Here is a 57,671-nt window from a genome sequence, read left to right as displayed (position 1 = left end):
GTCCAGATCGGCCAGGGCGTCCAGAATTGTCGGACCCAAGTTATTGAAGTCACAAAAATAATGAAAAGCACTGGAGGTGACCGCAAAACCTCTTGGCACCGGTATGCCCAGTTCACGATGAATGACAGCGAGATGGGCGGCCTTTCCACCCACTTTCTCCGCATCTTCGGGTCCTATTTCTTGATAGGTCAAAGCAAAAGGTGGTGAGGCGGCCTTTTGGTCCACTGTCAGAAGATCACAGATGTTGGAGGAAATGGAGAGAAAGATTTCCTGCAAAATGTTGTAGGTTCGGGGAGCCATGACGATCAGATTTTCGATCATTTTCGACACGGCATGGGTGAGCCTCCGGCAACTCTTTTTCACTGCACAGAAGTCGACGGCTTCACCATTGTGATAAAAACCTTCCAGAACCGCCATTTCCCTGTGGGCGACCCGGTCGAATTCCAATAGAGACTTGAAGGCTCCGTACTTCCTGCGCAGCAAAGCGCCAGGAGTAAAAATCCTGTAAGCCATCAATTTCAAGAAGCTATAAAAGGACATCGCATCGCTTTCCGTGTAAATACCCATACGCCACGACAGAAGTCATCATCCTGTCCGGAGTCTCTTGAATTCCCCCTTTGAAGAGGACAAGGAATATCGTTACTCTTCCAAATCCTCCTTTTGGGCGTCGTCATCCATTTTTTGACCGGTGGATTCCAAAATCCGTTCAACCTTCTGTTCAAGCTCGTCTGTCTCGAGAGGCTTCACGCAGTACTCATCCACCCCAAGTTTCAAGGCCGCTCTGGCCGTTTCCAAGGTGGGGTAACCGGTAAGCATCATGGCATGGATGTGAGGATCCATCTTCTTGAGCTCTTCCAAGACTTCAATGCCAGTCATTTTTTTCAGTTTGATATCCAGTATGGCCAGATCCACAGGATGCGACCGAACAAAGGAAATGGCCTCTTCCTCTTCCGTAAAGGCAAATACTTCATGCCCTTTACCCTTAAGGATCTTTCGTATCAAAATACCTACATCCGCAATATCGTCCAAAACCAAAATCTTTGCCATGACGGTGGCTCCTCCGCACCAAAATGAGAATCGAATGCTCTTAGAGCCTATCCGAAAACCTACCTCGCAGCGGACACCCCCCTTGGTCCCCCCCTTGAGGGGGGAATTAAAGGGGGGTGTCGCAAAGTCCACAGGTGGTTTCCGGATAGGTTCTTAATGCGACATTGTCACATTAACCACGGAGACACAGAGGGCACGGAGAAAAACCTTCAAATGAAATTTCTATGTGCTCCGTATCTGCGCGGTTTAGATGAAATCCGACCCTGTCGAGTTAAGAAAGTGATAAAAATTCAAAAGGACAGATGTTCGAATATCCTTGGAAATCAGTAGAAGGCAAGCCACGTGCCATCTCCAATGAAAGCGAACTGCGATTCTGAAAAAACGAGGAGCAACCCGGAATTGCGCCCGCAATTCTCATTTCGGCACCTGAATCCATTCTCCTTTTCGTGCGGCATCAGTGCACTCAGTATCCTGAAAATGCAATATTATTTTGCACAAAGATCAAGATGAATTCAAAATCATAATTAAGAACAAAATATTACGAACCTGAACAATTTTTTGCACCGCAATATTTTTCATGCACTTAGAACCTATCCGGAAACCACCTGTGGGACTTTGCGGCCCCCCCCCTTGGTCCCCCCTCGAGGGGGGACCAAGGGGGGGGCCGCTGCCGAGGTAGGTTTTCGGATAGGCTCTAAGAGATAAGATACGGGCTTTCTATAGAGACATTTCAAGCCATGTCTCTATAGACCGTCACCTTGCGAGAAACGTCGGGCGGGGGGCCAAATAGCCCTATGAGCGTTCAATGGTCGTTCGAACAGGAATTTCCGCTTGAAACCGGAACTGTGAAATACTCCGCAATGTATGGAGTACAATGGGGCCGTTTGCAGGAAAGCGGCTATTGATTCGCCTGCAGAAAGCTTGCAAGGCTTGCCGTATCTTCTACATTATACACCTTCACATTGCGGTTGATCCTCCGCATGAGGCCACGAAGCACTTTTTTGGGCCCGACCTCTACAAAATGAGTATGTCCCATTTCAATGAGCTTTTCCATAGACTGGCGCCAGAGAACTGAACCACAGATCTGATCCACCAGTTTGGCTTTCAATTCGCCTGCACTCTTGAGCGGCATAGCGTCAATATTGTTGATCACGGGAATCTGAGGGTCATAAAATTCGCATTCATTCACAATAGGTTCGAATTTTTCCCGAGCGAGATGCATACATCGGCTATGCCAGGGGCCGCTGACATTGAGCTGCATGCATTTTTTCGCCCCCGCCTCATCACTCATGGCGATGGCTTGTTGAATGGGTTCGACGCGCCCAGTGATAATTGTCTGGTCAGGGCAGTTGATATTGGCAACTTCAACTCCACAAACACGGCAAATTTCCAGGATTTTTTCTTCATCCAGATCCATAATGGCGGCCATTGAACCGGGTTCCTGTTCTGCAGCTTCCTGCATGTACACACCACGCCATTTCACCAGGTTTAGAACGTCTTTGAGGCTCATTACACCGGCGGCGTAAAGTGCGCTGTACTCACCCAAACTGTGCCCGGCAGCCGCAACAGGATAGATTTCATGAAGCTGCAAAACCGTAAAACAAGCCAGGTTGACAACGGTTATGGCGGGCTGAACATTCTCTGTCATGACCAAAACATCTTCAGGACCCTCAAAGCAGAGTTTGGCAACATCCATCTTAAGAATATCACCGGCATGTGAAAAAAGCTCGCGAACCTCACTGTAGGCTTCGTAGAACTCGATTCCCATTCCAACATATTGAGATCCCTGGCCAGGAAAGAGAAAGACCCAATCCTTCATTCCTGTGCTCCTTAATGAGAGGTTGACATTGCAGTTGAGCAAACGGCCTTCAGATTTGTGCTCGCTTTTATAAATTGATCGGAACCTTGTCAAGGTCATTATCATGATAACAGGAGGGAAACAGTCAAGTCCAGTTTTCCGACGCTCTTCTCATTGCAGGTTCTTCTCGATGGTGTCCAGGCGATGGTTCGTCTTCAAATAGAGGCTATTCGACAGCGCGCATGGGAAAAACTTTTATTGGGGCCTTTGCCCGAGTCGAAACGGAATCAATAAAAAAAAATCGCCGCAGTCCCAAAATACTGATACAATAGCTTTTTTTTATGATTGACATGCAATATTTATTGTAAATTGCAGGATCATTTAGAATATGAAGGAGAATATAATGACTATTAGAATGACTTTCAGGTATGCAATCAAAGCGATGCCTCTCGCATTCTTCCTTCTTTCGGCCGTCGCGTTGGTCTCGGCAGACTCGGGCCCCTTGCAGGTGATTCAGTCGGGGACTGACCGGGCCCTGGATATACTGCACAGTTCGCAGGCGGGGAAGGCTCCGACAATTCGGCAGCGCAGAGCGGAAATTCTCACCATCGTTGACGAATACTTTGATTTTTATGAAATGGGAAAGCGGGCTCTCGGCCGCCCCTGGAAGGATCAACCGGCTCAAAAGCAAAAGGAGTTCGTAGATCTTTTCAAGCAGCTCCTCTTCAATACATATGTGGACCGTGTAGAAACTTATACCGGCTCGGAAGAAAAAGTGGTTTACGACAACGAAGAGATCAAGGGGACATATGCCTTCGTAAAGACACGAGTATTGAACTATAAGAATACCGATGTGGCCGTGGATTATCGACTGCAGCTCAAGGACGGTAAATGGAAGGTCTATGATGTCATCGTGGAGGGTGTAAGCCTTGTGAGCAATTACCGGAGCCAGTTCAATTCCATTCTGGCCAATGAAGACTTCGACGCTCTTCTGAAAAAATTGCGTGAAAAGGTTGCAGAGTGGAAGTAGGCACCGGCGTCGAAGGACACAGGCAAAGGCTGCGGGAAAGATTTGAGCGCAGCGGTTTCGAAGGGTTTCATGATCATGAAGTACTGGAACTGGTGCTTTCCTACGCCATTCCTCGCCGGGACGTCAAACCCATTGCAAAGGAACTCATGAAGGAATTCGGCAGCCTCGCAGCAGTGTTTGACGCCCCGCGGGTCAGCCTCGAAAAGATCCCCGGCGTGGGGACGAACGCCGCTATTCTGATCAACACGATCCCCCGCCTCATGGACCGCTATCAGAAGGACCGCTGGAAATCGACTCCCACATTCAATTCCACCCAGGAAGCAGCCGCCTACCTGTCGGCTCATCTACAAACGGAACGCAATGAAGTCTTCTGCATACTCGCACTGACCAGCCGCAATGCGTTGATTGCCATGGAACGGATCCAGAGAGGCAGCGTGAACCGAACGGCGGTTTTCCCAAGGCTTGTGGTGGAGGCCGCCCTGAAGCATCGTGCTACGGCGGTCATCTTCGCTCACAATCATCCGGGCGGAGATCCCACACCTTCTGCCGCAGATCGACAGTTGACGCGCAAATTGAAACGTATTCTGACCGATCTGGATATCCTCGTCCATGACCACATCATCATCGCAGGTCCAAACCATTATTCTTTCAGTGAAAATGGAGGGATGGAATGAATGAGGATATGATGCAGGCCGTAGTTATCCGGGAATCCGGCAAGAGAGGGGACTGGAATTCCCTGATTCTGGACGAAATTCCCCGCCCCACGCTCCAGGCCGGTGAAGTTCTGGTACAGGTGGAAGCATGTTCGGTCAATCGGGCGGATCTTTTGCAGCGCCGCGGCTTGTACCCGCCTCCCCCCGGCGCATCTTCCGTGATGGGTCTGGATTTTGCCGGATTTGTCGTCCAAAAATCCTCCGATGTGGAGGCATGGGGTCTGAGCGACAGGGTTTTCGGCATAGTGGCCGGCGGAGGCTACGGCCGCTATGTAGCCGTCCCTCACGATCACCTGGTTTCCATTCCCGAAAACCTCAGTTTTGTCGAAGCTGCGGCCACTGCCGAAGTATTTTTCACGGCATTCCACAACCTCTTCAGAGAGGCGGCCGTCAGGGCGGATGAAACACTGCTGATCCACGGGGGCGGGAGCGGCGTAGGAACAGCGGCCATTCAGCTTGCCAGGGAAGCGGGCGTTCAAACGATCATCACAGCCGGCGATTCCGAAAAAATCGCTAAATGTCTCGACCTCGGCGCATCATACGGCATCAACTACAAGGAAGAGGATTTCGCAGCCCGGACCATGGAACTGACCGGGGGCAAGGGAGTGGATGCCATCCTGGATTGGATCGGAGCCTCTTATCTTGCCAGGCATCTGGATATTCTCAAAAGCCGGGGACGTCTCGTAATCATCGGTCTTATGGGGGGCAATAAATGTGAAATCCCCCTGGCTCCCCTTCTCACCAAAAGACTGCGCATCATAGGGTCTGTTCTGCGCAGCCAATCCAGGGAAGAAAAGGCCGCTCTGGCCCAAGACTTTGCGGAGCATGTGGGCCCCCTCTTGAAATCGGGCAGAGTGTGCCCCATCATAGACAAGATTTATCCCATCCATGAAGTCGAAAGGGCTCATCAGTACTTACGTGAAGGGAAGCACTTTGGAAAAGTCGTCCTGACCTGGCAAACCGGTGGTTGAGCTGGTATGCGGAATAATCGGATTTTAAGGGATTGGCGGATTCCAATTAGAAACCTCCATTTTTTGAAGAGAGCATCTGTTGTGCATTCTGAATGGATTTCGTTAGAGGAAGTGACTTTTATCCGTCGGCGTCGTGTGATCCTGGACCGGATTCACTGGTCCGTATCTCCCGGACACCACTGGGTGGTGCTCGGGGCCAACGGTTCGGGAAAGACCACACTTCTCCAGCTTTTGGCGGGATACCTGTGGCCTTCCAAAGGTCAAATCACCGTTCTGGGAGAAAAATTCGGACAGATCGATTTGCGGGAATTGAGGAAAAAAATCGGGTGGGTGGGCTCCTTCCTTCAGGCTCAGATCCCTTCATCCGAAAAGCCGTTGGACCTCATCGTCAGTGGGAAATACGCATCCATCGGTATTTTTCAAACTCCGGAGGAGAAAGATTACCATCAGGCCCGAAATCTGGCAGAGCGTCTCCATTGCCAGCACGTTCTGGACCTTCCCTACGGAGTTCTCTCCCAGGGAGAAAAGCAGCGGCTGCTCATCGCCCGGTCTCTCATCCATCATCCGCAGCTTCTCATCCTGGATGAGCCCTGCTCGGGCCTCGACATAGTGGCACGCGAACAGCTCCTGCGGACCCTGGAAGACCTGGGCAGGGCGCCGGATGCCCCCACAATGATTTTTGTGACACATTATCTGGAAGAAATCATGCCCGTCTTTTCTCATGTATTTCTCATGGAAGGCGGACGCTGCCTGGCACAGGGCAGGAAAAACGAAATGCTAAGATCGGAGCTGTTGACTCAAGCCTTTGGAATTCCCATCGATGTAATCGAAAAAGGAAACCGCTACTGGGCAAGGGTGTCTCTGACTCCGTAGCTCAGCTCCTTTGATTGCGCAGCTTTTCTGCATATCGCGCCTGAGCTTTTCCAAGAGCTTCAGGCGTATCCACACCCATGACTTCTTCTTCCAGGGCCTCGACGATCCCGATGGAAAGTCCATCGGCGCTCATCCATTCCACCAGGTCCGTAAGGAAATACTCTTCGATGGTGACCCACTCCTCTCCCCGCTGCTTTCGCACGCGATGAGGCCGCCCGGCAAGCTGCTCCAAGTACGGAAGCAGTGCGTTACGCCGCACCGCATAGACCCCGGCGTTACAATATTTCAGCCTGGATTGTTCCTCCGCTGAAAACGTTTTCCAGTACTTCCATTCCACGATGCGCAACACACGGTCGCCCTCCATTTCCAGCATGCCGTATTGCCCCCTGTCCCGCGGAACAAACCCGAGGACCATGAGTTGGTGCGCGCCCAGTCCGCTCACCAGTTTTTCATACGTGGTGGGTTCTATCATGGGAACATCTCCCATGGTGATGATGACGGCCTCTTCGGAAACGGATTCCAGAAAGGGGCGCGCGGCGAGTAAAGCTCCTCCCGTCCCGTTGGTGACCGGCTGAAAAAGGTACACCGCACCGAAGCCTTTGGTGATCCGCTGCACATCCTCCGCGCAATGATGGACAACGATTCCTTTGGGACCCGAAGGCAGGTTCGTCAAAACTTCCACAAGCAGGGGACGTTCCCCTTTATAAAGGGAATCTTTGGGAACCAGGGGAAGCAGCGTCTTGTTTCCTTCGTAGCCGAGCATGCGACTTCCCTTGCCTGCAGCAAAGACGACATTTGCCACCTTTTCTGATTTGGAATGCTTCATGCATACCTCAACCTTGACACTGCGGGTTTAAGGAGAAGAAGTATCGGCAGAACCGGATTCCTCACCGGCGACCGTCGATTTTTTCAGTTGCCTGTAGCGGAAAACAGCCTGGGAATGTTCTTCCAGGCTTGTCGAGAAGTGATGAGTCCCATCGCTGTTGCTCACAAAATAAAGATAGGGAACATTTTCGGCAAACAATACCGCCTTGATGGATTTGGCTCCCGGATTGCATATGGGCCCTATGGGAAGCCCCCTATTTCGATAAGTATTATAAGGACTTTCACGCTTCAAATGGTTCCATAAAATGGGTCCAGAAAAACCCTCCAGGTCATAAACCGCCGTAGGATCACTCTGGAGAGGCATATCCCGGTCCAGACGGTTGAAAAACACTCCCGCTATAACCGGCCGCTCCGAATCCATGACAGCTTCTTTTTCCACGATGGAAGCCAGAGTCAATACTTCATGCAGGGTCAGCCCGAGTTCCCCGGCGCGTTCCTGCCAACCGGCCGGCAGATGCCTCCAGAACTGATGCACCATGGTTTTCAAGATGGCCTTCTCGTCTTGCGATCTATTGAAATAATAAGTATCAGGGAAAAGATATCCCTCCATGCTGTTTGCATCGATTCCCAATGTTCGGAGCAGGTTCGAATCACCGGCTGCACTCAGGATAATCTCATCCGACGCCAGGCCCTTTTCTTTCAAAATCCGTGCAATGTCCCGCACCGTCGAACCTTCGGGCACAGTTACACGCTGCACAGCGACTCTTCCGGAGACGATCTGATCGAGCACCTGGCCGGGTGTGGAAAAAGAGGAAAAGGCATACTCCCCCGCCTGGAGTTTTTGACCCACACGCCGAAACCGGCAAAGAAAGTAAAACTTCCGGGCGTCCGAGATCACACCCTGCCGATAGAGAAGCCGGGAAACAGCCGATGCATTCATCCCGGAACGGATGCTCACTTCTTTCGATTCCCGCGCGAAGTTGCCGGGCAACCGCAAAAAGAGCCAAAAATCAAAAGCCAACAGTCCCCCCAGGATACAGCCCACCCCTATCACAGCAAGGGCGAAATAATAAAACGTTTCCCGGATCCTGCAGAAATGACCCATCTTCACCTCCTCAAGAAAAGACAACTTTCATTAACATGAAAAAAAAGGAAGGACAACTCGGAGCGCGAATCCGCAAGGTCCACAAAACCACCAGGATAAAAAAACGATAAAAAGATTTAGAATCTTTGGTGTTGAAACCGATACATGGTATATCTATGGTTACTATTTTTTTCTGACTTCAGTGACTTCATTATTCGGGGGAGAATTCGATATCCATGAACAAGAACCTATATCGGGAAGCGGGTGTAGATCTGGACAAGGCCAATGAACTGGTGAAACGCATCAAACCTCTCGTGCGTTCCACATTCACAAGCGGTGTCATTACGGACATTGGCGGGTTTGGGGGACTCTACTCCATCAATTGTCATGAAATGAATAAGCCCGTTCTGGTATCGTCCACGGACGGCGTGGGAACGAAATTGAAGGTGGCCATGTGGGCAAACCGGCACAATACCGTCGGCATCGACCTGGTGGCCATGTGTGTAAACGACATTATCGTTCAAGGAGCAAGACCGCTTTTCTTCCTGGACTACCTTGCTTTGGGCCGGCTGGATCTGGACATGGTGGAACAGCTCATCAGCGGAATTGTGGCGGGCTGTAAAGAAGCGAACTGCTCTCTGGTGGGCGGAGAGACAGCGGAAATGCCGGATTTTTATGGCATCGATGAATACGACATGGCGGGCTTTGCCGTAGGCCTGGTGGATAATAGTGAAATCATTGATGGATCGACGATCCATGTGGGAAATGACATCGTCGGCATGGCATCGAGCGGCCTCCATTCCAACGGGTACAGCCTGGTGCGTAAGGTCGTTTTCGAACAGCTCAAGCTGCAGCCGGACAGCTTCATTCAAGAGTGCAATCGCACCGCTGCGGAAGAACTCCTGGAACCGACACGCATCTACGTGGAACCCGTTTTGAAAATTTTGCGTCAATTCACTATTGCAGGAATGGTCCACATTACGGGGGGAGGTTTTTACGACAATATTCCCCGCATCCTTCCCCGCGCTTGTCAGGCATTGATTCATCAAGGATCATGGGAAGTCCCCCCCATTTTCCGCTACCTCCAGGAACGCGCCGACATCCCCGATGAAGAAATGTACCATGTTTTCAACAACGGAATCGGCTATGCACTTGTCACTGAGCCAAAAGACACCCAGGAAATCATTGAATTGCTCAATGCCATGGGGCAGCGAGCCTACCGCATTGGAGAGATTGTTCCCAAGGATGAAAATGCTCCTGCCGTATATATAGAGAAACGATAGAAAAATCCGCCCGAACCCTTTTGAAGCGAATGGTCCTTTGAAGACAATGCCCATAGAAAGTGGAAGAATAGAAGCTGCCATCGACCTTCTCTCCAACTATATCCATGGGAAGGAAGCTGCCCTGAGGCTCGCGCTCACCTGCGTGTTTTCAAGAGGCCATCTGCTCATAGAAGACATGCCCGGCCTCGGCAAGACAACCCTGGCCATAGCCATTGCGAAAATACTTGGCCTCACCTTCGGCCGGATCCAGTTCACAAGCGATCTTCTCCCATCGGATATCACTGGGCTTTCCATCTTCAACAAGAACACGGGCGCATTTGAATTTCATCCCGGCCCCATCTTCAACCACATCGTCCTGGTGGACGAAATCAATAGGGCCACCCCAAAAACCCAGAGTGCACTTCTGGAAGCCATGGGTGAAAAACAGGTCACCATCGAGGGGAGGACCTACGACCTTCCCCGTCCCTTCTTTGTCATTGCGACTCAAAACCCTGGAGAACAGTTCGGAACGTTCCCTCTTCCCGAGTCGCAACTCGACCGGTTCATGATGAAAATCAGCATTGGGTATCCCGGCCGGGCTGCCGAAAGAGAGATATTGAAGGGCGGGAGCAAGCGAAAGGAAATCTATTCCATTGCCCCCGCCATAGGAAAAGAAGAGGTCCTCGAAGTTCAGGATTACATCAGGAACGGAATCTGCGTTTCTGAAAAGATGCTGGATTATTTGCTGAATGTGATCGAGGCGACCCGGAACAGCAAATACCTCCAGGCAGGGCTTTCCACACGGGGGGCCCTGGCGCTCATCCAGACGGCCAAGGCAAACGCCTACCTCAAGGGTAAAGATTTCGTAGTCCCGGAAGACGTGAAAGAAGTCGGGGAATATGTGATCCCTCACCGTGTTCTGTTTCGAGAGGAATACGACAATGCAAACAAAAAGGAGATCATAAAATCACTGCTTGGAGCCGTTCCAGCCCCTCTGTAATCAAAATCAACAAGGCCGGATTCATCTATATTCTCTTGACCATCCTGATAGGCTTTTCAGCCGTGAATACGGGAAACAATCTGGTCTATATCGTCACTTCCGCCCTTTTGAGCTACATGGTGGTTTCGGGGATTTTCGGAAGAAAGAATCTATGCGGAATGGACATCCTTCTGGAATTTCCCGATGAAATTTATGCGAAAACCGATGTCCCCGTAGGAATCAAGCTCATAAATCACAGAAAGTTCATGCCCGCCTTTTTGATCAAGATCGCCCTGCAGGACCAGGAAATTCTCATCCCCTTTGTCGGCGCCAAATCGAGTGAACTCCACCGACTGACCATGTGCTTTAAAAAGAGAGGCACGAATGTTGTGGAGAAGATTCGCATTTCCTCTGTTTTTCCTTTCAGCTTTTTCACACGGTATAAAACCCTGGATCAGGAACACCGGCTCGTCGTTTTCCCAAAACCCCTCAAATGCCGGCTACTCCAGTGCCACGACCATCGGACCCGCGCAAAAGGCGATCTTTCCGCAGACCTGGCCGGATTTGAAGCGGATCTCCTTTCCATCAGAAATTATGTTCCAGGAGATCCTCTCAGGTACATCAGTTGGAAGTCCACCGCCAAAACGGGTCAGTTGAAGACCAAAGAACTTTCCTCTGTGGATATGCAACATTTCATGATCGATTTGGATCGGATGGAAAAAAAGGACCTCGAATCCGTCATTTCGTGCGTTACCTATACTGTGCTCAAGATGGTCCGGTCGCGCATCCCCATAGGCCTCTGTATAGGTGGAGAGACATTCAAGCCGAACATGACGACGGCACACAAGCTGAGACTTCTTGAAAAGCTTGCATTGTATGGTGAAAATTAAAGGTATTCTGAAGCTTATAACCTATGCATCCGTTCTCACGGGTTATGCGGCCGTGATGCGATATGTGGAAATCTATATTTCACTTTCTTTTGCGGCCCTGCTCTTTTTTTCGGTCTACCTGGAAATCCGGAAAACTTTCGAGATCCCACGCTGGATATTGAACGGCATTTCCTTTCTCGTCCTCCTGTTTTTCGCTTTCAGAATATCCGCCATCCATCTCATCGAACCCATCCTGAACGCACTCCTCATCCTCGCCGCCATCAAGCTGCTCGAAGAAAAGAAATTCCGGGACTACATGCAGATCCTTGTGCTCTGCATGTTTCTCCTCGTCGGATCGAGCCTCATATCTCTCAGTTCTGTTTTCCTGATCTATTTCTCCATTTTGATCATCCTATCCACCTTTTCCCTGATACTGCTCGCTTATTTTTCCCAAGCAGAAGACCTCGCCGTCAATAGAGGAGACATCCTCAAAATTTTCCATCAGGCCCTCCTCATCTGCGGCATCACTCTTCCCCTCTGTATCGTTTTTTTCATCATACTCCCTCGAACCAACTATCCTCTTTTCAATTTCCTCAGCAGACCCGAAACTTCCCGGGCCGGCTTCAGTGACGAGGTCGCTCTGGGAGAAGTTTCGAATATTCAGGAAAACAACCAGGTCGTATTACGGGCCGAAATGTCCAAAGTGGAAGAACACGATCTCTACTGGCGCGGCATTGTGCTCGATACATTCGACGGCTCCGCCTGGAGGACGGATTCCTCCAGGCCGGAAATGCCTCTCCCTCCCCTCGACGGACACCAGATCACTCAAACCATTTATCTCGAACCCTACGGCAACCGGTATCTTTTTGCCCTGGATAAACCCGTCCACATTTCCGGAGAGGGCGTCAGGAAATCGGGAGACCTGACCTACACACTGCGGACGCCGCTCGAGAAGCGCACGAGGTACCGGGCGATTTCCGTAATGGCCCCGTGGATTCCGGAAACGGGAATGGACTGGGACCGATATTTGCAACTTCCCCCCGGTTTTTCTCCCCGCATTCTGGAGTTCGTGAAAACTTTGAAAGAGGGCGTCAGGGGGAATGACTGGATTAAAACGCTTCAACATCTCTTCACGGGGGGCGGCTATAAATATTCTCTTCAGGACCTGCCCGTTTCGGAAACACCCCTGGAAGATTTTCTCTTCGTTTACAGGCGGGGAAACTGCGAATACTTTGCATCCGCTCTGGCCGTGATGCTGAGAATGGGAGGGGTTCCATCCCGCGTGGTCGGAGGGTACAGGGGAGGCTATTACAATAGGGCGGGAGGCTATTACCTCGTCCTCCAGAGCAATGCTCATGTCTGGGTCGAAGCCTACCTGAACGATGGCTGGCTTCGAATCGATCCGACGCCACCCCACGCTGAAAATGCAACCATGAGGTCGCTTGAGGGTGGCTCCATGCGACTGAAGCTGATGCTGGATACGTTCAACTACTACTGGAACAAATGGGTCATCAGCTACGACCTCAATAAGCAATTGCAGATTCTCGACGCCGTACGGTCGAGCTTCGAAAAGCCCCATTTGAAGTGGGGCATGAGCAAAAGAGCCCTGCTCCAATACATTTTTCTTCCTCTGCTTCTCCTGACTTTGGGTTTCTGCGGCTACCTCTTCCATGTCCACCGCAAGAAAGGCCCTCACGAAAAAATCGTCGCGCAGTTCTTGAGAAAGATGGCGTCACACGGCTATGAAAAGGGCAAGGGGGAAGGGCTGGAAGAATTTATCCGGCGGGTTGAAGATAAAGCGCTTCAGGATAACGCCCGTCTCTTCGTGGATGAGTTTGAGCAGATCTATTACAAGGACATGAAATTTACAAGGCAAGCCATCTCAAGCCTCAAGAATCACATAAGAAAGCTTTGAGTCCCCTCCCTTACAACGCCGCCGATCAAGGTCGAGATCCGGTTTTTTTGCGTTTCGGCGTGTTAATCAATAGTGGTATAAAGGTGGTATCTAAGCTGTGCAAGAAGGAGGATGTCTTTCTCAACTTTGTACACCATCCGGTATTCATATTCACTCGATCAACACCCGTTCAGTACACAGGCAAACAAGTAGTCCGTTTCCAATCCGTCTATTCCCGCATGCTTTAAGCACACATGACAAATTAGTTTTTTCCAAGCACTTATGTGGACATGTACCTGGTCATGAGTGAGGAATTCTTCTTGACGAAGGTATCATGACGATATATTACATAACGTGACGTCATATTCATAAAATTTTGATAAAAAGCTCAGAAAGAGGTCAAGTAATGAAAAAAGAAAAGCTCACAAGGCGGGAAAGGGAGAAATTGCGACAACGTCAGGAAATCCTCGCGGCCGCCTTGGATCTTTTTTCCGAGAAGGGATATCACAATGTTTCCATGCACGAGATCGCCGGGAAGGCTGAGTTCGCTATCGGAACACTCTACAAATTCTTCCAGAACAAAGAGGATCTCTACAAGGCCCTTGTTCTGGAAAAATGCGACACATTTGAAAAGGTCATGGTGCAGGCGATCGAGGCGTCGGATGACGAGGTTGAAAAACTGCGCAACTACGTCATGACCAAAGGTGAAAGGTTTCGCAGCAATCTTCCCTTTGTTCGCCTCTTTCTCGCCGAAAGCAAGGGGGCGAGCTTCAACATCAAGGCGGGTCTGGATGAAGAGTTGAGAAAACGCATGTACGGTTTCCTGGAAAGGCTCGCCTCGATTTTCGAGAGCGGAATCAAAAACAAGCGGTTCAAGCCAATTTCCAGCCCCTATTCCCTGGCTGTAGCTCTCGACAGCGTCCTCGATGCTTTTCTCCTCCTCTGGCTCGATGCGCCCGAGAGGCATCCTTACCCGGAAGATCCGGATACCATCCTGGATATCTTTTTCAAAGGACTGATTGAATCGTGATTCCGTGCATCGTTTTTTGATTCCTCCCCATGGACGGAGCGATCACAAAAAAATGAAAAAAGCAAAGAGATCCAAGGCAATAGGGAAGCTCTTGAAGAGCGGTTTACCATGAACCATGTTTTCAAGGTAATACGGTCATCACTCAAATATTCTGGAGGTCTTTGATGCAACTGAACAAGAGCGATTATGAACCACTCAGATGGACTTTGGCTTTGGCGGCCCTAATGAGCCTTCTTATGCTGGGGGGGTGCGAAAAAGGAAATGCGCAACAGCAGCAGGCTCCCCCCCCACTCCCGGAAGTGGCCACGGTGACCATCGAGCCGCGGAGGGTCGAGTTGACCACCGAGCTGCCGGGGCGTACGTCTCCCTACCTTGTCTCGGAAATCCGGCCGCAGGTCAACGGCATCATCCAGAAGCGCCAGTTCAGGGAAGGTTCCGATGTCAAGGCGGGGCAGCTGCTTTACCAGATCGATCCCGCTCCCTTTCAGGTAGCTCTCGACTCCGCCAAGGCATCGCTCGGCAAAGCGCAGGCCAACCTGCCGTCCATCCGGTCGAGGGCCGAACGCTACAAGGAATTGCTCGTCGATAAAGCGGTCAGCAGGCAGGACTATGACGATGCCGCAGCTGCCGTGGAACAGGCCAAAGCCGAGATTGAATACTGGAAAACACAGGTTGAGGCGGCCCGCATCAATCTGGGCTACACCCAGGTCAACGCCCCCATTTCCGGGCGCATCGGCAAGTCCAGCGTAACGGACGGGGCGCTGGTGACAGCTTATCAGGCGGCATCCCTTGCAACCATTCAGCAGCTGGACCCCATTTACGTGGACGTGACCCAGTCGTCCGCCGAACTGCTCCGCCTGAAGCGCAACCTGGAAACCGGCCAGCTCAGTGCCGATGGGAAAAACGGGAAATCCGTCCGTATTCTCCTGGAGGACGGAACACCGTATCCCATGGAAGGCAAGCTGCAATTCCGCGACGTCACGGTGGACCCAGCTACAGGGTCTTACACCGTGCGCATCGTGGTCCCCAACCCAGAACATCTGCTCCTGCCGGGCATGTTCGTGCGGGCTGTCGTGCAGGAAGGGATCGCGGAACAGGCCATCCTGGTCCCTCAGCAAGGGGTGAGCCGCAACCCGAAGGGAGAATCCATCGCGCTGGTCGTGGATGAGGCCGGCACGGTCCAGCAGCGCATACTGACCCTCAATCGAGCCATCGGAAACCAATGGCTCGTCTCTTCGGGCCTCTCCGCCGGAGACCGCGTGATCATCGAAGGCATGCTGAACGTGCGGCCGGGCATCGCCGTGAAGGACGTTTCCCTGAACAACAAACAGACCACCGCAGAAGCTATCCCGAATGCGGATACGACCCAATCGCCGCAAACCGGTGCCGCCTCAGCCGGCCCCAGAGCCGACACGGCAGCCCCGAACAAGAAGAGCCGGCCTGAGCAAGCGAAATAACGGAGGAGTGTAATGCTATCGAATTTCTTTCTGGATCGCCCGGTTTTTGCCTGGGTCATCGCCATCATCATGATGTTGGCGGGCGGGCTGGCGATCTACAATCTGCCCATCTCCCAGTATCCTCCCATCGCACCTCCCTCCATCGCCATTGACGCCTTCTATCCCGGCGCCTCCGCCGAAACGGTTGAAAACAGCGTGGTCCAGATCATCGAACAAAAAATGACCGGATTCGACAAGCTGCTCTACATGTCGGCCACAAGCGATTCGTCCGGCGCGGGGAGGATCGAGCTCACCTTTACGCCGGGAACCGATCCGGACCTCGCCTGGTCCCAGGTGCAGAACAAGCTCCAGCTCGCCATGGCAAGTTTGCCCGACGTGGTGCAGCGCCAGGGCGTCAAAGTCAGCAAATCCACGCGAAACTACCTCATCATCGTGGGCCTGGTGTCGGAAGACGGCAGCATGGATGGAAACGACTTGAGGGACTATGCCCAATCCAACATCGAGAAGGTACTGGCCCGGGTGCCGGGGGTGGGGGAAGTGGAAAGCTTCGGTTCCCAGTACGCCATGCGTATCTGGCTCAATCCCGAGAAGTTGAACGATTACAAGCTGACGATCGATGACGTCATCGGACGCCTGCGCAGCTACAATGTCGAGGTCTCCGCCGGACAGTTCGGCGCTGCACCGGCGATGGAAGGCCAGCGTCTGAACGCCTCCATCATCGTCCAGAACCTGCTCAAAACTCCGGATGAGTTCGCAGCCATTCCGCTGCGCATCAATCCGGACGGCTCCATCGTGCGCGTGCGGGATGTGGGACGTGCGGAACTGGGCACCGAGCGCTACGAAATGAATGCCCTCTTCAACGGCAAACCCAGCGCCGCCATGGCCATCCGGCAGGCCGCCGGCGCCAATGCGCTGGATACCGCCGATGCCGTGAGGGCGAAGATGGAGGAACTGTCCGGTTACTTTCCTCCCGGCATGAAGGTCATCTATCCCTATGACACGACGCCCTTTGTCAAAGTGGCCATAGAAGAGGTAGTGAAAACCCTCTTCGAAGCGATCCTGCTGGTCTTCCTGGTCATGTATCTTTTCATGGGAAATATCCGGGCCACCCTGATTCCGACCATGGCGGTACCCGTGGTTATCCTGGGGACCTTCGCCGTTCTGGGGCTGTTCGGGTTTTCCATCAACATGCTGACCATGTTTGCCATGGTGCTCGCCATTGGTCTCCTGGTGGACGATGCCATCGTCGTGGTGGAAAACGTGGAGCGGGTCATGCACGAGGAAGGGCTCCCGGCCAAGGAGGCGACCCGCAAATCCATGGGAGAGATCACCAGCGCGCTCATCGGAATCGGCCTGGTGCTCTCTGCGGTTTTCGGCCCCATGGCGTTCTTTGCGGGCTCGACGGGCGTCATCTACCGTCAGTTTTCGGTGACCGTCATTGCCGCCATGCTGCTTTCGGTTCTTGTGGCCCTCATTCTCACACCGGTCCTGTGCGCATCGCTCCTCAAGCCCATTCCCAAGGGCCATGAACCCGCGGACAACGCCTTCTTCCTTTTCCGCCCCTTTTTTCGGTGGTTCGACCGGATGTTCCGCAGAGCCCGGGACAAGTTCCAGGCCATGGTGGGTCATATCCTCGGCAGGAAGCTCCGCTACCTGCTCATTTACGTTCTCCTGGTGGCAGCCCTGGGGTTTCTCTTCCAGCGAATGCCCACCGCCTATCTCCCGGATGAAGACCAGGGTATCGTGTTCGTGCAGGCAACGCTGCCGGCGGGCTCGACCCTGGAGCAGACCGACCAGGTCATGAACGAGGTCCGAGACTATTTTCTGGAGGATGAAAAGGAAACGGTGGCCACCTGCTTAACCCTTGCAGGCCGGGGTTTTTCAGGCGCAGGGCAGAACGTCGGGTTGTCCTTTGTCAAGCTCAGGGATTGGGACGAGCGCAACCGCCCGGACCTCAAAGCCGATGCCCTGGTAAGGCGCGCCATGGCCAGGTTCGCCAAGATTCGCAATGCACAGGTGTTCGCCTTTCCACCGCCGGCAGTCGTTGAACTGGGCCAGGCGGGCGGGTTCGACTTCCAGTTGCAGGACCGGGGTGGAGTCGGCCACGAGGCATTGACAGCGGCACGCAACCAGTTGCTCGGCATGGCCAAAGAGGACCCGCGACTGACCCGCGTGCGCCCCAACGGCCTGGAGGACGTACCTCAATACCGCATCGACGTGGACTGGGAAAAGGCGGGTGCCCTGGGCGTTCCTATCGACGCCATCCACAACACCATCTCGGCGGCCTTCGGCAGCGCCTATGTCAACGACTTCATCCAGGGCGGACGGGTCAAGCGAGTCTACGTTCAGGCCGATGCCCCCTACCGCATGCTGCCAAGTGACATCGAGCAACTCTACGTGCGCAATGGGGCGGGCACTATGACGCCTTTCACCTCTTTCTCCTCGGGCCGCTGGGCTTATGGGTCTCCCCGGCTGGAACGCTTCAATGCCTTCCCGTCGATGAACATTTGGGGCTCCTCTCCGCCGGGGAAGAGCTCGGGGGAAGCGATGCAGGCCATGGAGGAAATCACTTCGAAGCTTCCCAAGGACATCGGGTTTGACTGGACAGGACTCTCCTACCAGGAGCGGATGTCAAAGTCCCAGGCTCCTCTGCTGTACGCCTTTTCCATGATCGTGATTTTTCTCTGCCTGGCGGCGCTCTACGAGAGCTGGACCCTGCCCATTTCGATCATGCTGACTCTTCCGCTGGGAGTCATCGGCAGCATTGTGGCCGCATCGCTTCGTGGATTCCCCAACGATGTCTATTTCCAGATCGGGCTTCTGACTGTTTTGGGACTCACGACCAAAAACGCCATTTTGATTGTTCAGTTCGCCATGGATAAGGTCAAGGAGGGCATGGGGCTGGTCGAGGCCACGCTGGAAGGGGCGAAATTGAGGCTCCGTCCCATCATCATGACCTCGCTGGCCTTCGGGTTCGGCGTCCTTCCCCTGGCCCTTGCAACCGGCGCAGGTGCGGGGGCACAGACGGCCATCGGCACCGGTGTCCTGGGTGGAATGATGGCCGCCACCTTCCTGGCGACTCCATTCATCCCTCTGTTCTACGTGGTGGTGGTTCAACTGTTCGGCAAGAAGAAAGGCTCCCCGACGGAAGCACCCGTTTCGGAGGCAGTAAGCCCATCGGAGGCACAGTGACATGATAAGGAAGTTGTTCCCCCTTTTGGCGATAACGGCCGTTTTTCTCACCGGCTGCACGATGATCCCGAAATACACACGGCCCGAGGCGCCGGTTTCCAGGGAGTGGCCGAGTGGCTCCGCCTACAAAGAGACCTCAGCCATGCCGAATGCTCCTCTCGCCACCGATCTGCGATGGCGGGAATTCTTCACCGATGAAAAGCTGCAAGAGATCATCGGCATGGCCCTGGAAAACAACCGCGATCTGCGGGTAGCAGCATTGAATGTGGAGAGGGCTCGCGCATTGTACCGCATCCAGCGCGCCGAACTTTTACCAACGGTGGATACGACCGGCAACGCCATCAAGCAGCGCGTTTTGACCGGCAATTCCAATTCCACTCAATCGACCGTGGAACAGTATAGCCTCAATCTGGGCGTCAGTTCCTGGGAGATTGACTTTTTCGGCCGCATCCGGAGCCTGGAAAAGCAGGCCCTGGAGGAATTTTTCGCCACGGAGCACGCCCGCCGCAGCGCACAGATCCTGCTGATATCCGAGGTTGCCAACGCTTACCTGACCCTCGCCGCTGACCGGGAAAACCTGCAACTGGCCCAGTCCACCCTCGAAGCCCAGCAGGCCTCCTACAATTTGATTCAACGGCGCTTTGAAGTGGGACTCGCGCCCAAGCTGGACCTTCGACAGGTTCAACAGAGAGTGGATACGGCGCGGGTGGACGTTGCCCGGTACACCGGACTGGCGGCTCAAGATGAGAATGCCCTGAACCTGCTGGTGGGCGCGCCTGTGCCGCCCGACCTGTTGCCCGAGGGGTTGAGCGCCGTCAAATCCCTGCCGGACATCTCACCCGGCCTGCCATCCGAAGTGCTCCTGCATCGCCCGGATATTCTTCAGGCCGAGAGCTTGCTCAAGGCAGCCAACGCCAATATCGGGGCCGCCCGGGCGGCTTTTTTCCCCCGCATTTCGCTCACGACCGCCATAGGCACCACAAGCAGCGACCTGTCGGGCCTCTTCAAAGCCGGTTCGGATACCTGGAATTACGCAGCCAACATCGCTCTACCGATTTTCGATCCTGCCACATGGTCGGCGCTCAAGGTAAGCAGGACGGACAGGGAGATCGCCCAGAATCAATACGAAAAGGCGATTCAAGGAGCATTCAGGGATGTTGCCGATGCGCTTGCCATCAAGGGGACCGTGGGGGATCAAATGGAAGCGCAGCAGTCCCTGGTGGAGGCCACCGCCGAAACCTACCAGCTCTCCTATGCCCGTTATGAGAAAGGGACCGATACCTACCTGAGCGTACTGGATGCGCAGCGCTCTCTCTACTCCGCACAGCAGGGGCTCATCTCCATACGCCTTGCAAGGCTTGCCAACCAGGTGCAGCTTTACGCAGTATTGGGCGGGGGGACGGAATAACGTATGAAGATTGCATGAAAGGGTATGAATATGCATCGGGATAAGCAGATTCTTCGTTTTGTTGCAGGTGTCTTTTTGCTGATCACTTCTGTGATGTATTCGCCTTCGATCATGGCGGCTTCCTCGTCCCCGCTTCAGTTGATTCAATCGGGGTCGGATCGTGGATTGCAGATCATCAAGAGCTCCCTCTTTGGAGGTGGTCCCAGCCTCCAACAGCGCAGGGAGGAAATCCTCACCATCACCGAGGAATACTTCGACTTCGACGAGATGGCCAAACGAGCCCTGGGAAGGCCTTGGAAGGAAATCTCCGCAGAGGAGCGGCAAGAATTCCTCCAGCTTTTCAAACAGCTTCTTTTCAACACTTATATAAGTCGGGTGGAGGCGACTGCCACGCCGACCACTCGCACCCTCTACCAGGGAGAGCAGATCGAAGGCCGATACGCCCTGGTGAAGACCCGTGTGGCCAACGACAAGGAGCCCGACTTCGAGATCGACTACAGGCTCGTTCTCAGTGGATCCGAGTGGAAGGTCTACGATGTGGTGATCGAGGGTATAAGCCTGGTCAACAACTACCGGCAGCAATTCGCTTCCATCCTGAACAACAAGCCCTTCAAAGACCTCTTGAACCAGCTCAGGGAAAAGGTCGAAACACAATCCAGATCGTGATGAATTCCTATTGACCATTGTGTTAAACGGAGTATATATCAGGGAAAAGGTCGAAACACAATCCAGATCGTGATGAGCGAGCCGTGTTGACGGAAGGAGAATGTAAACATGGCTATATTGTCGAAAAATAAATTTGAACAGGACAAACCGGCAGTATCGGAGGGAAAGGATAGTTTCTGGAAAGATAGACCGGTAGAGATCGCGGGAGAACGCATCCGTTTGCAAGCCACGCAGGCATGTCTTCATTCCGGTGGAATCGAAGGCTCCAGCGTCGCCCGGATTCGCAAGGCGGTCGACAGCACCTGTGATTTCTTCCTGCGAACACAGTATGCGGAAGGGTACTGGTGGTCCGAACTGGAATCGAATGTCACGATCACTGCCGAATACCTTCTGCTGCTCCGTTTGATCGAATGCGCCGATCACGGGATGGAACGGGATATAGTACGGTACCTCTTGAGCCAGCAGAACGAGAACGGCGCGTGGGGACTCTACTACGGCGACGAAGGAGACCTCAGTACTACCATTGAAGCCTATTTCGCACTCAAGCTGGCGGGTGAGGATCCGGAATCGCCACCGCTTCGCAGGGCCCGCGGCTTTATTCTTCGTCGGGGAGGCATCGAGCGGTCGCGAGTATTCACGAAAATCTGGCTGGCGCTCTTCGGCCAGTACGATTGGCAGAAGGTCCCTTCCATGCCTGTCGAGCTGGTTTTGCTGCCTTCACATTTCTATTTCAGCATCTATGAACTCTCGAGCTGGGCGCGGGCTACGGTCGTCCCCCTCTCCATCGTCCTCACTGCCCGGCCGGTATACACGCTGCCCGAGAGCAAGAATGTCCAGGAACTCTATCTTCCATCGAACGGCTCTCCCATGCGGTTCAAATCGTGGGTACACAAGCTTTTTTTCATTTTCGACCGCATAGCCAAGGAATTCGAAAAACGCCCGTTCCGCCGGCTGCGAAGCCGGGCTATCCGGGAAGCGGAAAAGTGGATTCTCGATCACCAGGAAGAGAGCGGAGACTGGGGAGGCATCCAGCCTCCTATGGTCTACTCCATCCTGGCCCTGCACTACCTGGGTTATCCACTGGATCATCCGGCGATGGTAAAAGGCATGCACGCCATAAAGGGTTTCTGCCTGAAAGACGACCAGGGGCTGCGTATGCAATCGTGCATTTCCCCTGTATGGGATACGACCTTGACGACCCTAGCCCTTATAGAGGCCGGCATTTCCCCGGAACACCCGGCCATCAGAAATGCGGTCTCGTGGCTTGCCTCCAAGCAGACGACAACCGGCGGCGACTGGCAGGTCAAGAGCTGCTGTCCGCCAGGCGGATGGGCTTTTGAGTTCGTCAATACACGCTACCCGGATGTGGACGATTCAGCCTTTGTGCTCACGACACTGCACCGGGCGAGTCAGAGCGGATGCGATAAGCTCCACGAAGTGAAGATGCGTGGAATGGAGTGGTGTCTTGGCATGCAAAGCTCTTCGGGCGGTTGGGGGGCCTTCGATCGCGACAATGATATGATCATCCTCAACCGCATCCCATTTGCCGACCAGGAAGCAATGGTGGATTATCCGTCCGTGGATGTGACGGGCAGAGTCCTCGAAGCCATGGGGCATTACGGCTATCCTCCGACCCATCCGCAGGCGCAAAGAGGTATTCAGTTCATCCGCAGGATGCAGGAGCCGGACGGAAGCTGGTGGGGCCGATGGGGAGTGAACTATATCTACGGCACCTGGGCGGCACTGAGAGGCCTCATAGCCATCGGGGAAGATCCTGGGGCCGCCTACATTCAAGCGGCCGTGAGCTGGCTCAAAGCACATCAGAATCCCGACGGGGGCTGGGGGGAAACCTGTGAGTCCTACATGAATCCCGATCTGCGCGGCCGGGGAACAAGCACGCCTTCTCAGACCGCGTGGGCGCTCATGGGACTCATGGCCTGCGGAGAGGAAGACTGCCCCGAGGTCAAGCGGGGTGTGCAGTACCTCGTCGATACACAGCGAAGCGATGGGAGCTGGGAGGAGACCTGCTTTACGGGAACCGGTTTTCCCAAGCATTTCTTCATCCGTTATGACAACTACCGCAACTGCTTCCCCCTCATGGCATTGGGCCAATACCTCCGGAAGCTCGAAGCAAAAGTCAGCCCTCCAGGACGCTGGGTGACCGAAAAAAAATGAAAAAGTCAAGGAGATACAAGGCAATAGGGGAAGCAGGAAACGCTCTTGAGAAGCGATGTTATCATGAGCCATGAGCCATGAGCCCTTTTTCATATATAAGGTCATCACCTCATTGTGCGCATGACCAGCGGACGGGAGTGCATGAATGAGTGTTCAGAACAGAGCATGGTTGAGACGGGCCGCGTGGGGTGGAGTGATCCTTGTGATGGCCGCGCTGGCGACCTGGCAATACCTCAAGGGCGAGGAAAGCGACAAGGGCATCGTCGGCGGCAACGGGCGCATCGAAGCCACAGAGATCAATGTGGCGGCCAAGCTGGCGGGGAGGATCAAGGCCATTCTCGTCGATGAAGGGGACTTCGTGACCGCCGGCCAGGTGGTGGCGCAGATAGATACGGAGGTGCTCCAGGCGCAGCTTCGGCAGGCCGAAGCCCAGGCGCGGCAGGCGCAAAGCGAGGTAGCGACCACACGCAGCCGGCTTGCTCAGCGCGAGAGCGAGAAAGCGGCGGCAGAGGCCGTGGTGGTGCAGCGCCAGGCGGAACTCAACGCCGCCCGGAAGCGCGCAGCCCGCACCTCGGCGCTGGCCCGTGAAGGCGGCGTTTCAAAGCAGGAGGCGGATGACGATCAAGCTCGCATGCAAAGTTACGAAGCCGCCGTCAGCGCCGCGCGGGCCCAGGTGGCGGCGGCCGAAGCGGCCATCGCAACGGCCCGTTCGGAAGTAAGCGGAGCACAGTCGGCCGTTGAGGCCGCAATGGCCACCGCCGAACGCATCCGGGTCGACATCGCCGACAGCGATCTCAAGGCGCCTCGCGACGGACGCGTGCAGTACCGGGTGGCGCAGCTCAGTGAAGTGGTAGGGGCAGGCGGACGGGTGCTGAACCTGGTCGATCTGAAGGATGTCTACATGACCTTCTTCCTGCCCACGGCCGCAGCCGGGCGTTTGGCGCTGGGCTCGGAAGTGCGCCTGGTGCTGGATGCGGCCCCCCAGTATGTCATTCCGGCATATGTCTCTTTCGTGGCCAGCGTGGCGCAGTTCACACCCAAAACGGTGGAAACCGCCAGCGAACGCGAAAAACTCATGTTCCGCATCAAGGCGCAGATCCCTCCTGATCTGCTTCGTGCCCACATCCTGCACGTCAAGACAGGGCTGCCCGGTATGGCCTATGTGCGGCTCGATCCGCAGACCCCGTGGCCGGCCCACCTGCAGGTGAAAGTGCCGCAATGAATGAACACCGGCCTGATACCACCATGCAGAATAAAGAGAGCGGCAGTGCAGGTTCCGCGCCGGTGGTGCGCCTTTCCAATGTAAGCCTGCGCTACGGCAGGACGCAGGCGCTGGATGCGATCCACCTGGATATACCGGCCGGAAAAATGGTCGGCATGATCGGCCCGGACGGAGTCGGCAAGTCCAGCCTGTTCGCGCTCATTGCCGGAGCCCACGCGATTCAGAGCGGACACATCGAGGTGCTGGGCGGCGACATGGCTGAAGCAGAACATCGCCGGCTGGTAGGCCCACGCGTGGCTTACATGCCCCAGGGGCTGGGCAAGAACCTTTACCCGACCCTTTCCGTCTTCGAGAATGCCGATTTCTTCGGCCGCCTGTTCGGCCATGACCGCAGCGAACGGGAACAACGCATCGGAGAACTGCTGCAAGCGACCAGCCTGTCCCCTTTTTCAGGGCGGCCCGCGGGCAAGCTCTCTGGCGGCATGAAGCAAAAACTCGGACTTTGCTGCGCCCTCATCCACGACCCCGACCTCCTGATCCTCGACGAGCCCACCACTGGCGTCGATCCCCTGTCGCGGCGCCAGTTCTGGGAACTCATCGAGCAGATCCGGGCCGCCCGGCCCGGTATGAGTGTTGTGGTCGCCACGGCCTACATGGAGGAGGCCTTCAGCTTCGACTGGCTGGTGGCAATGGACGGCGGCCGGGTGCTGGCGACCGGAGCCCCTCGGGAACTGCTCCAAAACACCGGCACAACCACGCTCGAAGAAGCCTTCATCGCCCTGCTGCCCCGGGAAAAGCGCGAAGGCTACCAGCCGGTGCACATTCCCCCTCGCGAAGAAGGTGAAGAATCCGACATCGCCATCGAGGCGCGCGATCTCACCATGCGCTTCGGGGATTTCATCGCCGTCGACCACGTGAGCTTTCGCATCGGCCGTGGCGAAATCTTCGGTTTCCTCGGCTCCAACGGCTGCGGCAAAACCACGACCATGAAAATGCTGACGGGGCTGCTGCCGGCCAGTGAGGGGCAGGCCTGGTTGTTCGGCCGCCCCGTGGACCCGCGCGACCTCGACACCCGCCGCCGCGTGGGCTACATGTCTCAGGCCTTTTCGCTCTACTCGGAGCTCACTGTCCGGCAAAACCTGGAGCTGCACGCCCGGCTTTTCCGCATGCCTGTCGAGAAAATTCCCGCCCGCATGAGAGAGATGTCGGAACGCTTCGGCCTCTCGGATGTCATGGACGCTTTGCCCGATGCGCTGCCACTCGGCGTCCGCCAGCGGCTGTCGCTGGCCGTGGCCATGATCCACGGACCGGAGATACTGATCCTCGATGAGCCGACTTCCGGGGTCGACCCCGTGGCGCGCGACGCCTTCTGGCAGATCATGATCGACCTGGCGCGCCGGGACAAAGTCACCATTTTCATCTCCACCCATTTCATGAACGAGGCGGAGCGATGCGACCGCATCTCGTTGATGCATGCCGGACGCGTGCTGGTGAGCGATACCCCGGAGGGGTTGAGAGCAAAGCGCGGCTCGCAAACGCTGGAGGAGGCCTTCATCGCCTACCTGGAAGAGGCTGCTGCAAAAGACCGGAAACTGTCTGAAAAACGCCGGGACTTACCGGAAACTGGGCTGTCCTCCTCCAGGTCGTCATTCCCGCAAGCTCCCGGCGGAAATCCAGGTCGTGGACGGATTTCCGCCCCCCTGTCAAAGATGAGCGGGCATAACGGATCGTTGGCTTTCGGACAAACAGCATCGAAATTCAGTTTGCGCCGCCTCTTCAGCTACACCCGGCTCGAAGGGCTGCAACTGCTCCGGGACCCGATACGACTGACCCTGGCCTTGCTGGGCAGCGCGATTTTGATGTTGGTGATGGGTTTTGGCATCAACATGGATGTGGAGGATCTCTCTTTCGCGATGCTGGACCGCGACCAGACCGGCATCAGCCGAGACTACACGCTCAACCTGGCAGGGTCGCGCTATTTCGTCGAAAAAGCACCAATCACCGACTACGAGGAATTGGACCGCCGCATGCGCGCAGGCGAGATCAGCCTGGCCATCGAGATCCCCCCCGGGTTCGGACGGGACATCGCACGGGGAGATCCCGTGGCGGTGGGGGCATGGATCGACGGTGCCATGCCCACTCGCGCCGAGACCGTGCGCGGCTATGTGCAGGGCATGCACACACACTGGCTGACCACACGCACCGCCGAGGCGCTGGGTTCGGATGCAGTGGCGGGGCCAGCCAACATCGAGACACGCTTCCGCTACAACCCCGACGTCAAGAGCCTGCCCGCCATGGTGCCGGCGGTGATCCCGCTGCTGCTCATGCTGATTCCGGCCGTTCTGGCCGCGCTTTCCGTAGTACGCGAGAAGGAGCTCGGCTCCATCGTCAATCTTTACGTCACTCCCGTCACCCGCCTGGAATTCCTGCTCGGCAAGCAGATTCCCTATGTGGCGCTGGCCATGCTCAGTTTTCTGTTCCTGGTGCTGCTCGCCGTCACTGTCTTCCGAGTCCCCGTGAAGGGAAGCTTCCCCACCTTGACGACCGGGGCCCTGCTGTATGTCATGGCGGCCACTGCCTTCGGCCTGTTGATTTCGACCTTCATGCGGAGCCAGATTGCCGCGCTTTTCGGCACTGCCGTACTGACCATCCTGCCGGCAAAACAGTTCTCGGGGATGATCGATCCCGTATCGTCTCTAGAGGGAGTGGGAGGACTGATCGGCAAAATCTATCCCACCACCCATTTCCTGATCATTTCGCGCGGCGCATTCTCCAAATCACTGAGTTTTTCCGACCTCTACGCATCGTTCATTCCCCTGGCCATCGCCGTTCCGGTGTTGATCGCTCTGAGCACCGTGCTGCTGAAAAAACAGGAGCGTTGATCGTGCGGTTCTCCAATATCCTGCACCTGGGCATCAAGGAACTGCGCAGCCTCATCCGCGACCCGATCATGCTCGTGCTGATCGTCTATGTTTTTACCGCTGGAGTCTACTCAGCCGCCACGGCCATGCCGGAAACTCTCAACAAGGCGCCCATCGCCATCGTGGACGAGGACCATTCGCATCTCTCCAACCGGATTGTCTCAGCCTTCTATCTACCCTATTTCATCCCACCCGTGCTGATCTCCCGGTCCGAGATGGATGCCGGCATGGACACCGGGCTCTACACCTTCGCCCTCGACATTCCGCCGGATTTCCAGCGCGATGTGCTGGCCGGCCGCCGGCCCACCATCCAGCTCAATGTCGATGCCACACGCATGAGCCAGGCCTTTACCGGCAGCAGGTACATCCAGACAATAGTCAGCGGCGAGGTCAACGCCTTCCTTCAGGGGCACAGAGCGGCGGCCGCATCGCCGGTGGATCTCGAACTGCGGGTCAGGTTCAACCCATCGCTCAAAAAATCCTGGTTCGGCGCAGTCATGGAGGTGATCAACAATGTCACCATGCTCGCCATCGTGCTCACCGGAGCCGCCCTGATTCGCGAGCGCGAGCATGGAACCATCGAGCATCTGCTGGTGATGCCCGTCACCCCTTTCGAGATCATGATGAGCAAAGTGTGGACCATGGCCCTGGTGGTGCTTTCCGCCACGGCCCTTTCGCTGGTCTTCGTCGTCCAGGGGCTTTTATCGGTGCCCATCGAGGGCTCGCTCATGCTTTTCCTGGCCGGCACAGCCCTCCATCTTTTCGCCACAACCTCCATGGGAATTTTCCTCGGCACCATCGCACGCTCCATGCCCCAGTTCGGACTGCTGCTGATGCTGGTGCTTCTGCCCCTGCAGATGCTCTCGGGCAGTATCACACCCAGGGAAAGCATGCCCGACCTGGTGCAGTTCCTCATGCTGGGAGCGCCCAACACCCATTTCGTCATGCTCGCCCAGGCCATCCTCTACCGCGGTGCGGGGCTGGAGGTCGTATGGCCGCAGTTCGCCGCTCTGGCCGCCATCGGCGCCATCCTCTTCAGCCTGTCTCTCGGCCGTTTTCGCAAGGCATTGGGGAGCATGGCGTGAGTGGGAGGACGAGGATCTTTCTCCATGTCCTCCGTGTCTCTGTGGTTTATATGAAAAAAAGGCTCATGCTTCATGGCTCATGGCTCATGATAACATCGCTTTTCAAGAACGTTTCCCGCTTTCCCTATTGCCTTGTATCTCTTTGTCCATTTTTCATTTTTCGTTGTGACTCATCAGGCCATGGGAGTTGATGTGACAATGTCCCACGATTCAAAAAGAGAAAAGCAACCGGGCAAGAGCCACTGTAACGACCAGGGTCAGCAACTGGAGGGGAAGCCCTACCTTGACGAAGTCCATGAAGGTATAGCCGCCCGGATCCAGGACCAACGTATTGACGGGCGATGAGACAGGTGTCGCATAAGCGGCTGAGCAGGCGATAGCCACGGTCATGGCAAAGGCTTGCGGCGGAACACCGACCGTCAGTGCCGCCTCGATGGCGATGGGTGCGATAAGCACCGCTGTAGCGGTATTGGATATGAAAAAACCGGTGGCCGTAGTGATGAGAAACACTGCCGCCAACATGGTCGGGGGCCCCAGGCTGCCCAGAGAATCGACGAGACTGGTGGAGATGTAACGGGTTGCACCTGTCTTGTTGAATGCGGTTGCGAGTGGCAGAATGGCGCCCATGAGGACCACAGCCTGCCAGCCAATGACGCGATAAACCGCGTCCAGCTTGACACAGCGGGTAGCCACTAAAGCGAAGGCTGCCAGCAGCGCAGCGGCGACATTGGGAAGAAGCCTGAACGCCATGACGGCAACCATGGCCGCCAGAATGGCGAGAGCCAGCGGAGCCCGCTGGCGGGCGGGTGCCAGAGCATGGAATTCTTCCGGAAGCGTGAGCACGACAATGTGCTCTCTTTCTTTGCGCAGTCTCAAGATATCGGACCAGCTTCCAGAGACGAGCAAAGCGTCTCCGAAATCCAGCGGGAGATGGGCGAGATCGGCAATCAGGGGCTTTCCGCGCCGACGTACGGCAAGCACTGTTAAATTGTAGTGGGCGTGAAATTGGATCTCTTCCAGCGTTTGGCCGATCAGTTTGGATTCCGGGGTAAGCATGATCTCGGCCAGGCCTATTTCCTCCACCACCTCCCGCTGTCCCAACTCCCCTAGCAGCGTCAGGTGTGTCAATCCCAACGCCTCCTTGAAATGCCTCAGATCCCCTTCATCGGCCACCACGAAAATCTGGTCGCCCGCTTCGAACACCGTATCCGGCGCGGGGGGCATCAGGATGCGTCTGCGGAGGTGGTGTTTCTCGAATCCGATGAGATTGATCCCATAGTCTATCCTCAACTTCATGCGTGCTACGGCGCGATCTATGAGCGGTGAGTCTGCGGGAACCAGTAGTCGATGGACCCGATCCACAAGGCCGTAGCTCTTGATCAAGTCCGCCATGGTCGTACCCCGGGGACCACCTTCGGCACGGACCTCCCGGGAGAGCATTCGCCTCCCCATGAACAGCATGTAAGTCACGGCGACCGCGAGAACGGCGATGGCAAAAGGGGTGAAACTGAAGAAGCCCAGTGGAGCCAAACCGTGCACCCTGAGGGCATTGTCGACAACCAGGTTGGGGGCGGTGGCGATGAGGGTCATCATGCCGCTGACGAGGCCAGCGACGGAAAGCGGCATCAGCATCCGTTTAGGGTTCAGGCCGGCCTTGGCGGCAACGGTGAGGGCGACAGGAATGAAGAGTGCCACTACGGCGGTGGAGCTCATGAAAGCCCCGATTCCTCCTGTGGCGATCATCAGAAGACCGATCAAACGGGTTTCGCTGCCGCGGCCCGCTTTCAGCACGGCCTCCCCCGTCTTCTGAGCAATACCGGTATTCACCATGGCCTCGCCCAGGATGAACATGGCGATGGTCACCATGACCACTGGATCGCTGAAACCGGCGAGAGATTCGGAGACCGTCAAAACCCCCGTCAACATCAGGGCAAGCAAAACCATAATTGCCACAACGTCATTACGAATGCGATTGCTTGCAAACAACACCGCGGAGCCCACGAAGACACCGAGAACGATCATCAGGTCTTGACCCACATTTCCTCCTATCTGATAGGCTTCATAACTTGACATTGTCAGATTTCATTCGAACCACGGAGAAACAAAGGGCACAGAGAAAGACTGTCAAATGAAATTCTTTATTTGCTCCGTCTTTCTATAGTCTTATATGAGAAAAAGGCTCATGGTTCATAGCTCATGATAACATCGTTTTTCAAGAGCGTTTTCAATCCGCGCATGAAACTGGGATAAATTCATGACGCAGGCTCTGATATTCTCCAAGTATGGTGAGAGGTGTTGTGACAGACATCCGAGGTCAAGGTTGATCCGGTAAATGTCCGGATGAGGGAAACGAAAGATCTTAGAGGATAGGCCAAATCTTGAAAGGATGCAATGAAAAGACTCTACGAAGTCGAAGCAGATCTGAAATCCATGGGGCAGAGATTCACACGATCAGATTAAGGTGCGCTGCCCGCAAGCCGGAAAAACAGGTATCGAACTCACTCACTGTCACGCCCGCCTGCGCGGGCGTGACAGTGAGGTCAACGAGTCGACAGGTTCTTAAAGGGCAGCCATGAAATTCACCAGGTCTTTCTTTTCCTGCTCATTCAGCTTGAGGCCCTGAATCAAATTGAAGAATTCCACGGTATCGGCAAGAGTCAGCAGCCGTCCGTCGTGGAGATATGGAGGGGAATCTTTGATTCCGCGCAACGGAAAAGTCTTGATGGGGCCATCGGCGGAAGCCATACGCCCGTTGATCATAACAGGCTTGAAAAACCGCTCGGCTTTCAGGTTGTGCATCGAACCATCCGTGTAGTAGGGAGCGGGATGGCACACGGCGCACTGAGCCTTGCCAAAGAAGATTTCCTGGCCGCGCATCTCGGATTCACTGGCTTTTGCAGGATCCAGTTTTCCGTAAATGTTCAACTTGGGGGCCGGGGGAAAATCCAGGATCTCCTGGAATTCCGCCATGAAATGCACTTGGCTGCCGCGTTCCAGGATGTTCACACCTTTCTTTGTAGCAATCACGGGGTCCCCGTCAAAGTAGGCAGCCCGTTGTTCAAACTCCGTGAAATCCTCCACGCTCTTGAGCGCCCGCTGCGACCCGAACAGGCGCTGGACGTTCACGCCGCGAAGGGGAGGTGTGTCCAAGCGATGCCGGAATTCTTGGGGGCGGATGTCGCCCACCAGATGGGTGGCGCCATTGCTGTGCCCGTTCACATGGCAATCAAAGCAGGTGACTCCACGGCTGGCAAGTTCGGAACGCCGATCGTCGGTCTGGTTGAATTGCTGCTGGGGAAAGGGTGTGACCAGAAGCCTGAGCCCTTCCAATTGCTTCGGGTTGAGAATGCCATTAAACAGCTCAAAGTAGTTCATAATGGTGACGACTTTTCCCTGCGATACGTCACCGAGGTCGGGACGGGTTGTGAGATAGATGGGCGGTGGAAACGTCGGAAGGAAATGGGCCGGAAGGTCGAAGTCCAGATCAAAACGGGTCAAATCCCGTCCTTCCTGTTTCTTGATTTCGTCGATGTGGAACTGGGGAAAAACCATGCCGCCTTCCGCGTGGTTGGGATGAGGCAGTGGATAAAACCCTTTGGGCCACAGGTTCTTTTCCTTGATCTCCTCCGCACTCATGCCGGCCAACTGCTCCCAGCTCACCCCCTTGGGCAGCTTTACCCGGACCCCTTCTTGGACGGCTTTCCTGCCTTCCGACATCATAACCCCTTTTGCCGGACGGTCGGCTAGATCGTAGCGCTCCTCCAGCAGGGTCATCTGGCGTTTCATCACTTCGGCCTTGGCGGCCTTCATGCGGGCCATCGTGTCCGCAAACGGCTCTTTCATGACCACCGGACTGTAACTGCTTTGCAGCATCTCGGCAGCGTAGGCCCAGCAACCCACGATCAGCAATGCACAGACCACTCCCCAACAAACCCATTGTCTCTTCCTTCGATTCGACATCGCTTTTCTCTCCTTTTTAAGGGTCTTCACAAAATAAAGCGACCATAGGCAGTTTGTGGACAACAATCCAAGACCGGGCTAAGTAGCTCCTGGACATAATTTACTAGGGAGGGAAATTCGGCAATAAGACTCTTTATGAGATTGCAGAGGTAGCATTTGACATATATTCTGTCAAGAAAATTCACCTTCCATTTTTCTGACAGGTGATGAAAAATTTTCAGGATGGATTATTATAGAAAGTCGGCGGATTCCAATATCCCGTTATTCACTACTGAGACACGGATGGCACGAAGAAGATTTTGGAATTCTTATGGAATTCCTCTGTGATTTCTGTGCCTCCGTGGTAAATGAGGATTTCAAGAGCGACATACTCCCATATTGAGAAATAATGGCAGCAATTCTCATTTTGGATGTCTCTCATGATATTGGCATTTCCGACATCCCCCTTGATCCCCCCTTCAAAGGGGACTTTTATCCTAAAAATTCCCCCTGAGGGGGGCAGGGGGTATAGGTTTTTCAAAATGAAAATTGCTGAAATAATGGTCAGGTTGGTGCAAATTGGTTTTCATAAATGTTTATCTTGCAAAATGGCTTGCCCTAAACATGCCCGTATGGTAGAAGGTTTTTTTCGTGAAATAGGAAGGCTCTCTGTTGAACATAAGCGTCTGAAAAGAACAGGTTCGTTTTCAGCAAATCACATATCCGTAAAGAAAGGAAGCAAAGCCATGAGCAGAAAATGTGAATTCTGCGGAAAGACCCCCCAGGTTGGCAACAATGTCAGCCATGCAAATAATAAAACCAAGCGGTTGTGGTTGCCCAATTTGCAGTCGGTGCGTCACGTGGATAAAGACGGTACGGTTCGCCGGGTTCGCGCCTGCACTCGTTGCATCCGATCCGGCCTCGTGGTCAAGCCCGCTTAACGTTCCGTCCCGCAATTGCATTCGGAAATCAATGACCGATCTCAGATCGCGACGGGCCGAAAGGCCCGTCGCGATCTGAGATCGGTCGGGGCTGATTGTCTCAGCCGGTTGATTTGCCTTCAGTGAGAGGGTTTTCGAACGTTTCCCCTTGTGCTGCCGATCCGTTTGTAAAAACAGGGTAGCCGTTCCCCCGCTTGCATATCCGCAGATACGCAGATATTCCAGAAAGGGAAAAACAGCCGGTTTCTGAATTTTCCTTATTCTCTGCGCTCTCTGTGTCCTCTCCGGTTCTGCAGCCGTTTTGCTTCATATGCCTTAAGGTTCATTACAGGAAAGCTTATGAAATCTTCTAACTCCACCATACCGGAAGAAACCACTCTCCCCCCTGCCGGTAGCTCTCCCTCGACACATTTTGGATTCCTGACCGTTCCCGAAGACGAGAAAGTCAATTGGGTACGGCGCCATTTCAACACGGTAGCGTACAAATATGATTTCATGAATACCCTCCTGAGCTTCGGAACACATTATATCTGGAAACGGATCGCTATCAGGATGATGGGCCTCCAGGAAGGGGATCGTGTCATCGACGTTTGCGGAGGGACGGCGGATCTTGCCCTCATGGCCGCGCCGTTTATCGGGTCTTCAGGACGTGTCATGCTGTACGACATCAACTGGGCCATGATGAAAACCGGAATTCCAAAGGCAGCAGCAACTCCCTACGCCGATAACATAATGTATATACAGGGGGATGCCGAAAAGATCGCCTTTGCGGATGAAAGCTTCGATGCCGCCATGGTGGGGTTTGGAATACGGAATCTCACACACATGGAAAAAGGCTTCAGGGAAATGTACCGGGTTTTGAAACCCGGCGGGAAATTCATGTGCCTGGAATTTTCCGAACCCGTCACCCCCTGGTTTCGATCCCTTTACGACTTTTACTCATTTTACATTATGCCGGGTGTGGGAAAAATATTGGGGGGATCCCGGCACGCCTATACCTATCTTCCGGAATCCATCCGCATGTTTCCCGGTCCTGAAAAATTGAAATACATTCTCGAGGAAATCGGGTTCAAGAAGGTGACCTACCGCCGGCTTACGAATGGAATCGCAGTGGTCCACGTGGGCAGAAAACAATGAGGGTCACGCAATGAAGCTGAACTGGGCTGAACGATTGGTTGTCAATAATCCCCTTCGCGTCATGGAACAGGGGTTTGAGATTCGCTGGATGAAGAGAGTGCAGGAACTCACTCCCGACTCTCTCGTTCTGGAAGTGGGATGCGGAAGAGGGGCCGGCGCCGGCCTGATCCTCGGGGAGTTCCACCCCAAAGCGATCCACGCCATGGATCTCGACCTCAAGATGATCCGCATGGGAAATCGATTCCTTTCGCCAGAGGAAAAAAGCAAAATCTCGATGTACGTTGGGGATGTTTTAAACCTGCCTTACGCCGATAACGTCCTGGATGCCGTCTTCGACTTCGGAGTCCTGCACCACGTTCCTGACTGGCAGGGTGCATTGCGTGAAATCACAAGGGTTCTCAAGCCCGGTGGAATCTTTTATGTGGAGGAGCTCTACCCTACCCTTTATCAGAACTTCATCACAAAACACATTCTGCTGCATCCCACTGAAAACCGCTTTGGAAGCCGGGATTTCAAAGAAGCGCTGACAGCCGCTAAGCTTTCCCTCAAGGACTCTCTGGAAGTCTGGGGCGTGGGCATTCTCGCCGTATTGGCCAAGGAAAACTGAAAGACCCTCCGGGTTTCAAATTTCGAGGGACTTTTTGTCTGTCGGTTCTGAAAGGTTGGGTCAGGCGCTTCTTTTGCGCCATAACCCAACGAAGACCCATGTTGAGTTTTGCTGCCGCTCAACCCAACCTACATGCTTTGCATATGGCTGCATAATTGCGATCTTGAGCAACGAGGGACCGTGCAGAGCTTGATCTATCACCAATTCCCTTACATGCGGTCTTTCAATCGCTTAATATTCCCGGCATAATCCCCACCATTGAAAACGGCGGAACCTGCCACGAAAACATCCACGCCCGCATCCACCAAAGCGTCGATCGTATCGCGATTCACGCCTCCATCGACTTCCAGAAGGACCGGCAGATTTCTTTCATCGATCCATTGCCGGCACCTGCGTATTTTGGGCAGCGCACCGGAAATGAATTTCTGTCCGCCAAAACCGGGATTCACGGTCATCAGGAGCACCATGTCCACCTCGCCCAGAACATCTTCGATACTCATGAGAGGGGTTCCCGGATTCACCGTCACGATGGCTTTGGCTCCCAATTCCTTGATGCTTTGAATCGTGCGGTGCAAATGAGGGCAGGCTTCCACGTGGACCCCCAGCCAATCGGCCCCGGCATCCACAAAGGCTTCCACATAGCGTTCGGGCTTTTCGATCATCAGGTGCACATCCAGGGGTAACGAGGTGACCTTGCGAACTGCGCGGACCACGTCCGGTCCGATAGTAATATTAGGAACAAAATGCCCATCCATGACATCCACATGGATCCAATCCGTCCCGGCCGCTTCCACTGCTCTCACTTCGTCGGCAAGTTTACCGAAGTCCGCAGACAATATTGACGCCGAAAGTTTTCTCATTTTTTCTCCTGAATTTCCGCTTCATCTTTTTATCCGCAGATTGCGCAGATTTTCGTAGATTTAAAAAAACATCTTATCTTGGGGCGGTAAGCTCTTTTTAATCAGCGTAATCTGCGGATAAATTTAGCCTGATTTTCATCACATCAGATCATACCTTCTCGATGTGCTCCAAGGGAACCTTCACTGAGACATTCTTGATTTTTTGCCATTCAATCCTGCGGTGGCGCGGCAGAAACAGGACTCCACGCCCCATATTTTCCCGAACACCCAGAAGAACTTCAAGGGAACCATCCTCAAGGCGGATAGCGACTTTGTCGCCGTCCGCCAGCCCCTTCTTTGCCGCATCATCAGCGTGCATGAAAAGAAGCGGTTCCGCCTCCACCTGTTGCATCACCTCGGCATATAAGGAGAGCTCCTCCGTACCGAAGGTCCAATCTACGAGAAAAAGTTCCAGAGGCTCCTCGGAAGGGGGCTCAAACCGCTGTTCCGGCCGGACCGCCCGGGCAATCCCCTCAGCCCTTTCCGGTATAACCCGGACTCCGTCAAAGGGGTAATCCTTTGCATTCAATCGGCCCAAAACAGGATTTTCTTCCGCCAGGCTATTCCAGGGATGTTCTTCCTGAAATCCCGCCCCTTCCGGAGCAAGAGCTCCGGAGAGTTCCCCGAGCAATTCCCAGGCGGCTTTCGGTTCTCCACCCGGGACTTCGCTGCCGTAGATCCTGGGAGGATGGCTTCCACCGCTCACCTGCCGAATGGGCATTCCCACACGATGAACCGCTTGACCAAACTGCAGGCGTCCTTCCTGATTGATATAACTTCCTCCAGTTTCAAAGATCGTGGACGAGGGGAGGAAAACATCAGCATATTGAGCGATTTGAGAGGGGAGATAATCTATTACCAGCAACAGGTCGAGTTGTTGAAAAGCGGCCTTCAACCTCGCTGCATCGGGGAAGAGACGCAGAGGATCACTTTCCACAACAATCAGGGCTTTTATGGATCCCTTTTCCACCTCTTCAATCATATCGGCAAAAGCATGCTGTTCAGGAGAAGAGAGGAATGCAGCGCCAAAGGCATTGGCGCCGGGTAATACATAAAAAAGGCCGCACTGCCCTTTCAGTCCCTCGATATAATTGGCGCATTCGGCAGCCTTCAGGGGGGTCGTGTCCCGAACCACCTGGGAACCACAGACAATAACGGGGCTTCGGCTTCTTTCCAACCTGGGACTGCTTTGCCCTTCCGCCCCATGGACAAGAGCATGAAGACCGGCGTCCAAGTCACGGGGAGCCACGGGCAAATGTTCGAATTCCAGTGGAAGAGATATGGGTCTCGGGTCCATGACAGTGACGGCCGCCCCTTTCCGGTAGGCCTGACGCATGGCCAAAGCCAGCATGGGAGCTTCATTGATGGGATCCACTCCCACCGCAAGGATAAAATCGGATTTCTCAATTTCGCGAAGGGAGACGGCAAGCCGGCCATCCAGGCTGGAAACTGCATCGATGGCCTTGCGTTGCACATGTCTATTTTCGAAAAAACTCGCTGAACGCCAACCCTGAATGCGACTCAGGCGCTTCAGAGCCCCCAGCGTTTCAAGGCTGCTGCGTACACTTCCCAAACATGCAACGGATTTTTCTCCGGCATCCTGCCGAATGCGGGACAATTTTTGGGCGGCCGCGCGGATTGCTTCGTCCATTGAGGTTTCATTTCCACCGGCTCTCGCCCTTCGCGGCCTATCGGGGCGGCTGGCATACGGATAGCTGAACCGACCACGATCACATATGAAATAGCCATTCACTTTATCGTTGAGGCGGGCTTCTATCCTCAGGACTTCGCGGTATCGCGCACCGGCCACCGTGTTGCAGCCCAGAGAACAATGGATGCAGAGAGAAGATGCTCTTTGGAGATCCCAACGCCGCACTTTGTAGCGAGCTGTCCTGTCCGTATACACACCTGTTGGACAAATATCGGCAAGATTCCCGGAAAAAGGGCTTTCCAGGCGCCCATCCTGGAAACGCCCAAAATACACACGGTTGGCAATCTGCAATGTTCCCAGATCACGATATCCGGCAAATTCCTGGTAAAACCGCACACAGCGATAGCAATGGATACACCGGTTCATTTCATGCGCGATAAACGGCCCCAGGTACTGATCATGATAGGTCCGTTTCCTGCCTTCGTACCGGCGAATGCCGTGCCCTCCCGAAACGGTCTCATCCTGGAGAAGACAGTGCCCCCCCTCATCACACGCAGGGCAATCGTGTGGGTGGTTCAACATGAGCCACTCGATCACCTGCTTGCGAAACGCCACCGCTTCTGCGTCCGTGGTGGAAACCACCATGCCGTCCTGGGCATCGATCATGCAACTCATCTGGACACCCTTGAAAGGCCCCTGCAGAAATTTTACGGCACAGACGCGACAAGCACCCACGGACCCCAACCCCTTGTGATAGCAGAACCGGGGGATCATGATTCCCAACCGTTCAGCCGCTTCAATCACCTTTGTCCCCGCAGGGACTTCAATCTCAAAATCGTCGATCGTCAACCTGGGCATGGCATTCCTTTTCATATCCGTAGCGGAATGAAAACGCAAAACGGCCATTCGCGCCATTTTCTGCAACTCAGCCTACATAGAACCTATGCGAAAACCTATCCTCGGCTGCGAACACACCCCTTCAATTCCTCCCTCGAGGAGAGGACGAGGGGGATTCCAAAGTCCACAGGATGTTTCCAGATAAGCCCTTAAGGCCTCGACATTCCCAAATATCTATTTGAAGGGGCATCCCTTTTGGACTATATGCTCACGCACTTCATCTTCGAAAAAAGTCAGAAGGCTTTCAATGGGGGATGCAGCACCGGGAGCCAGAGCGCAGTAGGAATTCCACAAATGTTTGCACATGCTCTGGATCATGGGGATATATTCTTCTTTTCCTTCACCGTTTTCAATACGCCACAATAAATCCTTCAGATACGGCAATCCTTCCCGGCAAGGGGTGCACCAACCGCAGGATTCTCTCATGAAAAACTGCGTCAAATTCAGAGTCGCTCCCACCAGGCACGTTTTCCGGTCGAAAACGATGATGGCCCCGGTTCCCATCCTGTGACCGACTTCAGCCATGCTGTCGAAATCCATTCGGACATCGAGCAGGTCCGGTGTCAAAAATCGAGTAGAAGCTCCGCCGGGCAGGCACGTTTTGAACTCCAACCCGGGAAGCATTCCTCCGGCATGCTCTTCGATGATTTCCCTCAAAGGCACCCCCATCGGCAATTCAAAGCATCCCGGATTTTTCACTCTTCCGCTCACAGAAAATATCTTGGTCCCCCCACTCTTTTCAACCATGGAGAGTTCATTAAACCACTCCGGCCCATTGCGCACAATGTGTGGCACATTAGCCAGGGTCTCAATGTTGTTCACAACCGTGGGGCGTCCCCAAAGCCCTTCCACGGTGGGATACGGAGGAGGCTTCTTGGGATTGGCCCTTTTTCCCATGAGAGCATTGAGCAGAGCCGTGCCCTCCCCACATATATAGCGACCGCCGCTGCGATGGACGATGACTTCCAGTGAGTAACCACTGCCCAGAATATTTTTCCCAAGATATCCTGCCTGCTTTGCCTTTTCGATTTCATTTTCGAGAATCCATGCACTGCTCTCATAATCGGGACGCACAAAGATGAATGCCTTGGAGGCGGAAATCGCATAGGCCGCTATGGCTACCCCCTCGATGATCGTATGAGGATCGGCATGGATCAGAACACGATCCTTGAAAGTACCCGGTTCCATCTCGTCGGAATTGGCGACCAAATATCTCGGAAAGGCTCCATCCTCGGGGACAGCCTCCCATTTTTTGGCTGCAGGAAACCCGGCGCCTCCTCTTCCTCGAAGGTTGGCTTTTTCAACCAGAGCACAAACTTCCTTGGGAGCGTATTTCGCAAGGACATCCCCCAGCGCCTGATACCCCCCACCCCCGCAGTATTCATCGAGCGTAGCGATCCGCTTGGCCTTGCGGTTTCTAAAGAGCACTTGTGGGTACATCTTACTCACCGATTCCCTTCTCGGCAGAATATGCCCGGTCTCTCAGTTTACCGATGATTCGTTCAATTTTTTCAGGAGTCAATTCACCGTAGATTTCCCGATTGATGATCATCGCCGGAGCATGGTCACAGTATCCGAGGCAACAGACGGGCAGGAGAGTGAACAACCCATCCGAACTGGTGCCTCCGAGCTCGACATTCAGCAGCGAGCAGAGGTAATCGAGCAGGGATTCATATCCATTCATCCAGCAGACCGTGCTGTCGCAAATATGAATGACATATTTTCCGACAGGCTGACGGTAAATGAAATTATAAAACGTTGCCAATTCTTCCAATTCCAGAGGTGTCATTCCCAGCAGCTCCCCGGCTTCCACCATCGCTTCGTCGCTCATGTAACCGTAATAATTTTGCATTTCAGTCATGACATCAATGGCTTGCTCCCGGGGGCTTTCCGCATGGGCAATCTTATCGACAATCTTTTTTTTCATCTCAATCGGAAGCATAGTGATCGAATCCCTGAGCGTTTGATACAAATCAGGTTCAAAGAAAAAGAGGGAACCGGGTTCCTTTCGGTTTCCCATTCCCTCTTCACATCACAAGTCGGTGGAAATTCCAACATTTCCTTTTATACATCCAGCCGGCCGACCTTCCATCACGCCGGAACTTGAACCGGCAGGTCTTATACCTCCAGTCATCATCGCATTTGCTGTTCACACATACTGTGCAGGGCTTGAAGTTGGTCTTTCGTCATCCCGAACGTTCGAAAGTCTCGTAGAGATATCGTCCATTTTCATAGGCTGGAAAATCCTCTTTCGATAACTTCGATCCAACAAAGTTCGAAAGAGACTCTTCAAGGGGAAACCGGTTCGGCTGTTACGCAGTGACTCCGGCGACAATGGTTGTACCTACGGGAATGTTGAACATGCGTTTTCCGAGTTCCTGATCGAGCATGAAAAAACTTCCCTGTCCGTCCCTCACCAGCAGGAGTTTCTGAACCACCTCGTTGGCGCTGGCTTCTTCTTCCACCTGTTCACTCACAAACCACTGGAGAAAGTTGTTGGTGGCATGATCTTTTTCTTCGATGGCCAGATTGACCAGATTATTGATGAGGTCAGTAACCTTCAGCTCATGACTGTAAGCATCCTCAAAAGCCGCCAGGGGGGTCTCCCAGCTGATGGGTGGACCTTCAAGGGGCTTCAAAATCGTCTGTTCTCCACGCTCATTGATAAAATTATAGAACTTCATCGCATGAGTCACTTCCTCCAGAGATTGCACTTCCATCCACCGGGCAAAGCCATTGAGGTTGATCTTCCTAAAATATGAGGCCATGGACAGGTAAAGGTAAGCAGAATAGAGTTCAGCATTCACCTGCTCGTTCAACGCCTTTTCCATTCTCTCACTCAGCATTGCCTTATCCTTTCCAAACTCCGTGTACGTTGCAGTGCTCCCGCGCGGTCACCGTCTTGGCATCCACACAGAATACTGCTTCCGGGGCTTGGCCCGGTTTGAGGAACTGGCGGTACGCTTTGCCGTTTTCGTCGATCAGCTCGATCCACTGAATGAAGTGTGCCTCTTCCATGGGGTGAGGAACGCTCCCTACTTTTACCTTGAATCCGGTTGCCGTCTTTTCAACTACCGGCACATGCTTTTCCTTCCCCGTATCGGCAGTCTTTTCATCCAATAGTTTCATGGGTTGACCACAGCATACGAGCTCTCCCGCTCCACCGTTAAGAACTTCAACAACGTTTCCACATACTTCACACTTGTAAATTTGCAGTCTTTCAGCCACGTATATCCTCCTTCAGTTATCCGTTTAAAGTCATTTTCTGATCCGCGCGGACATCAAGTCGCAATATAGTCATCGAAAAACACTTTTCCACCCCGACAACCTATTTTATTTACGGACATTCGTCGACAGCTCGAATAAAAATGTTTTAAATTGAATAACTTACCATCTTTTTAGTCTGCAGGATCTGCAAATCTTTCTAATCTTCCAAAATCTTTATACGAATCTTTCTCGTTCGGGGTCCGTCAAATTCGCAGAGGAAAATACGTTCCCACGTACCCAGTACAAGGTGTCCGTTGTCGATGATGATTTGGCTGCTTCCTCCGACGAGCATCGCCTTGATATGGGCAGCGGCATTCCCTTCTGTATGTTTGTACCCGGCCCGCCAGGGCACCAACCGGTCCAGTGTATTGATTATATCGGCTGCAACGGCTGGGTCCGCCCCCTCATTGACCGTCACAGCGGCCGTTGTATGCGGAATATAGACGATGCAAAGGCCGCTTCGAACACCGCTCGCCTGCACTTTGCGGGAAATCAAATCCGTCACATCCACCATGACGGCATGATCAGAAGTATTGACTTGTATGGTTTCCAACATGGCTTGATCTCCATAGAATATCCGGTACATTTCAAAGTTGATTCTTTCCATGCGGGCCAGGTATGAAAGCAGTTCATCGACGCAAAAAGGAACAGAAATCTTCTCCGTGCCCTCCGTGGTAAGCAACGGAATATCGGAATCCGCCAACTCCCTTACGAACATGTTGCCCTTGAGAACCCCAAAGTATTGCTACTTCGGAAGGATCAACCCAGACTCGCTTTCCCGATACTCCTCGTCTTGAACGGACTGTGTTTTGGCCTCTTCACCCCAGTGATACTGAATGGAATAGACGACCAGACGGATAAAAAAGGGATTTTCACCTGCGGGCGCCCCGCTCCTCAGGTGCTGTGCAATAGCCCAACAGCCCAGGGCCGCTGATTCCTCGGAGGAGAGTTTGAAGAGCAATGCTTGTTCTTCAAAAAAACGCTGATAGAAAAACCTCCGCGCTCCCACACATATTTCATCTACAGCCTTTCTGAGCCAATCCGTGATGCGTTCGTGTTGAACTTCAGACGGCAAAACCAAAACCGGGGTTTCCAGTTCCTGGATTTTTTCCCAGTAGGGCAACAAATCACTTTGGGGAAATACGAGCCAGGATGGGTCGATATCTTCCCAAAGCGCCTCAACATCCACATCATGAAAGAGCCGTTCGCGATCGTCTAAAGCAGGCATCAATTCATACGCATACGGCGGCTCTTGGGGATCATGATATGGCTGGAGCAGCTGCCTGGCTTCCTCTATTTCAGGGAGGCTTTCCTTTTTGGGGAACCACTCAAGGAGTTCAAAAAAGACTCTCGCAGCATGCCGGATAGGGACCTCACAAGGTTTCTTTCTTGAAAGATTCTCGCCAATCTTTTGAATGTATTCTCTAAAAGTCCGATAGGAACTATCTACGACACGAACAAACAGGTGATCGAAGTCATCCTCGAAAAATGCTGAAACCGCCATGGGTGCGGGATACTTGCTCTCTGGAATCAGAGCGGTCATAAAGCCGAAGGTCCCTTCCGCCGGAATCAGGTACGCCAGAGGTTTTCGAACCTCCTTCGGAATCAAAACCACTTTTTCGGCGGAAGCCCCACCGGGTTCCACAACGAAACCTTTTTGAGCAAAACGATATCCAGTCTGCTTGACTACCCGTTGAAGCTGTTTTCCCTGAATGCTGTCCTTGACGGCCACAAAAGTCTTGAACCCCACTGATGTCGGATTCTTGCCGAGCTTATCGATCAAAGCCGCTATGAGGTGCTCTCTGCCGCCCAACACACCACGAAGGGTTTTAAGGTAGTTCCCAAGGCTCTCGCCATTGGGATCTTGAACCATCAACCGGTCAGCGATCATTTCCAGTTCGCTGCACTCTTCGGGAGTCAGTCTGAATTCAACTTTCCTGCTTTTCTTGACATCTTGTTTCTTACTCATTGTTTACTCTATCGTAATGTAGACCAAAGGCTAAGGGAGTGAGTCGCTCTTGAAATCCCTATTCACCACGGAGGCACGGAGGGCACAGAGAAAAGCAACTATTCTCCATGCCGGGAGTCGGCATGGAGAATCTTGTCTGCCGCCTCCGCAGCAGACAGGATCATCTCTTCACTCTGTGTCCTCTGTGCCTCTGTGGTGAATGTTTGGTTGCGGCTTTGGCCGCGCTGCGATCTCTGTACCTCCGTGGTGAATAACGGGATATTGGAATCCGCCAACTCCCCAAGGGTGCAAAGAAACTTCTCTATCAAGTTCCGTGGCGCACATTGAACTCCTGAGCAGACTTTTGATAACCCTTTCTATGCACGGACAAAATCAAGACTTTTGATCATCATGCAGAAGTCAAGATTTCAACTGTTCACAATATAAATCTTTTACATCATATGCTGGAAATACAAAAGCCCCATTCACGCGCGCTATGCGCGATTCTGGGGCTGTCGTTCATTAAAGGGAAAAACCTGACCCTATTCTTCTGCTTCTTCCCTGGGTTCGATGATCAGGGAGTCCGCCACCAATTCCCAAAGATACTTGACCTCCACATCCATGAAGTCATATTCCTTGCGCAGGCTCTTCATGATCTGGTCGCGGCAGTTGTGGCAGGGAGCGATCAGGAGCTTTGCGCCTGTATCCTTGATTTGCTTGGCTTTTGTCCGACCGTAAAAGATCCTCTCTTCAACATACGGGCTCGCCCAGGCTCCCCCACCTGCACCACAGCACAGATTGTTCGCACGGTTGGGATGCATCTCCACATAGTTTTCGCAACACTGCTGGGTCACCCAACGAGGTTCTTCGTAATATCCGTGGCCGAAAGTGCGCTCACTCTTACGGCCATAATTGCAGGGGTCATGGAGGGTCGTCAATTCTTCATGGACGGATTTGTCTATCTTGATGCGGCCTTCTTCTATATATTTCTTCAAAAGATCATGAACGCTTACAAACTTAACGCCTTCGTTTGCATACCATTTTTGCAGACCAAGCCTGGTCGCGTAATAGGCGTGCCCTCATTCCGGCAGGACGAGATATTCACACCCTAGTTCCTTGTAGTTTTTGACGATACGGCCCACAATCTCTTTCATGGCCTCATCATCACCGGTAAACAAACCCCAGTTGACGCCTTCCCAGTTCTCTGAGGTAGTGGTCCAGGATTCATTGGCTGCATAAAGGATACGCCACCAGTACATCATGTCTTCGGGTTCGGCGAAAGGTTCTTTGGAGTTGATGGTGAAAAGGTATTTTGCGCCCTTTTTATCTACGGGGACTTCGAACCCGGGAAGCTCTTCCGCCAACTCCTCTCCAAGGTCCTGCAGCAAAAATATAAAATCTTCCTTGGGAATCCCCACATTGTTGCCGGTCTTCAGGCACATGGCTACGCCTTTGTGAAGGACTCCCGGCACCTTATCCCTGGCCCTCAGGCTTCGAGCGGAACGAATCAATGTCAAAAGATCAATGTTCATGGGGCAGGCATATTCGCAACGTCCGCACATGGTGCATACCCAGGGAAACTTGGAATCAATGACCTCCTGATCCAGTCCCAAAAGCGCCAGGCGGACCACCTTCCGAATATCCAGTCCATCCACTCCCGTGACTGGACAACCTCCCGCACACGTACCGCATGTCAGGCACAAGTCGGCATATTGGCTCGCCAATTTGCGCTTTTCACGCTTGGTCAACAGCAACGGCTCCATAAATTCTCTCCCCTTGTGTGTGTTACACCTTTAAAACCGGTAAAAAGACGATCACCACCTGCGTCTCTCTACCTTTAGAGCCCCTCTGACAAATAAAGCCTATCCAAAAAAACCACCGGCTTCAACCCCGTTCGCCATGAGGTATCTAAGGGCGAACGGAGGAAGTTTTTGGATAGGCTCTTAGCTTGACATTGTCGGATTTCATCTGAACCATGGAGACACAGAAGGCACAAAGGAAGACTTTCAAATGAAATCTTCGTGTTCTCCGTGTCCCTGTGGTTCATGTGACAATGTCGCATTGGATGCATCCCTCCTCCTGGAGGGAGCATGCCATTTACTCATTAGAGGCTATCCGAAAACCTACCTCGGCAGCGGACACCCCCTTTAATTCCCCCCTCGAGGGGGGACCAAGGGGGGTGTCGCAAAGTCCACAGGTGGTTTCTGGATAGGTTCTTAGTACTCATTGGGCAGCGTGGACAATTTTTCCAGCGTGAAGACCGGCCCATCCTTGCAAACGTATTCTGTGCCGATGTTGCATCGTCCGCAGATCCCGATTCCGCACTTCATACGCAGCTCGAGGCTTGAAATGATGCGATCGGGAGGAAAGCCGAGCTCCGTCAGAACCGGAAGAGTGAATTTGATCATGATGGGAGGACCACAGATGATGGCATACGAATTCTCGGCACTTGGGGCCTTAGCCTTCGTCACCGCCGGAACAAACCCTACATTATACTTCCAGTTGGGATCCGTCGTTCCATCTACGGTGATGTGCATATTGATGTCGTCCCTTCGCTCCCATGCCGCCAGTTCGTCCTTGTACAGCAGCAGGCCGGGAAATCTTGCGCCGTAAACGACATCGATGTTCCCATACTTGGGCCGGTTTTCAGGCTCGAGCATGTATATGATCGAAGACCGCAGCGTCGTGAAGGCAAAACCGCCTCCGATGATCACCACATTTTTGCCCTGCAGGGTTTCCCAGGGATAACTGTTCCCGAGCGGACCCCGAACTCCGATGATGTCCCCAGCTTTCATATTGTGAAGGTATCTGCTGACCTTCCCCACCTTGTTCACTGTAAATTTGATGAACCCCTTTTCCGTGGGGGAAGATGCGATACCAATGGGAATTTCTCCCTGACCCGCCACAGAAAGTTCGGCGAACTGGCCGGGCATGTATTTGAATTTGGCTTCATCTTCCGGATTCAGGAAGACCAGCTTAAAAGTCTTCTGATTACGATCTTCCGATTCCGTCACGATGGACTCGATCCGGACAGGATAAGGCAAATAAGGATTGTTCACCTTCATTCCTCCATCTATAAACCGACCGGTTTAAGCCGGGCAGACACAAGCGGACGCCATCATCCGGGCCACTTGACGAATATCGATATTGACGGGACAGGACTTCACACAGCGACCGCATCCCACACAAGCCACCCCATTGCCGTACTTTTCGGGATAGTACTTCAATTTGTGCATGAAACGCTGCCGCACACGCTGAAGCTTCTGGGCACGGGGATTATGCCCCGATCCGTGGAGCGTGAAAAGGGGGAACATGCATGAATCCCAGAGTCTCAAACGTTCCCCCTTGTCCTCGCAGACTTCGTCCTGGATATCGAAACACCAGCAGGTCGGGCACAAGAAGGTGCAGGTGCCGCAGTTGATGCAGGAAAACTGAACTTCGTCCCAAAGAGGATCATTGAAAAGATCCAGCGTATTCTTCTCGGTAAAGGCCTTCACATCGAACTGAGTCCCGAGCATGTCTTCGGCCGTTTTCCGGAGCGTTTCAATCTTCTCGGAAGCACCCTGCGGAACGGGATCGCCGGCAATACCGGAAACCAGCTCTTTTCCCTTGTCCGTAATGGGTCGAACTACGTATCCTTCGCCCATATCGATCATCAGGACATCCAACCCCGAAGGATCAAAGGGGCCGGTTCCCACGGTCGTGCAAAAGCAGGTGCTGCAGGGCGCGTTGCAGGCCAGCCCCACCAGCGTCGTGCTCTTTCTTCTCTCCACCCACCACGTGTCTTTAATGGTTTCCGTTATAAAATTGACATCATCCAGTTGAAACGCCTTGGCGTCGCAAGGGCGGATTCCGAGGATAACCCGCGGCGAATAATCCTTGGGAATCTCCTTGAGTATCCCGGCTTCCGGATCACCTTCGGCCAGGGAATATTCAAACATTTTATCAGCTTCCGGATGGAACAACCCCTTGGGAGACATGCGGGTATTCTGAAAATTCAAGTCCAGATCTTCGGCCTTCTTCAGCTCGGCATATTCATGATATTGGCCTTGAAAGACCGGTCCATACACCCGGTAGCGGCCCATCAGTTGTTGTACAACTCCGGGAAATTTGTCTCTGACGATATAAATTTCCGACATGGATTCGTCCCTTCCTATCTGTATTCAGCGGTCAGCGATCCCGGTTCGGCAGGCTGTGCATAGTGATCCCATGCCTGATAAGCTCGTAGTGATTCCCAATCACCCGTCGCTGACCCACGTTTTATGCCAACCCTGTCATCACTTGATAAACGACTCTGGATCACCGGGCTTGTAAGTATCGAGCGCAGGCCGTCCTTCCAGGGTCAAACCGGTCTCGTAACCATAAAGTTCCTTCACATCCTTCTCGAGCTTTTTGGTGAACTGTCGCACCTTGATTCCCATTGGACAGGCCCGCTCGCAAGCGCCGCAATCCGTACAGCGTCCAGCCAAGTGATAGGCCCTAAGGAAGTGAAAAGTCCGGGTATCCGTTGCATCGATGGTCTTCCCCACCCACTGTGGACGGGATTCATCCACAAAACATGTGGGACAATAACAGGCGGGGCAGGCGTTCCGGCAGGCATAACACCGGATACAGGAAGAGATCAGGTCTTCAAAGTATTGCCAACGCTCTTCAGGAGGAAGCGCTTCCACCTTGCGGATGTCTTCGTAACGGTCCACATCCTGCTCTTCCACCAGATCTCCCAGCAATTCATCGTAAATGACGGGGTTGCGGTGAATACAGATGGCACAGTTTTCCTGCAAATATTCCTTGCGATCCAGGCTCAACTCAAAATCACGCCCCTTGATCTGCACCTTGCCGTCCAATTCCTCCACCTGGAGCGGTTCTTTTCCCTTGAGTTCTGCAAGGATGCGTCTTCTGTCGATCATTCCCTTGCAGGGAGCCCCCAGGATGTGGAGCTGATCCCGTTTGATCTGGTTTTCCATGATATGGACAACAATGTTTCGGGAATCACACCCCTTGGCCACAACGGCGATCCGGTCGGTACGCTTGGTGATATAATTGGCCAAGTTGATTCCGCAATTGCCATCCCAGACGAGCTGGTCCACCTGTTTCACATTTTTTGCGATGAACGGTTCATTCATGAAGGGAATCGTTCCAGCGCGAAAGCCGATCACCACGTCCACTTTATTTTCAGACAACAGGCGTTTTGCCGCCTCTCGAATTTTCTCGGTATATGCTCGCATCGATTTACACCTCGGCTTGCTTTTTGATGAAATGACGGGCTGGCCCCAGCGCTTTCACTCCGTCAACCACCTCTTGTGCCATTTGCGCAAATTTATTAGCCTCAGTCGCCAGGATCCATGAAAAATGGATTCGTCCCGGTTCAATCCCCGTGTGTTCCAGAAAGCTCTTCAGAAGGGCAAACTTGCGCCGCGCATAGTAATTGCCTTCGACAAAGTGGCACTCCCCGGGGTGGCAACCGGAAATCCACACTCCGTCAGCTCCATGACGGAGGGCGGAAAGGATGAATTTGGGATTGATCCGGCCGGCACAAGGCACTTTAACGACACGGATGTTTGCAGGGTATTTCAGACGTTTCAGGCCGGCAAAATCCGCTCCCGCATATGAACTCCAATTGCACAAGAAGGCAACAATCTTCGGTTCCCACTCGGACATATGTCTTTCTCCTATTCTTTCTGACCGGAAGCCGGAGGCAGGCCGCACAAACGCGCTGTTGCAACCGTTTTCATTTCCTCCCCACTTCCGCAGGTATTTCTATAAACTGTCGATCATGGCAAAAATCTGTGCATCCTCATAGCCACGCAGACTGATGGCGCCGGAGCGGCAGGAAGCCACACAAAGGCCGCAACTTCTGCAAAGCACGGGACTGATCTCAGCCTTTCCCTTGTCGTTGAACTTCGGAGCTGAATAGGGACAAATATTCACGCAGGTTCCACAACTGCTGCACATCAATTGATTGGTCACAGCAACAGCTCCGTGGAAATGAATGTTTTCCTTTGCGAGAAAAGTTGCCGCCCGTGATGCAGCCGCTTGAGCCTGCACAATGCTTTCATCCAAAGACTTGGGATAATGAGCCAGACCACACAGAAAAACACCGTCTGTCGAACAATCCACTGGGCGCATCTTGAGATGGGCCTCACAGAGAAAACCGTCCTTGTTGACGGGAACCTTAAAAAACCCGGACAATGCTTGCGCATCGTTGGGCAGAATAGCCGTCGCCAGCGTGATGAGGTCGGGGGACAACACAACGTCTTTTTGAAGAATGGGATCGAATACCGTTACCTTAAGTCCGCCACCGACCAATTCCACCTTCGGCTTGTTATCGAGCGAGAAACGAACGAAAAGAACCCCCGCCTTGCGGGCTTCACTGTAGAGCTTTTCCCGGTCGCCGTAGGTCCTCATATCCCGGTAGAGCACATACACGTCGCAATTCGGATTGATCCGCTTCAATTCGAGAGCGCTCTCAATGGAATGCGTACAGCATACACGACTGCAATAGGGACGATCGGGTTCTCGTGATCCGACGCACTGAATGAATACAGCGGACCGAATCGCCTTGAGGGTGGGTTCACCCGCCTTGAAGTGTTGATCCAGTTGCTGGTGCGTCACGATGCGGGGATGCTTTCCGAACTGGTATTCATTGGGGATAAATTCCTTTCCACCCGTTGCCAGGATCGCAACCCCATGCTCCACGACCTCCTCGCCTCCCCCATTTTGAATGGTAGACTGGAAATGACCGACATTGCCTTCCACATGGGTTATGGAGCTGGAGAGGCGCACATCGATCTGAGGATTTTCCTGAACACTCTTCACCAGTTCATCAACGAAAGGGGATATGGCACTGCCGCGCCAGGTCTTGTACAGCTTGCCTGCGTATCCGCCCAACTGCGAGGATTTTTCCACCAGACAAACGGGATACCCTTGAGCCGCCAGTGTCTTGGCCGCCACCATGCCGGCAACTCCACCCCCGACCACCAGGGCTTTTTGCGTGATCTTTTGTTCCTGCTCGGCAAAGGGCTCCAGCAAAACAGCTTTGGCAACAGCCATACCGATGAGATCCTTGGCCTTTTCCGTCGCTCTGACAGGATCGTCACTGTGCACCCAGGAATCCTGGTTCAAAAGATTGGCCATTTCCAACAGGTGCTTGTTCAGACCCGCCTGCCGAATGGTATCCTGGAAAAACTTTTCATGAGTTCGCGGACTGCATCCCGCCACGACAACCCGGTTGATCTGATTATCCTTTATGGCATCACAAATGGCTTTTTGAGATTCTACGCCACAGGAAAGACCCGTGTCGGCAACATAAACCACATTGGGCAGTCTTTTTGCGTAATTCCGAACAGCCTCCGCATCGAGCACGCCGGTCTGTTCCGAACCGCACTGATAAAGAAACACGCCCACACGAGGCCTCTCATAAATGATCGGATCTTCGGGAGGATAAGATTTTTCAGAAACCATGGTATTGCGGGATGCAGCGAGCAATGCCGCAGACACTGCGGAAGATGCGGAAGCTTCCGTGATGGAGGACGGAACGTCCTTGGGTCCGGCAAAAGCTCCACAGGCCAGGATACCCGGACGTGAAGTCTCCACAGGGGCAAAATCGCCAACGATTGGAAAACCACTCTCGTCGAGATCTATTTTCAACTTACCAGCCAGTTCCTTGACGTCCTTCTGAGCCTCCAACCCTACCGAGAGCACGACCATGTCAAAGTTTTCAACATGGAATTCTCCCTTGTCATCCATATATTCCAGCTTGAGGTCGTCGGAACCCGGTCCGGCCGGTTCTATACTGTGAATACGGGAACGGACGAAACGCACTCCCAGCTCGTTTCTGGCAAGATTGTAATATGCCTCGTATTCCTTGCCGAAGGTGCGCATATCCATATAAAAAATCGTCGTATCGATATCGCTGGAATAATCCTTCGCCGCAAGAGCCTCTTTGATGGCATACATACAGCAGACACTGGAACAATAACCATGGGCTCCTTCATGCAAATCGCGAGACCCGATGCATTGCAACCAGGCAATCTTCTTGGGAAGCTGATTGTCGGAAGGACGACATGGGCGCCCTCGAGAAGGGCCGTAAGGATTCATGATCGATTCGAATTCCAGGCTGGTGATCACGTTTGGATATCTGCCGTAACCGAAGACATCATACGTTGCGGGATCGAAGACCCTGAAACCGGTTGCAAGGATAATTGCACCCACATTCAGATTGACCGTTTCCTCATCACCAAAAGAAGCCATGGGGGGAGCTGTGGTCCAATCGAGATTTCGAAGCCTTCTTCGAACCTTGACCTGAAAATTCCCCACTTCCCCTTCCACGGACTCCAACTCGACCATGGGGATCAATTCGATATTGGCATGGCGACCACTTTCAACGAGCTTGGGGGAAATGATGCACGTCGAACAATCGTTGACCGGCACCGTTTCATCCAGTTGGGCCAATCCGCCATGCTGAGCACGACAACCACGGCACGAACTCAGGCAATTTGTTGGAAACGTCTTATCCAACTGCAACATCACCCCCCCCACAGAGGGGCTCTTTTCCAAAAGATAGACGTAATAGCCCGATTCAGCCAGATCGAGGGCCGATTGCACACCTGCCACTCCGCCCCCCACCACCATTACTGCGCCAACTGTTGGCTTCAAAGATTTTTTTTCCATCATGAACATCCACTCCGTAAGCGTAAGCGAACCTTTCACGGAAGACCGCCGTGAACATTTCATCAAGCAAGGGGCTTCAGCCATCGTTGCCTGTTGCACTCCGAAGCCAAATATGATTGTATCATGCGATTACAATCACAAAAAAATCCCCTGCTCGAAGCCTCCCGTTGAGCAAACCCCACCCGCTGCATTCAACCGCTGATCGCTGCAACAAGAATGAGCCAACAACACGATGAACTTAGCTTCTTTGTCTCAACCCAACCTTTTTGTTTATTGATTTCAACCGACATCGCCCTCCTTCCTCACCCTTTAAAACAGAACCGTTCCCTTTAACTCGACATTGTCAGATTTCATCCAAACCACAGAGACACGGAGAACACAGAGATTTCCCTTGAAAGTCTTTCTCCGTGTCCTTTGTGTCTCCGCGGTTAATGCGACAATGTCGCATTAAGAACCTATCCGGAAACAACCTGTGGACTTTGCGCCCCCCTTGGCCCCCCTCGAGGGGGGCCAAGGGGGGGCGCTGCCGAGGTAGGTTTTCGAATAGGCTCTAAGTACAGGCCGGGCGAAGAAGGAATGCTTCGCTTTCACCACACCACTCAAACAATTCTTCACCGAGTGATTTATTGCCTGTTTTCAGTGATAAAAATCACAACTTGCTTCATAAACCAGTGAGTCGGCCAAGTCAAGGTTCTTCCGGCACAGGGCGATCACATGTAATAGGATAGGACGTTTTGCAAATTTTCATGCGCCACGACTCTCAACTCCATTGAATTTCCTTAAAATATCAACCCCTGGATTTATTCTGAATCTCATTGACGATGACTTCGCTCCAAACTATAATGAGCCCGTTCAAGTGTTCAGAGAATTGAGTGTCATTCTTCCCGCTCATGCTCCTATTCGATATCCACATGCCCGCTCTTATGTTGCTCCATAGTCCTCATGATCGCAATTATGCACCCATTTCCCGTGCTTTTTTGTAGAACGGCTTCCTATCGCGACACAGCGTGCGGTTTTCGGTTCCTGTCACGGCTGGAAGCCGTTCTACAAAGAAATGGCCGCGTACTTACAATTTTCGGTACTTAGGAAAATGCATGCCCCCGTAGGCTGGAATATGATTTCTGCCTGCGGGCATACTCATTGACAATCGTCAGGAACCGACCCTTCTCAGATAGGATATTTTTGAGGGAAAGTGGTAGTAAACTGGAGCGCTGATCCGGATGTGGATGCGATTCGATTTCATATTGCCCTTTTGCCCTTTTCCACTTCCGTCCTTCTTTGCCTGGATCTCTCGGAGGAGTTCGTACGGCTATCCTCGTCTTTCGTCAGCAATCCATAGTCTTGCTTCGTATTTCACAAAGCGGCAATTCAACAACCGCATGAACCCATCTCTGACAACGGAATAAAAATGCAGTCTCGGCTCCGATATTCGGAGACAGGCCAGAGAAGCGGCTCCGCGGGACCTTCGCAAAGGAGCGAAGCAATCAGGCAAGGTGAGAAAAAGTCTCTATCCGGCAACGAGTCATTGGATTGAACGGAAGATGGACCCATTTGGACTCTCCCGGACGGATCGCTCCTGCATCTGATGGTTCAATTCAGGGGCATCCATTGCTCATGAGGGATTTTTTCACAAGGATTCTTTTTTTACCTTCAATCGTGACTGAGGGAGTACATGCAGGAGAACGATGTTATGATTCAAAATGAAGCGCAAAGCTCTGTGATGGTTATCGGAGGAGGAATTGCCGGCATTCAGGCTGCTCTTTCCCTTTCCTCTGCAGGATACGATGTTCAACTCGTTGAACGTGCAGCGCACCTTGGCGGCATGATGCCTGCCCTGCATCGAATCTACCCCCTATGCGCGTGTTGCAAACTGGACCCCAGGATTGCGGCCTGTGAACAGGACCCCAATATCAGCGTTTTACTGGATACCCAGGTATTGGATATTGCCGGAACAAGAGGAGATTTCAAGATTTCCGTTCGCAGCGGACCCGATGAAAAAGATCTGAGAGCCGGAGCGGTTATACTCGCTGCAGGCCTTGAGACCTTTGAGCCGTCGGCATATGACACCTATTCTTACGGACGTCTCCCCAATGTGGTTACCAGCGTGGAATATGAGCAAATCCAAAAGCCTCTGGGTCCCGAAAGGGGTGTTCTCAAAAGGCCCTCCGATGGCAAAGTCCCCGAGAAAGTTGCATGGCTCCAATGTGTCGGATCGAGGGAGATCAACCGGTGCGATGCTCCTTACTGCTCTTCTGTCTGTTGCATGCATGCTCTCAAAGAAGCGGTCAATACAAAAGAATTCGATGAAAAGATCGAAACCTGCATTTTTTTCATGGACATGAGAACCCATGGGAAGGGCTTCGAAGACTACCTGAACAACGCCGTTTCAAGAGGCGTTCGCCTCGTTCGAAGCAGGGTTCACTCAGTAGCCCCGGTGCCGGGTTCGGACGATCTATCCATCAGCTATGCAGATGAGGTGGGAGAGCTCCACACGGAAGTCTTCGACATGGTGGTTCTCTCCGTCGGGCTCAGACCCTCTGCGCAAGCTCTGCAGCTGGCAGAGAAAATAGGCATTGAACTCAAACCGGACCACTATATTCGCTCTGAACCGTTCAAGCCTGTTTCGACCAGCCTGCCCGGAATCTTTGTCTGTGGTGGTGTGAGCGGACCTCACGATATCGGGCAATCGATCATTCAGGCTACAGCCTGCGTCTCTGAAATCGCTTCCTTTTTGAAACCCAAGGCCTCTTCAGCCGGCAAAAATTCTCCCACATTACGCGAGGAAGCCCCTCCCCGCATCCTCGTGGCCTATCATCTCTGTTCGGGCATGGATGCATCCTTGGCTCAACGCATTGAAGAGTATGCCGCGAAACTGCCCGGTGTGTCGGAAGTCTTCCACGCCGAAGGGGATGTCTTGAAGAGACTCACGGAAAAGCTGACGGATGCCGATGCAAATCGTTTGGTCTTTGCCAGTTGCACGCCTATCATCCATGAGAAGCTTCTTCAAAAAGCCCTCGGGCGGGCCGGCCTCAATCCCTATCTCTACGAAACCGTAGACCTGAGAGCCATAGACATTGAAAAAGCGCCTGGACAGCTCAAGGATCGGTTGCGCATGGGTGTTGCCCGTGCTCTGCTTCTCTCTCCAGCGCCTGTGATTGAAATTCCGGTGGTGAAGCGCGCGCTGGTCGTCGGAGGAGGTGTCTCGGGAATGGAGAGCGCTCTGGCCATTGCCTGCCAGGGATATCCGGTGACCCTTGTTGAAAAGCAGGGGGAACTTGGAGGGCATGGCCGCCATGTCAGGTGCACCTGGGAAGGGGCTGACGCTCAGGCCTATTTGAAGGGATTGATGAAGGCGATCACTGAAAATGAGCGCATTACGGTGTTGACGAATTCCAGGATAAAGGCCAACAAGGGGTTTGCGGGAAGTTTCGTCACCACCGTTCTTCAGAACGGAAAAGAGCTGGATGTCGCCCATGGCGTGACCATTCTCGCTCCCGGCGGAGCCCCCGTCACTCCCCGTGAATACCTCTACGGACAACACAAGAACGTATATAGCTGGCAGGAACTCAGCTCAAAAATGATCGAAAATCCCTCACGTTTTGAGAAGGCTGATTCCGCCGTGTTCATTCAGTGCGTCGGTTCCAGAGAACCCCAGATGCCGCATTGCAGCAACCTTTGCTGCTCTTTTGCCGTTCGAACCGCTTTGGATCTCAAGACGAAAAATCCGAATATGGATGTCTACATCCTCTACAGGGAAATGCGGACTTTTGGCCAAAGGGAGGATATCTACAAAGAGGCCAGGCAGAAGGGGGTTCTCTTCATTCGCTATGATCTTGACAATAAACCCGTGGTCCAGGCGCTGGAGGGCGAAGGAGACCGTCTTCAAGTAACGGTTTTTGACCCGATCCTTGGGAGACCGGTTGTTCTGAAAACCGATTTTGTCTCCCTTCAAACCGCCATCGCTCCGGTCAACAATAATGAACTGGCTGATATCTTTAAAGTGAATTTGGATTCAAACGGTTTCTTTGGGGAATCGCCTCAAAAATTGAAACCCCTGGATGCAAGCAGTGAAGGGGTTTACCTGGCGGGCCTGGCCTTGTATCCCAAGGATACCGGAGAAAGTATCACACAGGCCAAGGGCGCGGCCGCGCGAGCTCTGGAAATTCTGTCGCGGGATACCGTGACGGTGGAAGGATTGGTGGCCGAAGTGAAGCCGGAGAAGTGTGCGGTGTGTTGTACCTGTGTCCGGACCTGCCCGTTCCATGTACCCCGCATCGACCACGAGAGGGGGGCGGCCTACATCGACCCTGGGCTTTGCCAGGGCTGCGGAATATGCGTGGCCGAATGCCCCGCCAAAGCCATTGTCATGCCGGGCTGCAGTGATCAAATGTTAAGTGCGGCTCCGTCGATTCTTTTGGGATAAGCACTGGAGAATGCATAAGAAATCCATTTTCAGGTTATAGTTTCCGTGAGAAGGAGCGCCGGTTGGGTGAGAACGATTCAAGCGGAAACGACCTCAAGGAGATCATGATTATGAGCGACTTTCAGCCGCAAATCATCGCTTTCTGCTGCACCAATTGCGTCTCAGCTGCGGCAAATGTAGCCGATGGAATGAAAAAGACTTTGCCGGACAACGTCAGGCTCATCCAGGTGCCGTGCACCGGCCGCATAGAAGTGCTTCATCTTCTCAAACCCTTTGAAGAAGGTGCGGACGGTGTTTATGTGGCCGGCTGCCAGGAAGACAGTTGCCGATTTATCAGCGGAATCACTAAGGCAACCAAGCGAGTGGATCATGTAAAGCGCATTCTTGATGCACTGGACATTGAACCCGAAAGGATCGGAGTATTCAATCTTTCTGCGGCGCAGGGGCAGAAATTTGTGGATGTGGCGTACGAAATGACAGAGAGGGTGAAAAAGCTGGGCCCCGTGACAGCCAAGGTGAAACTGTAAACACTCCGTGAGGTGCAAAATGATCATTGCCGAAGCAAAGCCGGTTAAGGAAATCATCGAAATGGTCAAGGATCTCAAAAAGATTCTTGTCGTCGGGTGCAAGGGCTGCGTATCCGTCTGTAACGTGGGCGGCGCGAAAGAAGCAGCTATCCTCGCTTCCACTCTGAGAATCGCGGGAAAGAAAAACGGAAATACATTGGAAGTGGGTGAACATACCCTCGAACGCCAGTGCGACCCCGAGTACGTGGATGAATTGAAAGAGAT

44 protein-coding genes (2 of these 44 only partly in view) are annotated in these 57,671 nt (G+C 53.4%); 23 read left to right on the top strand and 21 right to left on the bottom strand.

All coding sequences use genetic code 11. The annotated features are described in order from the left end of the window. The 3 genes from QMG16_RS18930 to fabD form a co-directional block, all read right to left on the bottom strand. Nucleotides 1–540 carry the beginning of a PEP/pyruvate-binding domain-containing protein gene (locus QMG16_RS18930; RefSeq protein WP_281796793.1) on the bottom strand. The gene continues 2,022 nt to the left of window position 1, outside the view, so only the first 540 of its 2,562 coding nucleotides appear in the window; it begins with the start codon at nt 538–540; its stop codon lies beyond the left edge, outside the window. A 99-nt stretch (nt 541–639) separates the two neighbouring features. Beyond that, entirely contained in the window at nt 640–1,047 is a 408-nt protein-coding gene (locus QMG16_RS18925) for a response regulator (RefSeq protein ID WP_281796792.1), read from the bottom strand. Between the two features lie 898 nt (nt 1,048–1,945). Beyond that, entirely contained in the window at nt 1,946–2,866 is a 921-nt protein-coding gene (gene fabD, locus QMG16_RS18920) for an ACP S-malonyltransferase (protein WP_281796791.1), read from the bottom strand. A 382-nt stretch (nt 2,867–3,248) separates the two neighbouring features. Here fabD and QMG16_RS18915 point away from each other — a divergent pair, with 382 nt between their 5' ends. The 4 genes from QMG16_RS18915 (at nt 3,249) to QMG16_RS18900 (ending at nt 6,432) form a co-directional block, all read left to right on the top strand. Beyond that, the gene (locus QMG16_RS18915; protein ID WP_281796789.1) at nt 3,249–3,875 is read left to right on the top strand and encodes an MlaC/ttg2D family ABC transporter substrate-binding protein; all 627 of its coding nucleotides are present in this window, start codon (nt 3,249–3,251) and stop codon (nt 3,873–3,875) included. After that, nucleotides 3,866–4,549: a RadC family protein gene (radC, locus tag QMG16_RS18910; RefSeq protein ID WP_281796788.1), complete on the top strand. Its 684-nt coding sequence runs from the start codon at nt 3,866–3,868 to the stop codon at nt 4,547–4,549. The genes QMG16_RS18915 and radC overlap by 10 nt, the downstream gene beginning before the upstream one ends. Beyond that, nucleotides 4,546–5,559, top strand: coding sequence for an NAD(P)H-quinone oxidoreductase (locus QMG16_RS18905; RefSeq protein ID WP_281796785.1), 1,014 nt, complete (start codon nt 4,546–4,548; stop codon nt 5,557–5,559). The genes radC and QMG16_RS18905 overlap by 4 nt, the downstream gene beginning before the upstream one ends. A 111-nt stretch (nt 5,560–5,670) precedes the next feature. Beyond that, the gene (locus QMG16_RS18900) at nt 5,671–6,432 is read left to right on the top strand and encodes an ABC transporter ATP-binding protein (protein ID WP_281796784.1); all 762 of its coding nucleotides are present in this window, start codon (nt 5,671–5,673) and stop codon (nt 6,430–6,432) included. A gap of 1 nt (nt 6,433) precedes the next feature. Here the strand turns inward: QMG16_RS18900 and QMG16_RS18895 are convergent, their stop codons facing one another. Together QMG16_RS18895 and mltG are read right to left on the bottom strand one after the other, a co-directional pair. Next, nucleotides 6,434–7,258 (bottom strand): NTP transferase domain-containing protein, encoded by an 825-nt coding sequence (locus QMG16_RS18895; RefSeq protein WP_281796783.1) that lies wholly within the window; start codon nt 7,256–7,258, stop codon nt 6,434–6,436. A gap of 27 nt (nt 7,259–7,285) precedes the next feature. After that, nucleotides 7,286–8,362 carry an endolytic transglycosylase MltG gene (gene mltG / locus QMG16_RS18890; protein ID WP_281796782.1) on the bottom strand — a complete coding sequence of 359 codons (1,077 nt, stop codon included), beginning with the start codon at nt 8,360–8,362 and terminating at the stop codon, nt 7,286–7,288. 215 nt (nt 8,363–8,577) lie between these two features. Here mltG and purM point away from each other — a divergent pair, with 215 nt between their 5' ends. The 13 genes from purM (at nt 8,578) to QMG16_RS18825 (ending at nt 28,501) form a co-directional block, all read left to right on the top strand. Continuing rightward, the gene (purM, locus tag QMG16_RS18885; protein ID WP_281796779.1) at nt 8,578–9,624 is read left to right on the top strand and encodes a phosphoribosylformylglycinamidine cyclo-ligase; all 1,047 of its coding nucleotides are present in this window, start codon (nt 8,578–8,580) and stop codon (nt 9,622–9,624) included. 46 nt (nt 9,625–9,670) lie between these two features. Beyond that, nucleotides 9,671–10,603: an AAA family ATPase gene (locus QMG16_RS18880; protein ID WP_281796778.1), complete on the top strand. Its 933-nt coding sequence runs from the start codon at nt 9,671–9,673 to the stop codon at nt 10,601–10,603. 35 nt (nt 10,604–10,638) lie between these two features. Next, nucleotides 10,639–11,472, top strand: a complete 834-nt coding sequence (locus QMG16_RS18875) for a DUF58 domain-containing protein (RefSeq protein WP_281796777.1) — start codon at nt 10,639–10,641, stop codon at nt 11,470–11,472. After that, nucleotides 11,459–13,366, top strand: a complete 1,908-nt coding sequence (locus tag QMG16_RS18870) for a transglutaminase TgpA family protein (protein ID WP_281796775.1) — start codon at nt 11,459–11,461, stop codon at nt 13,364–13,366. Before QMG16_RS18875 ends, QMG16_RS18870 begins: the two co-directional genes overlap by 14 nt. 385 nt (nt 13,367–13,751) lie before the next feature. Next, nucleotides 13,752–14,375: a TetR/AcrR family transcriptional regulator gene (locus QMG16_RS18865; protein WP_281796773.1), complete on the top strand. Its 624-nt coding sequence runs from the start codon at nt 13,752–13,754 to the stop codon at nt 14,373–14,375. Between the two features lie 164 nt (nt 14,376–14,539). Further along, entirely contained in the window at nt 14,540–15,832 is a 1,293-nt protein-coding gene (locus QMG16_RS18860) for an efflux RND transporter periplasmic adaptor subunit (RefSeq protein ID WP_281796771.1), read from the top strand. Nucleotides 15,833–15,844: 12 nt separating this feature from the next. Continuing rightward, complete coding sequence (locus tag QMG16_RS18855; protein ID WP_281796769.1) at nt 15,845–19,024, top strand: efflux RND transporter permease subunit; 3,180 nt, start codon at nt 15,845–15,847, stop codon at nt 19,022–19,024. Nucleotide 19,025: 1 nt separating this feature from the next. Further along, nucleotides 19,026–20,432: an efflux transporter outer membrane subunit gene (locus QMG16_RS18850; RefSeq protein ID WP_281796767.1), complete on the top strand. Its 1,407-nt coding sequence runs from the start codon at nt 19,026–19,028 to the stop codon at nt 20,430–20,432. A 30-nt stretch (nt 20,433–20,462) separates the two neighbouring features. Then, nucleotides 20,463–21,098 (top strand): MlaC/ttg2D family ABC transporter substrate-binding protein, encoded by a 636-nt coding sequence (locus QMG16_RS18845; RefSeq protein ID WP_281796764.1) that lies wholly within the window; start codon nt 20,463–20,465, stop codon nt 21,096–21,098. Between the two features lie 108 nt (nt 21,099–21,206). After that, nucleotides 21,207–23,273, top strand: a complete 2,067-nt coding sequence (gene shc, locus QMG16_RS18840) for a squalene--hopene cyclase (protein WP_281796762.1) — start codon at nt 21,207–21,209, stop codon at nt 23,271–23,273. Nucleotides 23,274–23,418: 145 nt separating this feature from the next. Then, on the top strand, nt 23,419–24,495 hold the full coding sequence (locus QMG16_RS18835; RefSeq protein ID WP_281796759.1) for an HlyD family secretion protein: 1,077 nt from the start codon (nt 23,419–23,421) through the stop codon (nt 24,493–24,495). Continuing rightward, nucleotides 24,492–27,377 carry a ribosome-associated ATPase/putative transporter RbbA gene (rbbA, locus tag QMG16_RS18830; RefSeq protein WP_281796757.1) on the top strand — a complete coding sequence of 962 codons (2,886 nt, stop codon included), beginning with the start codon at nt 24,492–24,494 and terminating at the stop codon, nt 27,375–27,377. Before QMG16_RS18835 ends, rbbA begins: the two co-directional genes overlap by 4 nt. Nucleotides 27,378–27,379: 2 nt before the next feature. Continuing rightward, entirely contained in the window at nt 27,380–28,501 is a 1,122-nt protein-coding gene (locus QMG16_RS18825) for an ABC transporter permease (protein WP_281796755.1), read from the top strand. 210 nt (nt 28,502–28,711) lie between these two features. On the opposite strand, the gene QMG16_RS18820 is transcribed toward QMG16_RS18825, so the two are convergent. Together QMG16_RS18820 and QMG16_RS18815 are read right to left on the bottom strand one after the other, a co-directional pair. After that, nucleotides 28,712–30,574, bottom strand: coding sequence for an SLC13 family permease (locus tag QMG16_RS18820; protein WP_281796753.1), 1,863 nt, complete (start codon nt 30,572–30,574; stop codon nt 28,712–28,714). Nucleotides 30,575–31,060: 486 nt separating this feature from the next. Further along, nucleotides 31,061–32,374: a cytochrome B6 gene (locus QMG16_RS18815; protein ID WP_373878757.1), complete on the bottom strand. Its 1,314-nt coding sequence runs from the start codon at nt 32,372–32,374 to the stop codon at nt 31,061–31,063. An 812-nt stretch (nt 32,375–33,186) separates the two neighbouring features. Between QMG16_RS18815 and rpmB the strand changes: the two genes are divergently transcribed. From rpmB to QMG16_RS18800, 3 genes are all read left to right on the top strand, one after another. Continuing rightward, complete coding sequence (rpmB, locus tag QMG16_RS18810; RefSeq protein WP_281796748.1) at nt 33,187–33,381, top strand: 50S ribosomal protein L28; 195 nt, start codon at nt 33,187–33,189, stop codon at nt 33,379–33,381. A gap of 339 nt (nt 33,382–33,720) precedes the next feature. Further along, nucleotides 33,721–34,518, top strand: a complete 798-nt coding sequence (gene ubiE, locus QMG16_RS18805) for a bifunctional demethylmenaquinone methyltransferase/2-methoxy-6-polyprenyl-1,4-benzoquinol methylase UbiE (protein ID WP_281796746.1) — start codon at nt 33,721–33,723, stop codon at nt 34,516–34,518. Between the two features lie 10 nt (nt 34,519–34,528). Then, nucleotides 34,529–35,125, top strand: coding sequence for a class I SAM-dependent methyltransferase (locus tag QMG16_RS18800; protein WP_281796743.1), 597 nt, complete (start codon nt 34,529–34,531; stop codon nt 35,123–35,125). A 209-nt stretch (nt 35,126–35,334) separates the two neighbouring features. Here the strand turns inward: QMG16_RS18800 and rpe are convergent, their stop codons facing one another. From rpe to QMG16_RS18730, 14 genes are all read right to left on the bottom strand, one after another. After that, nucleotides 35,335–35,985, bottom strand: coding sequence for a ribulose-phosphate 3-epimerase (gene rpe, locus QMG16_RS18795; RefSeq protein ID WP_281796741.1), 651 nt, complete (start codon nt 35,983–35,985; stop codon nt 35,335–35,337). Between the two features lie 148 nt (nt 35,986–36,133). Beyond that, nucleotides 36,134–38,533 carry an NADH-quinone oxidoreductase subunit NuoG gene (gene nuoG / locus QMG16_RS18790; protein ID WP_281796739.1) on the bottom strand — a complete coding sequence of 800 codons (2,400 nt, stop codon included), beginning with the start codon at nt 38,531–38,533 and terminating at the stop codon, nt 36,134–36,136. 213 nt (nt 38,534–38,746) lie between these two features. Then, complete coding sequence (locus tag QMG16_RS18785; RefSeq protein ID WP_281797118.1) at nt 38,747–40,012, bottom strand: complex I 51 kDa subunit family protein; 1,266 nt, start codon at nt 40,010–40,012, stop codon at nt 38,747–38,749. 1 nt (nt 40,013) lies between these two features. Beyond that, nucleotides 40,014–40,514, bottom strand: coding sequence for an NADH-quinone oxidoreductase subunit NuoE (nuoE, locus tag QMG16_RS18780; RefSeq protein ID WP_281796737.1), 501 nt, complete (start codon nt 40,512–40,514; stop codon nt 40,014–40,016). A gap of 370 nt (nt 40,515–40,884) precedes the next feature. Then, nucleotides 40,885–41,418 (bottom strand): ferritin, encoded by a 534-nt coding sequence (locus QMG16_RS18775; RefSeq protein ID WP_281796736.1) that lies wholly within the window; start codon nt 41,416–41,418, stop codon nt 40,885–40,887. A gap of 4 nt (nt 41,419–41,422) precedes the next feature. After that, a complete protein-coding gene (locus QMG16_RS18770; protein ID WP_281796733.1) occupies nt 41,423–41,800 on the bottom strand; it encodes a desulfoferrodoxin in 378 nt (125 codons plus the stop codon). A 196-nt stretch (nt 41,801–41,996) separates the two neighbouring features. Continuing rightward, nucleotides 41,997–42,557, bottom strand: coding sequence for a secondary thiamine-phosphate synthase enzyme YjbQ (locus QMG16_RS18765; RefSeq protein WP_281796731.1), 561 nt, complete (start codon nt 42,555–42,557; stop codon nt 41,997–41,999). Nucleotides 42,558–42,584: 27 nt separating this feature from the next. Then, the gene (locus tag QMG16_RS18760; protein ID WP_281796729.1) at nt 42,585–43,808 is read right to left on the bottom strand and encodes a hypothetical protein; all 1,224 of its coding nucleotides are present in this window, start codon (nt 43,806–43,808) and stop codon (nt 42,585–42,587) included. Between the two features lie 521 nt (nt 43,809–44,329). After that, the gene (locus QMG16_RS18755) at nt 44,330–45,550 is read right to left on the bottom strand and encodes a (Fe-S)-binding protein (RefSeq protein WP_281796726.1); all 1,221 of its coding nucleotides are present in this window, start codon (nt 45,548–45,550) and stop codon (nt 44,330–44,332) included. A gap of 453 nt (nt 45,551–46,003) precedes the next feature. Beyond that, a complete protein-coding gene (locus QMG16_RS18750) occupies nt 46,004–46,846 on the bottom strand; it encodes an FAD/NAD(P)-binding protein (protein WP_373878691.1) in 843 nt (280 codons plus the stop codon). 30 nt (nt 46,847–46,876) lie between these two features. Next, nucleotides 46,877–47,926: a 4Fe-4S dicluster domain-containing protein gene (locus QMG16_RS18745; protein ID WP_281796722.1), complete on the bottom strand. Its 1,050-nt coding sequence runs from the start codon at nt 47,924–47,926 to the stop codon at nt 46,877–46,879. Nucleotides 47,927–48,064: 138 nt separating this feature from the next. Continuing rightward, nucleotides 48,065–49,012 (bottom strand): 4Fe-4S dicluster domain-containing protein, encoded by a 948-nt coding sequence (locus QMG16_RS18740; protein ID WP_281796720.1) that lies wholly within the window; start codon nt 49,010–49,012, stop codon nt 48,065–48,067. Between the two features lie 4 nt (nt 49,013–49,016). Next, nucleotides 49,017–49,445: a hydrogenase iron-sulfur subunit gene (locus tag QMG16_RS18735; RefSeq protein WP_281796718.1), complete on the bottom strand. Its 429-nt coding sequence runs from the start codon at nt 49,443–49,445 to the stop codon at nt 49,017–49,019. 99 nt (nt 49,446–49,544) lie between these two features. Beyond that, a complete protein-coding gene (locus QMG16_RS18730) occupies nt 49,545–52,460 on the bottom strand; it encodes an FAD-dependent oxidoreductase (protein ID WP_281796716.1) in 2,916 nt (971 codons plus the stop codon). Nucleotides 52,461–54,147: 1,687 nt separating this feature from the next. Between QMG16_RS18730 and QMG16_RS18725 the strand changes: the two genes are divergently transcribed. The 3 genes from QMG16_RS18725 to QMG16_RS18715 form a co-directional block, all read left to right on the top strand. Then, nucleotides 54,148–56,880 carry an FAD-dependent oxidoreductase gene (locus tag QMG16_RS18725; protein WP_281796715.1) on the top strand — a complete coding sequence of 911 codons (2,733 nt, stop codon included), beginning with the start codon at nt 54,148–54,150 and terminating at the stop codon, nt 56,878–56,880. A gap of 62 nt (nt 56,881–56,942) precedes the next feature. Next, nucleotides 56,943–57,407, top strand: a complete 465-nt coding sequence (locus QMG16_RS18720; protein ID WP_281796713.1) for a hydrogenase iron-sulfur subunit — start codon at nt 56,943–56,945, stop codon at nt 57,405–57,407. A 19-nt stretch (nt 57,408–57,426) separates the two neighbouring features. Continuing rightward, nucleotides 57,427–57,671, top strand: partial view of a methylenetetrahydrofolate reductase C-terminal domain-containing protein gene (locus QMG16_RS18715; RefSeq protein WP_281796711.1) — the start only. It continues 424 nt past the right edge of the window; 245 of the gene's 669 nt are visible here — the first part of the coding sequence; its start codon is at nt 57,427–57,429; its stop codon lies beyond the right edge, outside the window.

The sequence above is a fragment of the Desulforhabdus amnigena genome (genome assembly GCF_027925305.1).
GTDB classification, from domain to species: Bacteria; Desulfobacterota; Syntrophobacteria; order Syntrophobacterales; family Syntrophobacteraceae; genus Desulforhabdus; species Desulforhabdus amnigena.
The sequence above is the reverse complement of the archived record's forward strand: the minus strand, read 5'-3'. Positions and strand labels throughout refer to the sequence as shown.

Coding starts and splice junctions, on each gene's coding strand:
- QMG16_RS18925 (WP_281796792.1), bottom strand. CDS start 1,047: ATGGCAAAGATTTTGGTTTTGGACGATATTGCGGATGTAGGTATTTTG.
- fabD (WP_281796791.1), bottom strand. CDS start 2,866: ATGAAGGATTGGGTCTTTCTCTTTCCTGGCCAGGGATCTCAATATGTT.
- QMG16_RS18915 (WP_281796789.1), top strand. CDS start 3,249: ATGACTATTAGAATGACTTTCAGGTATGCAATCAAAGCGATGCCTCTC.
- QMG16_RS18905 (WP_281796785.1), top strand. CDS start 4,546: ATGAATGAGGATATGATGCAGGCCGTAGTTATCCGGGAATCCGGCAAG.
- QMG16_RS18895 (WP_281796783.1), bottom strand. CDS start 7,258: ATGAAGCATTCCAAATCAGAAAAGGTGGCAAATGTCGTCTTTGCTGCA.
- mltG (WP_281796782.1), bottom strand. CDS start 8,362: ATGGGTCATTTCTGCAGGATCCGGGAAACGTTTTATTATTTCGCCCTT.
- purM (WP_281796779.1), top strand. CDS start 8,578: ATGAACAAGAACCTATATCGGGAAGCGGGTGTAGATCTGGACAAGGCC.
- QMG16_RS18880 (WP_281796778.1), top strand. CDS start 9,671: ATGCCCATAGAAAGTGGAAGAATAGAAGCTGCCATCGACCTTCTCTCC.
- QMG16_RS18870 (WP_281796775.1), top strand. CDS start 11,459: ATGGTGAAAATTAAAGGTATTCTGAAGCTTATAACCTATGCATCCGTT.
- QMG16_RS18865 (WP_281796773.1), top strand. CDS start 13,752: ATGAAAAAAGAAAAGCTCACAAGGCGGGAAAGGGAGAAATTGCGACAA.
- QMG16_RS18860 (WP_281796771.1), top strand. CDS start 14,540: ATGCAACTGAACAAGAGCGATTATGAACCACTCAGATGGACTTTGGCT.
- QMG16_RS18855 (WP_281796769.1), top strand. CDS start 15,845: ATGCTATCGAATTTCTTTCTGGATCGCCCGGTTTTTGCCTGGGTCATC.
- QMG16_RS18850 (WP_281796767.1), top strand. CDS start 19,026: ATGATAAGGAAGTTGTTCCCCCTTTTGGCGATAACGGCCGTTTTTCTC.
- QMG16_RS18845 (WP_281796764.1), top strand. CDS start 20,463: ATGCATCGGGATAAGCAGATTCTTCGTTTTGTTGCAGGTGTCTTTTTG.
- shc (WP_281796762.1), top strand. CDS start 21,207: ATGGCTATATTGTCGAAAAATAAATTTGAACAGGACAAACCGGCAGTA.
- QMG16_RS18835 (WP_281796759.1), top strand. CDS start 23,419: ATGAGTGTTCAGAACAGAGCATGGTTGAGACGGGCCGCGTGGGGTGGA.
- rbbA (WP_281796757.1), top strand. CDS start 24,492: ATGAATGAACACCGGCCTGATACCACCATGCAGAATAAAGAGAGCGGC.
- QMG16_RS18820 (WP_281796753.1), bottom strand. CDS start 30,574: ATGTCAAGTTATGAAGCCTATCAGATAGGAGGAAATGTGGGTCAAGAC.
- QMG16_RS18815 (WP_373878757.1), bottom strand. CDS start 32,374: ATGCTGCAAAGCAGTTACAGTCCGGTGGTCATGAAAGAGCCGTTTGCG.
- rpmB (WP_281796748.1), top strand. CDS start 33,187: ATGAGCAGAAAATGTGAATTCTGCGGAAAGACCCCCCAGGTTGGCAAC.
- ubiE (WP_281796746.1), top strand. CDS start 33,721: ATGAAATCTTCTAACTCCACCATACCGGAAGAAACCACTCTCCCCCCT.
- QMG16_RS18800 (WP_281796743.1), top strand. CDS start 34,529: ATGAAGCTGAACTGGGCTGAACGATTGGTTGTCAATAATCCCCTTCGC.
- rpe (WP_281796741.1), bottom strand. CDS start 35,985: ATGAGAAAACTTTCGGCGTCAATATTGTCTGCGGACTTCGGTAAACTT.
- nuoG (WP_281796739.1), bottom strand. CDS start 38,533: ATGCCCAGGTTGACGATCGACGATTTTGAGATTGAAGTCCCTGCGGGG.
- QMG16_RS18785 (WP_281797118.1), bottom strand. CDS start 40,012: ATGTACCCACAAGTGCTCTTTAGAAACCGCAAGGCCAAGCGGATCGCT.
- nuoE (WP_281796737.1), bottom strand. CDS start 40,514: ATGCTTCCGATTGAGATGAAAAAAAAGATTGTCGATAAGATTGCCCAT.
- QMG16_RS18775 (WP_281796736.1), bottom strand. CDS start 41,418: ATGCTGAGTGAGAGAATGGAAAAGGCGTTGAACGAGCAGGTGAATGCT.
- QMG16_RS18765 (WP_281796731.1), bottom strand. CDS start 42,557: ATGTTCGTAAGGGAGTTGGCGGATTCCGATATTCCGTTGCTTACCACG.
- QMG16_RS18760 (WP_281796729.1), bottom strand. CDS start 43,808: ATGAGTAAGAAACAAGATGTCAAGAAAAGCAGGAAAGTTGAATTCAGA.
- QMG16_RS18745 (WP_281796722.1), bottom strand. CDS start 47,926: ATGTCGGAAATTTATATCGTCAGAGACAAATTTCCCGGAGTTGTACAA.
- QMG16_RS18740 (WP_281796720.1), bottom strand. CDS start 49,012: ATGCGAGCATATACCGAGAAAATTCGAGAGGCGGCAAAACGCCTGTTG.
- QMG16_RS18735 (WP_281796718.1), bottom strand. CDS start 49,445: ATGTCCGAGTGGGAACCGAAGATTGTTGCCTTCTTGTGCAATTGGAGT.
- QMG16_RS18730 (WP_281796716.1), bottom strand. CDS start 52,460: ATGATGGAAAAAAAATCTTTGAAGCCAACAGTTGGCGCAGTAATGGTG.
- QMG16_RS18725 (WP_281796715.1), top strand. CDS start 54,148: ATGATTCAAAATGAAGCGCAAAGCTCTGTGATGGTTATCGGAGGAGGA.